The organism is Pseudomonas sp. 2 (assembly GCF_056627435.1).
The window spans coordinates 394785-452204 of record NZ_JBWXNG010000002.1 but is presented as its reverse complement, the minus strand read 5'-3'; the positions used below and the strand labels follow the sequence as shown (position 1 = coordinate 452204).

Genomic DNA, 57420 nt, shown 5'->3' with positions numbered 1-57420 from the left:
GCAGCCGTCGGAAATCGCCAAGGTGTTCGTGGTGATTTTCCTCGCCGGTTACCTGATTCGTCGTCAGACCGAAGTGCGCGAAAGCTGGATGGGCTTCTTCAAGCCGTTCATCGTATTGCTGCCCATGGCTGGCCTGTTGCTGATGGAGCCTGACTTCGGTGCCACCGTCGTGATGATGGGCGCCGCCGCGGCAATGCTGTTCCTCGGTGGCGTGGGCCTGTTCCGCTTCACCCTGATGGTGGCGCTGGCGGTTGCGGCCGTGTTCATTCTGGTACAGGCGCAGCCTTACCGGATGGCGCGTCTGATCACCTTTACCGACCCATGGTCCGATCAGTTCGGTTCCGGTTACCAGCTGACCCAGGCGCTGATTGCCTTCGGTCGCGGCGAGTGGTTCGGTGTCGGCCTGGGCAACAGCGTGCAGAAGCAGTTCTACCTGCCTGAAGCGCACACCGACTTCGTGTTCTCGGTGCTGGCCGAAGAACTGGGCGTGGTCGGTTCGCTGATCACCGTGGCCCTGTTCATGTTCGTCAGTATCCGCGCGATGTACATCGGCATGTGGGCCGAGCGCGCCAAGCAGTTCTTCGCGGCGTACACCGCCTATGGCCTGGCGTTTCTGTGGATCGGCCAGTTCCTGATCAACATCGGTGTGAACGTCGGCCTGTTGCCGACCAAGGGTCTGACTCTGCCGTTCCTCAGTTATGGCGGCAGCTCCTTGATCATCTGCTGCGCCAGCCTTGGGCTGTTGCTGCGCATCGAGTGGGAATCGCGCAACAACATGGGCAGTGAAGAAGCCGAATTCAGTGAAAGCGACTTTGCCGAGGAGCCTGCCCATGGCCGCCGGTAATGTGCTGATCATGGCCGGTGGCACCGGCGGACACGTGTTCCCGGCGCTGGCCTGCGCCCGCGAGTTCCAGGCGCGCGGCTATACCGTGCACTGGCTGGGTACGCCACGGGGTATCGAGAACGAACTGGTGCCGGCGGCCGGGCTGCAACTGCACCTGATCAATGTCACCGGCCTGCGCGGCAAGGGGCGGCTGTCCCTGCTCAAGGCGCCTTTCATGTTGCTCAAGGCGTTGCTGCAGGCGCGCAAGGTCGTGCGTCAGCTCAAGCCGGTCTGCGTGGTCGGTTTTGGCGGTTACGTGACAGGCCCCGGCGGCCTGGCGGCGAAGCTGTCCGGCGTGCCGCTGATCATCCACGAGCAGAACGCCGTGGCCGGAACCGCCAACCGCAGCCTGGCGTCGTTCGCTGCGCGCGTGTGCGAGGCGTTCCCGCAGACCTTCGCGGCCTCGGCCAAGCGTCGCACCACCGGCAACCCGGTGCGCGCCGAACTGTTCTTCGAAACGCCGCGTCAGGCGCTGGAGGGGCGCCGGCCGCGTCTGCTGGTGCTGGGCGGAAGCCTGGGCGCCGAGCCTTTGAACAAACTGCTGCCCGAGGCGCTGTCTCAGGTGCCCGCAGAGCTGCGTCCTGAAGTGTTTCATCAGGCCGGCAAGAATCACGATGAAGTCACCACCGAGCGTTATCGCGCGGCGGGTGTCGAGGCGCAGGTCGCGCCCTTCATCAAAGACATGGCCCAGGCCTATGGCTGGGCGGATCTGGTGGTGTGCCGCGCAGGCGCGCTGACCATCAGTGAACTGGCAGCCGCTGGCCTGCCGTCGTTGCTGGTGCCGCTGCCCCACGCGATCGACGATCACCAGTCGCGCAATGCCGAATATCTGGCTCGTGAAGGCGCTGCCTTCGTTATGCCACAGAGGACAACTGGCGCCGCCGATATGGCCGCTCGCCTGAAAGAGGTTTTGATGCAACCCGAACAACTCAAACGCATGGCTGCCACGGCCCGCCAACTGGCCAAGCCGGACGCCACCAACACCGTCGTCGATGTCTGCCTGGAGGTGGCCCATGGTTGAGAATCAACGCGCGATGCCACAGCCGGAAATGCGTCGTATCCGTCGCATCCACTTCGTCGGTATTGGCGGTGTGGGCATGTGCGGGATCGCCGAGGTGTTGCTGAACCTGGGTTACGCCGTCTCGGGTTCGGACCTCAAGGCTTCCCCGGTGACCGAGCGCCTGAAGACCTTCGGCGCTGAAATCTTCATTGGCCACCGCGCCGAGAACGCTGCCGCCGCTGACGTGCTGGTGGTGTCCAGCGCCGTGAACACGTCCAACCCGGAAGTGGCAACCGCGCTCGAGCGTCGCATTCCGGTGGTGCCTCGTGCCGAGATGCTGGCCGAGTTGATGCGCTATCGCCATGGCATCGCAGTCGCCGGCACCCACGGCAAGACCACCACCACCAGCTTGCTGGCCTCGGTGTTCGCCGCCGGTGGCCTGGACCCGACCTTCGTGATCGGTGGCCGCCTGAACGCTGCCGGTACCAACGCGCAGCTCGGCACCAGCCGTTACCTGATCGCTGAAGCGGACGAAAGCGACGCCAGCTTCCTGCACCTGCAGCCGCTGGTGGCCGTGGTCACCAACATCGACGCCGACCACATGGCGACCTACGAAGGCGACTTCAACAAACTGAAGAAAACCTTCGTCGAGTTCCTGCACAACCTGCCGTTCTATGGGCTGGCCGTGGTCTGCACCGACGATCCGGTAGTGCGCGACATCCTGCCGTCGGTCAAGCGTCCGGTGGTCACCTATGGCTTCAATGAAGAAGCCGACGTGCGCGCGATCAACGTGCGCCAGGAAGGCATGCGCACTCACTTCACCGTGCTGCGCCGCGACCGCGAGCCGCTGGATGTCTCGGTGAACATGCCGGGCAACCACAACGTACTGAACTCGCTGGCGACCATCGCGATCGCGACTGACGAAGGCATCACCGACGAAGCCATCGTCCAGGGCCTGTCGGGCTTCCAGGGCGTGGGTCGGCGCTTCCAGGTCTACGGCGAGCTGCCGGTCGAAGGCGGCAACGTCATGCTGGTCGACGACTACGGCCATCACCCGCGTGAAGTGGCCGCAGTGATCAATGCCGTGCGCGGCGGCTGGCCGGATCGTCGCCTAGTCATGGTTTACCAGCCGCACCGCTACAGCCGTACCCGCGATCTCTACGACGACTTCGTGCAGGTGCTGGGCGACGCCAACGTTCTGCTGCTGATGGAAGTCTATCCGGCCGGCGAAGAGCCGATTCCCGGTGCGGACAGCCGCCAGCTGGCCCACAGCATCCGCCAGCGCGGCCAACTGGACCCGATCTACATCGAGCGTGGCGTCGAGCTCGCCCCGCTGGTCAAGCCACTGCTGCGTGCTGGCGACATCCTGCTGTGTCAGGGTGCCGGCGACATCGGCGGCCTGGCGCCGCAACTGCTCAAGAGCCCGTTGTTCACGGGCGCCATCGTGGCCTCGACCGAAGGTAAGCTGAAATGACAGCCGCCGCGCAAGTCTCCCTGTTCTCGACCCTGAAGCCTGAAAGCTTCGGTCGGGTCGCTGTGCTCTTCGGTGGCAAGAGCGCAGAGCGGGAGGTTTCCCTGAAATCCGGCAAGGCCGTGCTCGATGCACTGCTCGGCGGGGGCGTGGATGCCTTCGGCATCGACGTGGGCGACGATTTCCTGCAGCGTCTCGCCAGCGAGAAGATCGACCGCGCCTTCATCGTGCTGCACGGCCGGGGTGGCGAAGACGGTACCATGCAAGGCCTGCTCGAATGCCTGAACATTCCGTACACCGGCAGCGGCGTACTGGCTTCGGCACTGGCGATGGACAAGCTGCGCACCAAGCAGGTCTGGCAGAGCCTGGGCCTGCCGACGCCGCTGCATGCGGTATTGGCCAGTGAGGCGGATTGTATTTCGGCAGCGACGGAACTGGGCTTTCCTTTGATCGTCAAACCCGCCCATGAAGGCTCCAGTATCGGTATGGCCAAGGTGACCGGCGTCGACGAATTGATCGCCGCATGGACCGCTGCCAGTACCTACGATTCGCAAGTGTTGGTCGAACAATGGATTCAAGGTCCGGAGTTCACCGTCGCCTCTCTGCGCGGGCAGGTATTGCCGCCCATCGGCCTGGGCACTCCCCACAGCTTCTACGACTACGACGCCAAGTACCTGGCCAGCGATACCCAGTACCGGATTCCCTGCGGCCTCGATGCCGACAAGGAACAGGAACTGAAAACGCTGACCGCTCGTGCCTGCGAAGCCGTGGGCATTGCCGGGTGGGCGCGTACCGATGTCATGCAGGACGCCGATGGCAAGTTCTGGCTGCTGGAAGTCAACACCGTTCCGGGGATGACCGACCACAGCCTGGTGCCCATGGCCGCGAAAGCGGCGGGGCTCGATTTCAACCAGTTGGTGTTGGCGATTCTGGCCGACAGTGTCCAGGTGCGAGGGTAAATCATGCACGGCGCGACGCTTCGTCATCAGCAATCATCACCGAGCCGCAAGCCGGTGCCTCGCGGTGCCAGCCGGATGGTGGCCAAGGAGCCGCTGTCGGCGCGCATGCCGCGGCCGAATTTTGGCTTCCTGCGCGCGCTGATGTGGCCGGTGCTGCTGGTGGTGCTGGGCTTCGGCACCTACGAAGCGGCCCAGCGCCTGCTGCCGTATGCCGACCGGCCGATCTCGCGGATCAACGTTCAGGGCGACCTGAGTTACATCAGCCAGCAGGCCGTGCAGCAGCGGATCGCGCCGTACGTGGCCACCAGTTTCTTCCAGATCGACTTGGCCGGGATGCGTACCGAGCTCGAGCAGATGCCGTGGATCGCCCACGCCGAGGTCCGCCGCGTGTGGCCGGATCAGGTGGTGATCCGCCTGGAAGAACAGTTGCCGGTTGCGCGCTGGGGCGATGAGGCCCTGCTCAACAACCAGGGTCAGGCGTTCACCCCGCGCGAGCTGGCCAACTACGAACACCTTCCGCAGTTGTTCGGGCCCGTGCGGGCTCAACAGCAGGTGATGCAGCAGTACCAGGTCCTGAGTCAGATGTTGCGCCCGCTGGGCTTCTCCATCGCTCGCCTGGAGCTGCGCGAGCGGGGCAGCTGGTTCCTGACCACTGGCGCCAACAACGCAGGCCCGGGCCTGGAGTTGCTGCTGGGTCGCGACCACCTGGTGGAGAAGATGCGCCGCTTTATCGCCATCTACGAAAAAACGCTTAAAGAACAGATCACGAACATTGCGCGAGTAGACCTGCGCTACAACAACGGCCTGGCCGTTGGGTGGCGTGAGCAGGCACCAGCGCCAACGACGGACAAACCCGTCGTCGCGAAGAATTGATAAGAGGCAGGACCCATGGCAAACGTGCAAAGCGGCAAAATGATCGTCGGATTGGATATCGGCACCTCCAAGGTGGTGGCGCTGGTGGGCGAAGTCGCGGCTGATGGCACGCTGGAAATCGTCGGTATCGGCACTCATCCGTCCCGCGGCCTGAAGAAGGGGGTGGTGGTGAATATCGAGTCGACCGTGCAGTCGATTCAGCGCGCCGTCGAAGAAGCGCAGCTGATGGCGGGCTGCCGCATTCACTCGGCATTCGTCGGTGTCGCCGGCAATCACATCCGCAGCCTGAACTCCCACGGCATCGTGGCGATTCGTGACCGCGAAGTGAGCTCGGCCGACCTTGAGCGCGTCCTTGACGCTGCACAAGCGGTGGCGATTCCGGCTGACCAGCGCGTCCTGCACACCCTGCCGCAGGATTACGTGATCGATAACCAGGAAGGCGTTCGCGAACCTCTGGGCATGTCGGGCGTGCGCCTGGAAGCCAAGGTCCATGTGGTGACTTGCGCGGTCAACGCTGCGCAGAACATCGAGAAATGCGTGCGCCGCTGTGGCCTGGAAGTCGACGACATCATTCTGGAGCAGCTGGCTTCGGCCTATTCGGTGCTGACCGACGACGAGAAAGAACTGGGCGTGTGCCTGGTGGACATCGGCGGCGGCACCACCGACATCGCGATCTTCACCGAAGGCGCGATCCGTCACACCGCGGTGATCCCGATCGCCGGCGATCAAGTGACCAACGACATCGCGATGGCCCTGCGTACTCCAACCCAGTACGCCGAGGAGATCAAGATCCGTTACGCCTGTGCACTGGCCAAGCTGGCTGGCGCGGGCGAAACCATCAAGGTTCCGAGCGTGGGCGACCGTCCACCGCGCGAACTGTCCCGTCAGGCACTCGCCGAAGTGGTCGAGCCACGCTATGACGAGCTGTTCACCCTGATCCAGGCCGAGCTGCGTCGCAGCGGCTACGAAGACCTGATCCCGGCCGGCATCGTGCTGACCGGCGGCACCTCGAAAATGGAAGGCGCGGTCGAACTGGCGGAAGAAATCTTCCACATGCCGGTTCGCCTGGGCGTTCCGCACAGCATCAAGGGTCTGGCGGACGTCGTTCGCAACCCGATCTACTCCACCGGTGTTGGCCTGCTGCTGTACGGACTGCAAAAGCAGTCCGACGGCATCACGCTGTCGGGCTTGTCCGGCCCCGGTAGCAGTTATAGCGATGAACCGAAGGCACCCGTGCTTGAGCGCCTCAAGCGGTGGGTCCAGGGGAATTTCTAAGTTTCAAAAAGTGGTAGGCGGCAGTAGGCGATAAAAAACTAGAGAAGTGAAGGAGAGGGAACATGTTCGAGCTCGTAGACAACATCCCACAAAGCCCGGTAATCAAGGTTATCGGCGTCGGTGGCGGCGGCGGCAACGCGGTCAATCACATGGTCAAGAGCAACATTGAGGGCGTCGAGTTCATCTGCGCCAACACTGATGCTCAAGCACTGAAAAACATTGGCGCACGGACCATTCTGCAACTGGGTACCGGTGTGACCAAGGGCCTGGGTGCAGGTGCCAACCCTGAAGTAGGTCGTCAGGCCGCACTGGAAGATCGTGAGCGCATTGCGGAAGTTCTGCAGGGCACCAACATGGTTTTCATCACCACCGGCATGGGTGGCGGTACCGGTACCGGTGCTGCGCCGATCATCGCCGAAGTGGCGAAGGAAATGGGCATCCTGACCGTTGCAGTGGTCACCCGTCCGTTCCCGTTCGAAGGCCGCAAGCGCATGCAGATCGCCGATGAAGGCATCCGCGCGCTGTCCGAAAGCGTCGACTCGTTGATCACCATCCCCAACGAGAAGCTGCTGACCATCCTGGGCAAGGACGCGAGCCTGCTGTCCGCCTTCGCCAAGGCTGACGATGTACTGGCCGGTGCCGTTCGCGGTATCTCCGACATCATCAAGCGTCCGGGCATGATCAACGTCGACTTCGCCGACGTACGCACCGTGATGTCTGAAATGGGCATGGCGATGATGGGTACCGGCGCTGCCAGCGGTCCAAACCGTGCGCGTGAAGCCACCGAAGCTGCGATCCGCAACCCGCTGCTCGAAGACGTCAACCTGCAGGGCGCTCGCGGCATCCTGGTCAACATCACTGCAGGTCCCGACCTGTCCCTGGGTGAGTACTCGGACGTGGGTAGCATCATCGAAGCGTTCGCCTCCGAGCACGCCATGGTCAAGGTCGGTACCGTTATCGATCCGGACATGCGCGACGAGCTGCACGTGACCGTGGTTGCCACCGGCCTGGGTGCGAAGATCGAGAAGCCTGTGAAGGTCATCGACAACACCATGCAAACCGCTCAAGCCGCCCCTGTGCAGCAACAGCAGGTTCGTCAGGAGCAGCCATCGGTGAACTACCGCGATCTGGACCGTCCTACCGTGATGCGCAACCAGGCACACGCAGGCGCGACAGCGGCGGCGAAGATGAATCCGCAAGACGATCTGGATTACCTGGACATTCCAGCTTTCCTGCGTCGTCAGGCTGATTGATGAGTTCTATCAGGGGTATAAGGGTGATTGGTGTTCAGCAAAGGCGAGGTCTGCTATCATCGCCAGCCTTTGTTGATACTAATTCGCGATATGCGCTGAAGCGGCCAATGCCATGATTAAACAACGCACCCTGAAGAATATTATTCGTGCCACAGGCATCGGTCTGCACTCTGGGGAAAAGGTCTACCTGACCCTCAAGCCTGCACCTGTGAACGCTGGCATTGTGTTTTTCCGTACCGACCTGGAGCCGGTCGTCCAGATCAACGCCCACGCGTTGAACGTTGGCGACACCACGCTCTCCACGACACTGTTCAACGGTGACGTGAAGGTCGATACGGTTGAACACTTGCTGTCGGCCATGGCCGGCCTTGGCATCGATAACGCCTACGTTGAACTCTCTGCCTCCGAAGTTCCGATCATGGACGGCAGCGCAGGTCCCTTCGTATTCCTGATTCAATCGGCGGGCCTGGAAGAGCAGGACGCACCGAAGAAATTCATACGCATTCTGAAAGAGGTTTGCGTAGAAGAAGACGGCAAATACGCCAAGTTCGTGCCGTTCGAAGGTTTCAAGGTGAGCTTCGAAATAGATTTCGACCACCCGTACCTGAAGAACCGCACGCAGACGGCGAGCGTCGACTTCTCCAGCACTTCTTTCGTGAAAGAAGTGAGCCGTGCGCGTACGTTCGGTTTCATGAAAGACATCGAGTACCTGCGCAAGCACAACCTTGCTCTGGGCGGCAGCGTTGAAAACGCGATCGTCGTGGACAAGGACGGCGTGTTGAATGAAGACGGTCTTCGTTATGAAGACGAATTCGTCAAACACAAGATTCTGGATGCCATCGGTGACCTGTATCTGTTGGGCAACAGCCTGATTGGCGAGTACCAGGGCTTCAAGTCGGGCCACGGTCTGAACAACCGTCTGCTGCGTGCGTTGATCGCCCAGGAAGACGCGTGGGAAGTTGTGACCTTCGAAGATGCCAGTACCGCACCGATCTCGTACATGCGCCCTGTAGCGGCGGTGTAAGCAGTCTCTTCTTCTTAGTTTTTTTGAGGCCACCTTTATCGGTGGCCTTTTTTATGGGTGGTGGTTTTTTGGATCAAGATCAAGATCAAGATCAAGAGCGTTCTTCCTAACGTCAGACCTGTTTCGACTTCGTCGAGTTACTTGGAAAAGACACCCAAGTAACCAAGGTGTCCTGCTCCTGGTTGGGCCTCTCCTTCGTCGAGGTTCCCTCACTCCGGCCTCGCTCCGTGGGCCCGGCGCGAAGGGCCATCCATGGCCCAACGCGCCTCTCGCGGCATCCATGCCGCTCGACCCACTCCACGAGACCTCCGTTCGGCCTGCACCCAAGTCGCGTTTTGCGTCGTCTGGGAGAGTTGCGCATGAAGATCAAAAGCCAAATCAAAAGCGCGCGGCTAACGCCATCGACCGGCTAACGCCGCCACCCGTAGCAGTCCGGCTTGCCGGCGTTCTGGCGCGCAGCGGCAGCAAATTCTGTGCACACGGTAATCCTGACACGGCCAAGTCGCCTGATTTTACTGCCGCTTCGTGCCAGAACGCCGGCAAGCCGGACTGCTACGGGTGGCGGCGTTAGCCGGGTGCTTTTGATCTGGCTTTTGATCTTCATGCGCGATAGCCCAGACAACGCCAAACGCGACTTGGGTGCAGGCTGAACGCAGGCGATGTGGAGTGGGACGAGCGGCAGGATGCCGCGAGAGGCGCGTGGGCCATGGATGGCCCTTTCGCGCCGGGCCCACGGAACATCGCCGGAGTGAAGGAAGTCTGACGAAGTCAGACCCAAACCAGGAGCAAGACACCTTGGTTACTTGGGTGTCTTTTCCAAGTAACTCGACGAAGTCGAAACAGGTCTGACGTTAGGAAGAACGCCCTTGATCCTGATCTTCAAGTCAGAACAAAGCAGTACCACTACAAATGGCAGGGGGACATAAACATTCGAGGCAACGAAAAAAAACTAACCCCGATCCTTCCCATGCGCCGCCAACCGCTCCAGCGCCGCCCGCAACCCGGGATCAGCAATCCCCTCGGCCGTCGCACTGATCGTCTCCGCCGCCCGAACCGACAAATCCCGCGTCTGCCCGCCAGCCCCTGCATGAATGGTCGCCGGCTGAACCTTGAACAACACCCGCGTGAGGTTGGCGAATTCCTGGAAGGCCATCAACTGCCGCTGTAAACGCTTCTGTTGATAACGTAAACGCGTCGCCCAGTGCCCGTCCGTCACCACCAGCAACAAAGTCCCTTCACGCCACGACGCCACATGGCAATGCTCGCGCGCAGCCGGTTGCAACTGCGTTTCGAGCAGGCGCTGCAAATGCGCCAGCCGTTGGGCGTGGTGGAAAATGGCCCTCAGGGGCCTGGCTTCGCGCAGGAGAACCGCCGGTGCGCGAGCCTGTAAAGGACGAAATGCCATGTGAAATGCCTGTTCCTGCAAGCCCGCGATCTTACCAGAAAGCGCAAACCGACCCTGAATCAAGGGCTTGGGTGACGCAACAGGATGAAAAAGAATTAATCAAACTTCTCCCCTCCACGGGTTGAAGTCCCGGGAAATGCCCCTATTGTACTTCTGCCCCGTAACATTGCTGTGCCAGCATCGTGGAATAACGCCACTTTCCTCACCACCATTTCCGGGTAGAATGCTCGTTCGCATGCGGCCATGAGGGCTGCACGGGCGACTCACGGGGCCGCCCTCCATCTCTATGTGTGGAAGATCCTGTCGATATGTTTGCACCTTTGTTGAAAAAACTCTTCGGAAGCAAAAACGAGCGCGAAGTGAAGCGCATGCTCAAGACGGTCAGCATCGTCAACGGCTTCGAAGAGCAAATGGTGGCCCTTTCGGACGAGCAATTGCGCGCCAAGACCGAAGAGTTCAAGGCCCGTATCGCCAAAGGTGAAACCCTGGACAAGCTCTTGCCTGAAGCCTTCGCGGTGTGCCGTGAAGCGGGCAAGCGCATCATGGGGATGCGTCACTTCGACGTTCAGCTGATCGGCGGCATGACGCTGCACGAAGGCATGATCGCCGAGATGCGTACCGGTGAAGGTAAAACCCTGGTGGCGACACTGGCCGTTTACCTCAACGCGCTGTCCGGCAAAGGCGTGCACGTTGTGACCGTGAACGATTACCTGGCCCGTCGTGACGCCAACTGGATGCGTCCGCTTTACGAATTCCTCGGCCTGACCGTGGGCGTCGTCACGCCATTCCAGCCGCCTGAAGAGAAGCGCGCGGCCTATGCGTCGGACATTACCTACGGCACCAACAACGAATTCGGCTTCGACTACCTGCGCGACAACATGGCGTTCAGCCTGGAAGACAAGTTCCAGCGCGAGCTGAACTTCGCCGTGATCGACGAAGTGGACTCCATCCTCATCGACGAAGCGCGTACGCCGCTGATTATCTCGGGGCAAGCCGAAGACAGCTCCAAGCTGTACACCGAAATCAACAAGCTGATCCCTAAACTCGAACAACACATCGAGGAAGTGGAAGGCCAGGTCACCAAACAGGGTCACTACACCGTCGACGAGAAATCGCGTCAGGTGGAGCTGAACGAAGCCGGCCACCAGTTCATCGAAGAGATGCTGACCCAGGTCGGTCTGCTGGCCGAAGGCGAGAGCCTGTACTCGGCACACAACCTGGGTCTGTTGACCCACGTTTATGCCGGCCTGCGTGCGCACAAATTGTTCCATCGCAACGTCGAATACATCGTTCAGGACGGCGGCATCATGCTGGTCGACGAACACACCGGCCGTACCATGCCGGGTCGTCGTCTGTCCGAAGGCCTGCACCAGGCGATCGAGGCCAAGGAGCACCTGAACATCCAGGCCGAGAGCCAGACCCTGGCATCGACCACCTTCCAGAACTACTTCCGCCTGTACAACAAGCTGTCCGGCATGACCGGTACCGCTGACACCGAAGCGTTCGAATTCCATCAGATCTACGCCCTGGCCGTGATGGTCATTCCGCCGAACAAGCCGTTGGCGCGCAAGGACTTCAACGACCTGGTCTACCTGACCGCCGACGAGAAATACCTGGCGATCATCACCGACATCAAGGCGTGTCTGGCCGAGCAGCGTCCGGTGCTGGTGGGTACGGCGACCATCGAAACTTCCGAGCACATGTCCAACCTGCTCAAGAAGGAAGGCATCGATCACAAGGTCCTGAACGCCAAGTTCCACGAAAAAGAAGCTGAAATCATCGCCCAGGCCGGTCGTCCGGGCGCCCTGACCATCGCCACCAACATGGCCGGTCGCGGTACCGACATCCTGCTGGGCGGCAACTGGGAAGTTGAAGTTGCGAGCCTGGAAGACCCAACCCAAGAGCAGATCGCCCAGATCAAGGCTGCCTGGCAGAAGCGCCATCAGCAGGTGATCGAGGCCGGTGGCCTGCACGTGATCGCCTCCGAGCGTCACGAATCGCGTCGTATCGACAACCAGCTGCGTGGTCGTGCCGGCCGTCAGGGCGACACCGGTTCGAGCCGTTTCTACCTATCGCTGGAAGACAGCCTGATGCGCATCTTCGCCTCTGATCGGGTGAAGAACTTCATGAAGGCGCTGGGCATGCAGTCCGGCGAGGCGATCGAGCACCGCATGGTGACCAACGCCATTGAAAAGGCACAGCGCAAGGTCGAAGGCCGCAACTTCGATATCCGCAAGCAATTGCTGGAGTTCGACGACGTTTCCAACGAACAGCGTAAAGTGATCTACCACATGCGTAACAGCCTGCTGGCTGCGGCGAACATTGGTGACACCATTGCCGAGTTCCGCGAAGAAGTCCTCGACGCCACCATCAGCGCGCACATTCCGCCACAGTCGCTGCCCGAGCAGTGGGACGTGGCCGGTCTGGAAGCCGCCCTGAACAGCGATTTCGGCGTCAAGCTGCCGATCCAGCAGTGGCTGGACGAAGACGATCACCTGCACGAAGAAAACCTGCGTCCGAAACTGCTGGAAGCCATCCTTGCGGCTTACAACGAGAAAGAAGACCAGGCCAGCGCCGACGCCCTGCGCACCTTCGAGAAGCAGATTCTGCTGCGCGTCCTGGACGACCTGTGGAAAGACCACCTGTCGACCATGGACCACCTGCGCCATGGTATCCACCTGCGCGGCTACGCTCAGAAGAACCCGAAACAGGAATACAAGCGCGAGTCGTTCACCCTGTTCCAGGAACTGCTGGATTCGATCAAGCGCGACACCATCCGTGTGCTGTCTCACGTACAGGTTCGCCGCGAAGATCCGGCCGAAGAAGAGGCGCGCCTGCGTCGCGAGGCCGAAGAACTGGCTCAGCGCATGCAGTTCCAGCACGCCGAAGCGCCAGGTCTGGATCAGCCAGTGGCCATGGCCGAGGAGGGCGATGATGTCGCTGTCGCCGCCGCGGCACTGTCGCCGGTTCGCAACGACCAGAAACTGGGCCGCAACGAGCTGTGCTGGTGTGGTTCGGGCAAGAAGTTCAAGCATTGCCACGGTCAGATCAACTGATCGACGGCCCGGCACTAGCGTCACCGTAACATCACGCCGCGACCGGCCCTGCCGTCGCGGCGTTTTACTCTCATTCAGCCGCTTCGGCATGGCCGGGCGGCGTGGTTCTTTTTCAAGGAGCGCATTTCATGGCTGTTGGTCTTGGTCCTTTGCCTACGCTGCACCCGGTTCCCGGTTTTGAACTGGGCATTGCCTCTGCCGGCATCAAGCGCCCGGGGCGCAAGGATGTGGTGGTCATGCGCTGCGCCGAAGGTTCGAGCGTGGCCGGCGTGTTCACCCTCAACGCGTTCTGCGCGGCACCGGTGATCCTGTCCAAGCAGCGCGTGGGCGGCACCGTGCGTTACCTGCTGACCAACACCGGCAACGCCAACGCGGGCACCGGCGAGCCGGGCCTGGCGGCTGCCGAGCGCACCACTGCCAAACTGGCCGAGCTGACCGGCGTGGACGCCAGCGCGATCCTGCCGTTCTCCACCGGGGTGATCGGTGAGCCGCTGCCTGTGGAAAAGATCGAAGGCGCACTGCAAGCCGCGCTGGACGACCTGTCTGTGGATAACTGGGCGGCCGCGGCCACCGGCATCATGACCACCGACACCCTGCCAAAAGGCGCTAGCCGTCAGTTCCAGATCGACGGCGTGACCGTCACCGTAACCGGCATCAGCAAGGGCGCGGGCATGATTCGCCCGAACATGGCCACCATGCTCGGCTACATCGCCACCGACGCCAAGGTTTCCCAGAGCGTGTTGCAGGACCTGATCCGCGACGGCGCCAACAAGTCGTTCAACCGCATCACCATCGATGGCGACACTTCGACCAACGACTGCTGCATGCTGATCGCCACCGGCCAGGCCAACCTGCCGGAAGTGACCGAAGCCCGCGGCCCGCTGTTCGATGCCCTGAAAAAAGCCGTGTTCGAAGTCTGCATGGACGTCGCTCAGGCCATCGTGCGTGACGGCGAAGGCGCGACCAAGTTCGTGACCGTTGAAGTCAACGGCGGCGGCAATCATCAGGAATGCCTGGACGTCGGCTACACCGTCGCCCACTCGCCTCTGATCAAGACCGCGCTGTTCGCCTCCGACCCGAACTGGGGCCGCATCCTGGCCGCCGTAGGCCGTGCCGGCGTGCCGGATCTGGACGTGAGCAAGATCGACGTATTCCTCAGCGGCGTGTGCATCGCAAGCAAAGGTGCCCGCGCCACCACCTACACCGAAGCCCAGGGCTCGGCGGTGATGGCCGAGGAAGAAATCACCATTCGTATCGAACTGGGTCGCGGTGACTGCAGCGAAACGATCTGGACCACCGACCTGTCCCACGAGTACGTGAAGATCAACGCGGAATACCGCACCTGATATCGGTATGAGGGCGTCGTACGGATTTTCTGTGCGGCGCCGCCCACCCTGTAGGAGCGAATTCATTCGCGAAGGTGTTTCAGGCGATGCATCTCTGGCGCCGGGAAGATTTTTCGCGAATGAATTCGCTCCTACAGGTACGTGTCGTGCCATAAGCATCAGGTTGTTTTAGAGGAAGGCTCAACGTGAAACGCATCCATGTAGCCGCTGCGGTAATCCGCGGCACCGACGGCAAGATTCTCATTGCCCGGCGCGCTGACAAACAGCACCAGGGCGGCTTGTGGGAGTTTCCCGGGGGCAAGGTCGAACCGGACGAAACCGTCCAGGCCGCCCTCGCTCGCGAGCTGAAGGAAGAGCTGGGCATCGTCGTTGGCGCGGCCCGGCCGCTGATCAAGATCAAACACGACTACCCCGACAAGCAAGTGTTGCTGGATGTCTGGGAAGTCAGCTCTTTTACCGGTGAGCCCCATGGCGCCGAGGGCCAGCCACTGGCCTGGGTGTCCAATCGCGAGCTGCCCGGTTACGAATTTCCGGCGGCGAATCGGCCGATTGTCGCCGCTGCCCGCTTGCCGGGCGACTACCTGATCACCCCCGATGCGCTGGATACGCCACAGCTGTTGCAAGGCATGCAGAAAGCGATCGCCGGTGGTATCAAGTTGATTCAACTGCGCGCGCCGAACGGCTACGACCCCAAATACCGCGATATTGCGGTGGATGCGGTCGGGCTGTGTGCGGGCAAGGCGCAGTTGATGCTCAAGGGCCCGCTGGAGTGGCTGGGCGATTTCCCCGCCGCTGGCTGGCACCTGACCAGCGAGCAGTTGCGCAAGTACGCGAGCAAGGGCCGCCCATTCCCCGAGGAGCGCTGGCTGGCAGCTTCATGCCATAGCGCTGAAGAGCTGTCACTGGCCGAGCAGATGGGCGTGGATTTCGTCACCCTCTCGCCGGTGCAGCCGACCCAGACTCATCCCGATGCCAAACCGCTGGGTTGGGAGCAGGCGCGCGAGTTGATCGAAGGCTTCAGCAAGCCGGTGTATCTGCTGGGTGGAGTGGGGCCTGCGCAGCGGCAACAGGCGTGGGAAAACGGCGCGCAGGGCGTGGCCGGTATCCGGGCGTTCTGGCCGCAGGTTTAACTGGCGCTTTTTCGCCGCTATTGCCGATGTGTCTGGTGGATGCGATTAATGTGGGAGCCGGCTTGCTGGCGAATGCGGTGTGTCATTCACCCTTGCATCGTCTGACCGGACGCATTCGCCAGCAAGCCGGCTCCCACAGAGTTATTCCGGTTTTTTCGCAGGCTGCCAGAGGATTTCCGGCACGCCCTCTCGGCGCGCGATGATCCGCGCCGCCACGAACAATAGATCCGACAACCGGTTGATGTAGGCCAGGCCAACCCCGGCCAGCGGCTCGACGGCATTCAGATGCTGACAACGGCGCTCGGCACTGCGCGCCAGGCTGCGACAGACGTGGGCCTGGGCGATCAGGCTCGAACCGCCGGGCAGGATGAAATTCTCCAGCGGCCCCACTTCCTCGTTCCATTTGTCGATGACCGTTTCCAGCCGTTCGACCTCGGCGGCGTTCAGCGCCTGATATTCCGGCATCGCCAGTTCGCCACCCAGGTCGAACAGCCGGTGCTGACACGGCGCCAGCACGTCGATGATTTCCTGAAAGGTCGGCATGGCATGAGCCAGGCCCTCAAGGTTCGCCAGCAGCAGTCCCAGCTGGCTGTTCAGCGTGTCGACCTCGCCGATGGCTTCGATCCGCGGATGGTCCTTCGGCACGCGTCGGCCATCGCCCAGGCCGGTTTCGCCCTTGTCGCCGGTGCGTGTGTAAATTTTCGACAAGCGAAATCCCATGGCTTACTCCCGGTCGTTCTGACCAATGATCTGTGGCGCCGGCACGTTCATCGGATTGCCCGCCAGCGGCAGGCGTAACGTGAAACAGGTGCCTTGGCCGAGGGCCGATTGCACTTCCATCTGACCCTTGTGGTTGTTGGTGATGATGAAATACGAAACCGACAGGCCCAGCCCCGTGCCCTGGCCGATTTCCTTGGTGGTGAAGAACGGCTCGAAAGTGCGCTTGCGCACGGCCTCGGACATGCCGATGCCGTTGTCTTCTACCTGAATCTCGGCCCATGGCGGATTCAAGCGTGTGCGCAGGGTGATGCGCCCCGGCTCGCTGTCGTTCTCGCGCTGGTGAATGGCTTGCGCTGCGTTTTTCAGCAGGTTGAGCAGCACCTGTTCCAGTTCGTTGGCGGTGCCGGGCACCGGGCCGAGCCTTGGGTCGAACTGGCGGATGATGTTCTGGCCCTTGAAGTCGAAGCCGATGGTCAGGTCGAAGTCGTTACTGGCGATTTCCACGGCCTGATCGATGAGCCCCGGCAGGTCGCACGGCGCCATCTGCCGGTTGCTGCGGCGGCTGAAGCTGAGCATGTGGCTGACGATTTTTGCCGCCCGCGCGCCAGCGTGCTGGATGCCATCAAGCAGTTGCGGCACCTCACGTGCGCTGAGGTACTGATTGACGGTGCTGAGTTCGATGCCTTCCTGTTCAGCTTGCTCAAGGTTTTTCGGCAGGTCCGGGGACAGGCGCCGGCGGATGTTCTGCACGTTGTGCATGATCGCGCCCAGCGGGTTGTTGATCTCGTGGGCCATGCCCGCCGCCAGGCCGCCCACCGACAGCATTTTCTCGGACTGCACCATCATGTCTTCCAGCGACAGGCGCTGGGTGATGTCGTCGATGCGGATCACCACGCCGCGCCCCGCACCGCCGGTCAGCGGGTAGAAGGTCAGGGCGAAATGCCGGGTGATGTCGTCCTTGACCCAGGTGACGCGCTCGATTTTTGTGACCGTGTGTTTCTCCACTGTCTGCTTGATCTGCGGCAAGAAAGCCTTCATTGGCGGGAAGGCGAGGAAGATCGGCTGGTTCAGCGCTTCGTCCAGCGGCGTGCCGGAGAGGGCGCCGGCCTCCTGGTTCCACTGGGTGACGTACAGCTGTTCATCGAGGGCGATCAGCGCCGAAGGCATCGAGTCGATGATGCTGTTCAGGTAATTCTGGAAGCCGGTGAGTTTTTTCTCGATCTTGCTGCGCACCTGGACTTCCAGCTCCAGCTTGCGGTTGGTGTGGCGGGTTTCCTCGGCCAGCCCCTGGGCCTGGTCGTAGGCCTCCTGGGACTCGTCGCGGGCGCGCTTGAGCTGCTGCTCGCGGGCCTCCATGCGCGAGAGCATGGTGTTGAACGCCTCGGCCAGCGAGCCGATTTCGTCGCGATTACCGGTGCCTGCGCGCAGGGCGTAGTTTTCTTCGCGGGTGACCCGGCGTGACAGCTGTTCGAGCTGATAGATGGGCTCGGTGATGAAGCGGCGGATCTGCCGCGCGACCCCGGCCCAGAGCAGCACGCTGAAAATCAGGATGCCCAGACTCGCGGTCAGCGTGCCGGTGTAGAAGGCCGTTGGCAGTTCGCTGCTGGCCACCAGCAGCAGATGCCCCGGCGCGTGGCCGACCTTGGGCACGGGGATGACTTGGGTGTTGCGAAACTCGGTGATGCGCCAGCTTTCCAGATTGCGGTAGTGCTCGGGCAGGTGCAGTTTGTCGCCCTGTTGCACCTGGGCCAGGCGGTCGCCGGTGCTGTCGTAGAGTGCCGCTGCGCGCAGCGGGCCGTAGTTTTTCAGCTCCTTGAGCAGCGCCTGGGCATTGGCCTGGGACGCCAGCGCTTCATCGGACAGCCCAGGATTGCTGATCAGCCGGCCGATGGTCTGCAGCGCCTGGGGTGCCATGGCTTCCTGGGAGATGTAATAGGCGGCGCTGATGAACGTCAGGTTCGCCACCAGCAGAACGGTGGTCAGCAGAACCAGCAGGGCCGCCAGCAGTTTCTGGCCGACCGGCAGGTTTTCGAGGCGCTGGCGCAAATGCATGGGCAGAGTCACAAGGAGGAGGAACAGGCAGGTTAGCGCTGTTCCGGGTTTGAGCAAACCCGCGATGCTCCAGCATGCCATTCAATCGCTGGGCAGGCCCTTGCCCATCAGGTGCTCGATCAGGCGTTTGCGCAGGCTGTTCAAGCGGGGCACGTCGCAATGATGGCGCTCGGCTCTATCGCAGGCATACCCAAGCAGGTAGCTGATTTCCGTGCGCCGGCCATTGGCGACGTCCTGATACATCGACGAATAATTGGCCGCTGTGGCATCAATCACCCGAAACACTTCTTCATGCAGGCCGATGGCAGCGTCGGGCTGGCCGGATGCGTTCAACACTTGAACCAGCTCATCGCAGAGTTCTCTTACTTCCTCGGCATGCGCCTGCAACTCGCCATTGCGACAGCCGTACAACACGGTGAGCGGGTTGATGGCGCAGTTCAGCGCCAGTTTGCGCCAGAGGCGATCAAGGATTTCCAGCGACCATTCATGGGGAATGCCTGCCAGTTCCAGTTCCACGAGCCAAGAGGGTGGCGGGCGTGGCAGGTCGTCGCCCAGCCAGTTGAACCCCTGTCCGGCGAACACCGCGCTGAAATCCTCATCGCGAAACGCACCCTCGGTGCTGGACACGAAAATACAGCGCGCATGGGGCACGGCGGCGGCAACAGCATCCTGACTGCCCAGACCGTTTTGCAGCAGCAGTATCTGCGTACCGGGCTTCAGGCGCTTGGCGACGCTCAAGATCGCCCGCTCGGCGTCATAGGCCTTGCATGCCACCAGCAGCCGCTCGATGGGCTCTTCAGCCTCTATGGTTTGCCCGGTGATAGCGAAGTGCTGACGCTGGCCTTGTTCGTTCAAAGTCAGGCCGCCCTTGCTGTTGTAGGCCGCCAGCCGCGCCTCATCCCGCAGAATCAGTCGTACAGGTAGCCCGGCACGCATCAGGCGCGTCGCCCACAGCGTGCCCAGGCTGCCCGCACCGAGTACGTGCCACATCTGCGATTTCAAGGATGATTGCGTCATGGGGTCAGAAGTGTCGGAAAAGTCTCGTTATAATGACCGGGTTTTCATCCCGTCAAGTCAGGCGCGCTCACGCTGTACATCGAGCCGCGCCGTATCAATTGGAGAATTTACATGCCCTCGTTCGACGTAGTGTCCGAACTGGATAAACACGAAGTCACGAATGCCGTCGACAACGCGATCAAGGAGCTGGACCGCCGCTATGACCTCAAAGGCAAAGGCAGCTTCGAGTTCAAGGAAAAAGAGCTGACCGTCAACCTGACCGCCGAAGCCGAGTTCCAGCTGGAGGCCATGATCGAGATCCTCAAGATGGCGCTGGTCAAGCGCAAGATCGACGTGCAGTGCCTGGAAGTGAAGGACGCCTATGCGTCCGGCAAGGTGATGAAGCAGGAAGCCACCTTGAAGGAAGGCATCGACAAGGAGCTGGCCAAGAAGATCGTCGCGCACATCAAGGACGCCAAGCTCAAGGTCCAGGCTGCCATTCAGGGCGAGCAGGTGCGGGTGACCGGCAAGAAGCGTGACGACCTGCAGGAAGCCATCGCGGCCCTGCGCGCCAAAGAGTTCGGCATGCCGCTGCAGTTCAACAACTTCCGCGACTGATGCCCCGGCGATTTGCCTCTGCGTGGGGAACCTGAAGGGGTTGTGCGCGTCCGAGTGCAGGTCCCGACAAACGCTGGCGTCAGGGTACGTCGGCGTTTGAGTCTTTCCGTTTTCGCGACCGCGAGGAGAAATCAATGGATTTGGATTTGAACGGCCAGGTCGATCACCTGGTCAAGGCTTCGCAAGCCTGGATTCCTTTGGTCATGCAGTACGGCAGCAAGGTGCTGCTGGCGCTCATCGTGCTGCTGGTAGGCTGGTGGCTGATCAACAAGCTGACCGGCCGGGTCAGCGCACTGCTGGCCTATCGTCAGGTCGACCTGGCGCTGCAGGGCTTTATCGGCAGCCTGTCCAACATCATTCTAAAGATCCTGCTGATCGTCAGCGTGGCGTCGATGATCGGTGTCGAAACCACGTCGTTCGTCGCGGCCATCGGTGCTGCGGGTCTGGCCATCGGCCTGGCGCTGCAGGGCAGCCTGGCGAATTTCGCCGGCGGGGTGCTGATTCTGCTGTTCCGTCCGTTTCGCATCGGTGACTGGATCGAGGCCCAGGGTGTCGCGGGCACCGTGGACAGCATCCAGATCTTCCACACCATCCTGCGCACCGGCGACAACAAGACCGTGATTCTGCCCAATGGCAATCTGTCCAACGGCATCATCACCAACACCAACCGTCAGCCGACCCGCAAGGTGGTGTTCGACGTCGGTGTGGATTACGACGCCGACCTGCAGAAGGCCCGCGAAGTTTTGCTGGAACTGGCCAAGGATCCGCGAGTGCTGGCCGATCCTGCACCTGTGGCGGTGGTGTCGACCCTGGGCGACAGCTCGATCACCGTTTCCCTGCGTCTGTGGACCAAGACCTCGGACTACTGGGACGTGATGTTCATGCTCAATGCCGAAGCGCGTGATCGCCTGCGCGCCGAGAACATCGACATCCCGTTCCCGCAGCGCGTGGTGCGTGTGGTGCAGGAGCAGGCAGCGACTCAGCGCTGATCCTGCTGCCTTGAAACACAAAAGCCCCGGCTCGTGAGAGTTCGGGGCTTTTTGTTATGGAGGAGCACTTGTCCGCGATTACGCTCAATGACACACCTCGGTTCCCTGTAGGAGCGAATTCATTCGCGAAAAATATGACAGGCGACAGAGATGTATCGCCTGTCAGACCTTCGCGAATGAATTCGCTCCTACAGGTCATGCATCATTCAACATGCGTCATGGCGTCACGCATCGTCATGGCTCAGGGTTGTTCGCTGGCGGGCGCTTCCACAGGCTTTTCCGGTTCTTCCGGCTTTTCCTTGCGCAATTCCTGCGCCCAGTGCAGGGCGATCATGAACAGCGTCGGTACGCCCATCAGCGCGGTGACCAGGAAGAAGTTGTGGTAACCCAGCTTCTCCACCATCACTCCCGAATATCCACCGATCAGCCGTGGCAGCAACAGCATGATCGAGCTGAGCAGCGCGTACTGGGTGGCGGAGAACTTGAGGTTGGTCAGGCTCGACAGATACGCCACGAACGCGGATGTCGCCAGGCCTGAGCTGAAGTTGTCCAGGGAGATCGTGACGATCAGCATCTTCAGGTTCGGGCCCATGTCGGCCAGCATCAGGAACAGCAGGTTGGTGGCCGCCGAGGACGCGCCGCCGATGAACAGGATCGGCAAAATGCCGAAACGCACGATGGCCAGGCCGCCGAACGCCGCGCCGACCAGGGTCATGACCAGCCCGAACAGCTTGCTGACACTGGCGATCTGGTCCTTGGTGAAGCCCTGGTCGATGTAGAACACGTTGGCCATCACGCCCATCACCGTGTCGGACATCCGATAGGTGGCGATCAGCCCCAGCAGCAACAGCGCCTGCCAGCGATACCGCAGGATGAAATCGTTGACCGGCGTCAGCACCGGTGCAAGGCCGCGGCGGCCAAAGGAAGAAAGGCACAGGCCTGTCAGCAGCGTGTACAGGATGGCGCGCAAAAACGCGCGGTCTTCCATCAGCAGGTCTTTCCAGGTCGAGTCCTTGAACAGCACGCTGGCGAAATCGGTGTTGTACAGCTGGGTGAACATCGCCGGGACCGACACCAGCAGGATAATCAGCACGAACACCGACGCCAGTTGGTGGGCGAAGCCATAGCGCGCCGCCGATAGCTGAGTGCGCAGGGGAACGGGTGGTTCGCGCATGATGAAGGAGGTGATCAGCGCGGGCACCATCAGCAGGCCGAACAGCACGTAGGTGCCAGTCCAGGCTGAATGTTTGTAGGCGAACCCGGTGGAACCGAAGCCCTCGGCGAAATACAGCGCACCGGCGGTGGCAAGCAGGGCCGCGACCCGGTAACCGGCCATGTAGCTGGCGGCGAGGGTGGCCTGCTGGCTGTCGGAGGCGATCTCCAGGCGATAGGCGTCGATGGCGATGTCCTGGGTTGCAGACGAGAAGGCCACGACCACGGCAATGGCGATCAGCCAGGACAAGTGCTGCTGCGGATCGCAGAAACCCATGCCGATCAGACCCAGGGTCACCAGGGTCTGCGAGAGTACGAGCCAGGAGCGGCGGCGCCCCAGCTTGCCAAGCAAGGGCAAGCGCCATTGGTCGAGAAGAGGCGACCATACCCATTTGAATGCATAGGCCAAGCCGATCAGGCTGGCATAGCCGATGGTTTCCCGGGCGACACCGGCCTCACGCAGCCAGACCGAAAGTGTGGAAAACACCAGCATATAAGGCATGCCCGCAGCGAAGCCGAGCAACAGCAATACGAAGGTAGAGGGGCTGGCATAAGCGGCGAGCGCGGCGCGCCAGGTTTTGCGGGGCATGGGCTGGAATCTGCCTCAGTTTACGTAAACAAAGCGCGCACTCTAACCGTTGTCCTCTGTCGGACGCCAGCCATGACGCGCCATATCCACACGATTGTTACGGATGGTCACCCCTTCGGCACGCAATCGCGCCCTTTGTTCCTCACCTGAAACGGTGCCAGCGGCCAGACTCAGGCGCCCGCCGGCACCCAGCACACGGTGCCAGGGCAGGCTGCTGCCGTCGGGCAACTGACTCAGGGTGCGGCCGACAAAACGTGCCGCTCGTCCTAAACCGGCCAGCTCTGCCAGCTGGCCGTAACTGACTACCTTACCTTCCGGCACTTGATGCAACGTCAGGTAGAGCGCCGTGCGCCGGGCTTCTGCGGGAGATAGTCCGGTAGGGTCATTTTGCCCCGCTGTTTGCTCGATCACGCGTTCATTCCTGATTGTTGGACAATATAGATTTTTCCTATAGGAACTACAGAAATTTCCAACGGTCTGTGATTCCTGTGCCGGCGGTCCATGGATTGCCTCGATGTTGTCCGCGAGGATAATGCCCCGTTTACGCCAACCCGAGCGTTGTAGTTGCTTATGTTTTCCAGAACTTTGCTTTGCCTTGCCATTACCAGTATTTCCACGCCGCTGCTCGCTGATACCGTCTGGTTGAAGAACGGTGACAAACTCACCGGCACCATCAAGGTCTTCGATGGCGGCAAGCTGCTGCTCAATACCAAGTATGCAGGCGATATTCCGCTGGACTGGAAGGAAGTCAAGACGCTGGAGAGTGATCAGCACCTTCTGGTCAAACAAGATGCCTACACCGGCGAGATCTCCAAGTCGCTGCACGCCGCCGACGACGGCAAGGTCACCCTGGCCAACGGCGATGCGCCCAAGACGGTGGATCTGGCCAGCATTCAGCAGATCATGAAGCCCAAGCCCGTGGTCACGGACCTGGTGTGGAAGGGCAACATCGATGCTGCGCTGGATTTCCAGCGCGCAGATACCGACACCGACGATTACAACCTCGCCTTCAAGACCTCGGCCACCCATGGTCGCTGGCGGCATAACGCCAAGGGCGAGTTCAACCGCGAGACTCAGGACGACACGACCACCACCAACAACTGGAGCGCCGAGTATTCCATCGACCGCTTCCTGACCGACAAGTGGTTCTGGGATGGCCGTCTGACCTACAAGCACGACGGCATCGAAGACCTGCGCCGCCAGCGCACCGTCGGTACGGGTCCGGGCTATCAGTTCTGGGACGACGAACTGGGCGCGTTCAAGGTCGGCACGCTGCTCAACCGCACCGACTTCGAATACTCCAACGGCGAGAAGGACAATTTCTACTCGGTGTCCGGGACCTGGGACTACAACCGCTACCTGATCGGCAAGAAGGTCGAGTTCTTCACCAACGGTGAAGTCGGCAAGCCGATCAGCGGCGTGGCCGACTACAGCCTGGATACCGAAGTGGGCCTGCGCTACAAGGTCACCGAATGGGCCTCGCTCAACGTCAAGGCCGAGAAGGACATCATCAGCGGCTCCAGCGACGGCGACCTGAACAAGACCCGGTACACGGCAGGGTTTGGGGTGGCCTGGTAAGCGCTTCTCCTGCACGTTATGGGCCGAACCTTGTGGGAGCCGGCTTGCTGGCGAATGCGGTTTGTCATTCACCGATGAAGTGTCTGACCTGACGCATTCGCCAGCAAGCCGGCTCCCACAGGTTTACGACCTGTTCAGCCAACAAAATTTACGCGAAACCCGCGCAAAATCGTCACCGCCTCTCAATCTGGCACCCGCCAACGATAACGATTATCTTGTTCCCGACGCCCGCGAATGCGGGTCTTTTCGTCTGTGCAGATCACGTTTTCTTCGAGGAGCCACACCCATGAGCGCCAAAGCCAACCGGCAAGCCCGAGCATTGTTGCTCAAGGAGTACCGCGGCGTGCTGTCGACCCATTCCAAGTCGATGCCCGGTTACCCGTTCGGCTCCGTGGTGCCGTATTGCCTGGACGACCAAGGCCGCCCGTTGATCCTGATCAGCCGCATCGCCCAGCACACCCACAACCTGCAAAAGGACGCCAAGTGCTCGATGCTGGTGGGCGAGCGTGAAGCCGAAGACGTTCAGGCGGTAGGCCGGGTGACGGTCATGGCCGAGGCGCAGAAGCTGACCGACGAAGCCGCCATCGAAGCCGCTGCCCAGCGCTACTACCGTTATTTCCCGGATTCGGCGAGCTACCACAGCGCCCACGATTTCGATTTCTGGGTGCTGGTGCCGGTGCGCTATCGCTACATCGGCGGGTTCGGCGCGATCCACTGGCTCGACGACGTGGCGCTGGCCAACCCGTTCGCTGGCAAGGCCGAGACCAGCATGGTCGAGCACATGAACGAGGACCACACCAAGGCCATCGCCCACTATGTGGAACTGGCCGGCTTGCCGCAGACCGAGCCTGCGCAACTGGTGGGCATCGACATGGAAGGCATGCACCTGCGCATCGGCCAGAGCCTGTACTGGCTGGCCTTCGCCGAACCTTGCAACACGCCGACACAAGTCCGCGAGGCCTTGGTCCAGCTGGCTCACGCTGAAAAATGGCCGACCGTTGAGTCCACCGAGGCTTGAATTAACGACTTTGCGACTTCACCTAGTGTCTACTGGAAGCCTTCTTCCGTTGAGGAAACTATTTGATGCGCGCTTTTCTACTGCTTTTATTGCTTTTTCCGGTGCTCGAGCTGTTCGTGCTGGTGAAAGTCGGGATGTCGATCGGCTTTCTGCCGACCTTCCTGCTGGTGGTCGCCGGCTCCATGCTCGGGATTTTCGTCATTCGTGTCGCGGGGCTGGCCACGGCCATGAGCGCCCGTGAAAGCCTGGCGCGGGGCGAGTTGCCCGCGCAGCAGATGATGGACGGCCTGATGATGACGGTCGGCGGCGGCCTGCTGGTGCTGCCCGGTTTCATCAGCGACGTGCTGGGGCTGATCTGCCTGATGCCGTTCACCCGTCGGCTGCTGGGCAACAAGGTGCGTCAGCGTGCCCAGGCCCAGGCCGAACGCCAGCGTGCGTTCGCCGATGACCTGCGTTCGGCGGGGCCGGCCGGTCCCGGGGCTTATCGTCCCGGCGCACGCCAGCCTGAAGTGATCGAAGGCGAGGTCATCGAGGGCGAGTACGAGCCTGTCGACAAGAAGTGATTTGAACTGCAACAGCACACGGTACCCTTGGGTGCCGTGTGCGTTTTCGGGTTTCGGACGCTGTAAAAAAATTCTTCGGCCAGCCTTGTAATCACTCAGCACGCCCTTATGTATGGGTCACCGCAAGGTTTCTGGCGCATTTCGCCAGACCGTTTCCTGCGTCTCGCTCGCGAGCCGCAACCGGCCAGCCCGGATGTTTTAACTCGCAGGCCAAGGCCCTGCGTTCAAAAACCATAATTAGGAGATCGACAATGAAGCTTCGTCCTCTGCATGACCGCGTCGTAATCCGTCGCAGCGAAGAAGAAACCAAGACTGCTGGCGGTATCGTGCTGCCAGGTTCGGCTGCTGAAAAACCAAACCGCGGCGAAGTGATCGCTGTCGGTGCTGGCCGCATCCTGGACAACGGTGAAGTACGTGCGCTGGCCGTGAAAGTGGGTGACAAAGTGGTCTTTGGCCCTTACTCCGGCAGCAACACCGTGAAAGTGGACGGTGAGGACCTGCTGGTGATGAGCGAGAACGAAATCCTCGCCGTCGTCGAAGGCTGAGTCGATACCCCGCATTTCCCGTTACTACACAGTATTTAAGGAATAACGATCATGGCTGCTAAAGAAGTTAAGTTCGGCGACGCCGGCCGTAAAAAGATGCTGGCTGGTGTAAACGTCCTGGCCGACGCCGTTAAAGCAACTCTGGGCCCGAAAGGCCGTAACGTCATCATCGAGAAAAGCTTCGGCGCTCCTCTGATCACCAAAGACGGTGTATCGGTCGCCAAAGAAATCGAACTCAAAGACCGTTTCGAAAACATGGGCGCGCAGCTGGTCAAAGACGTTGCCTCCCGTGCCAACGACGACGCCGGTGACGGTACCACCACCGCTACCGTTCTGGCTCAAGCCATCGTCAACGAAGGCTTGAAAGCCGTCGCTGCCGGCATGAACCCGATGGATCTCAAGCGCGGCATCGACAAGGCCACCCTGGCCATCGTTGCTCAGCTGAAATCGCTGTCCAAGCCTTGCACCGACACCAAAGCCATCGCTCAGGTCGGCACCATCTCGGCCAACTCCGACAACTCCATCGGCGACATCATTGCTGAAGCCATGGAAAAAGTGACCAAAGACGGCGTCATCACCGTTGAAGAAGGTTCGGGTCTGGAGAACGAACTGTCGGTCGTGGAAGGCATGCAATTCGACCGTGGCTACCTGTCCCCGTACTTCATCAACAAGCCGGACACCATGGTGGCCGAGCTGGACAGCCCGCTGCTGCTGCTGGTTGACAAGAAGATCTCCAACATCCGCGAAATGCTGCCAGTACTGGAAGCCGTTGCCAAAGCCGGCCGTCCACTGCTGATCATCGCTGAAGACGTCGAAGGCGAAGCCCTGGCGACTCTGGTGGTGAACAACATGCGCGGTATCGTCAAAGTCGCTGCCGTCAAGGCGCCAGGCTTCGGCGATCGTCGCAAGGCCATGCTGCAGGACATCGCTGTCCTGACCGGCGGTACCGTCATCTCCGAAGAGATCGGCCTGAGCCTGGAAAGCACCACCCTGGAGCACCTGGGTAACGCCAAGCGCGTCGTGCTGAACAAAGAAAACACCACCATCATCGACGGTGCTGGCGTTAAGACTGACATCGACGGTCGTATCGCTCAGATCCGTGCACAAATCGCTGAAACTTCGTCCGACTACGACAAAGAGAAGCTGCAAGAGCGTCTGGCCAAGCTGTCTGGCGGCGTTGCAGTGATCAAGGTCGGCGCCGGTTCCGAAGTTGAAATGAAAGAGAAGAAAGCCCGCGTTGAAGACGCCCTGCACGCAACCCGCGCAGCCGTCGAAGAAGGCGTGGTACCTGGCGGTGGCGTGGCACTGGTTCGCTCCCTGCAGGCTATCTCCGAGCTGAAAGGCGACAACGCTGATCAGAACGTCGGTATCGCTCTGCTGCGTCGTGCGGTTGAAGCACCTCTGCGCCAGATCGTTGCCAACTCCGGTGACGAGCCAAGCGTTGTAGTCGACAAGGTCAAGCAGGGTTCGGGTAACTTCGGTTACAACGCTGCCACCGGCGAATACGGCGATATGATCGAAATGGGTATCCTGGACCCGGCCAAAGTGACCCGTTCGGCACTGCAGGCTGCTTCCTCGATCGCCAGCCTGATGATCACCACCGAAGCCATGATCGCTGACGTGCCGGAAGACAAGCCAGCGGCTGGCGGCGGCATGCCAGACATGGGCGGCATGGGTGGCATGGGCGGCATGATGTAAGCCAGCCTTACCCCGATGTATGAAAAAACCCCGCTTCGGCGGGGTTTTTTTATGGGCTTGAGATTCTTGTCTGGTTTGGGGTTTTTTATTGGTTGGCTTGAGATTCTTACTCTGATGCCCTTCGGGCCTATTCGTGAGCAAGCTCACTCCTACATTTGTTTAAACGTGCCGTGGCCTGATAGACCCCATTGCCAGCCTTTGGGGGCAACGCTGAAATTGTGTCGGACGCACAAAGCGGACAACGGGGGCTTGAGAGTGCGGCACGTTGCAACAAATGTGGGAGTGAGCTTGCTCACGAATAGGCCCGGCAGGGCATCAAAGTAAGAATCCCAAGCCAAGCTCACCCAGAAACCGCCGCCCCCTCAACCACCTTGTCCTTCCTGCCCACCGGCCTATACAGCACCGCGTAATAAGCCCCCAGACAAATCAGCCAGCAGAACACCGCCGTCCATATATTGTGGGAAAAGAAGTGCGCACCTTGCAGCATGCGCCCCACGGAAAACACTGTGCCCAGCCCGAAGGCGAAGATCAGGCCGGCTTTGGCCAGACGCGGCTTGCGATCACGAAACACGAAAAACAGCGCGAACAGCGTAAAACCGGTGGCTGCATGTCCGCCTGGCCAGCAGCGGCCGGGTTTGTCGGTCGGTGGGCGTGGGCTGAGCAATTCGCTGTAGGTTTCCTGCCCGCCGAACTCGGTCAAGCTCCAGGGGCACTGGACGGATGTCACCACTTTGACCGGCGTGACGAAACTGGTGGACAGCGCCATCGACAGCACCATGCAGCCCAGTTCGCGTTTCCAGGGTTTGAGCTTTGCCACGAAAAACGAAGCGACTAAACCGGCAAATGACAGCAGGCCCCAGGCGATCACTGCCTGCTTGGCCCGGTCGTGAAGCACGTTTTCCAGAAAATAGCTGTGCTTGCCAATGAACTCGCCTGCCGCAGGGTCGTAGGCCAGTTTGGCGATGTCCATGTCCAGCGAAGTCAGTTCCAGCAATATCAGGACAATCGCGGTCAGCGCAGGAATGCCGAGGTAGACCCACAGGTTGACCGGACGAGAGACAGGGCGCTCGAAAACTTCAGACATGGTGAATCCCGTGTGATGACAAGAAGGCTCGCAGTCGGGGCGCGAGATTGTCCGGCAGTCTGCGCAGGGCGCTGTCGGCGGGCCGTGAATCGCGAGTGAAAAAAACGTTATGCATCACGGCGCTGGCCCTTGGGCGCGCTTGGCCTTAAGCTGCCGCCAACTCTGGCCCGTCGATGAGCTTGATCCGGGCGCTGCTGACAACCGCATATGGAGACATGCACCCATGAGAATTCTGCTGGTTGAAGACAACCGTGACATCCTGGCGAACCTGGCCGATTATCTGGGTTTGAAGGGGTACACCGTCGACTGCGCGCAGGATGGCCTGTCCGGGCTGCACCTGGCCGCCACCGAACATTACGACCTGATCGTGCTAGACATCATGTTGCCCGGCATCGACGGCTACACCCTGTGCAAACGTCTGCGCGAAGATGCCCGCCGCGACACGCCGGTGATCATGCTCACCGCCCGCGACCAGCTCGACGACCGCTTGCAGGGTTTCCGCTCCGGTGCCGACGATTACCTGCTCAAGCCGTTCGCGCTGTCCGAACTGGCCGCGCGTATCGAAGCGGTGCTGCGCCGCGCTCAGGGCGGCGGTCGTCGCACCTTGCAGGTGGCCGACCTGATCTACGACCTGGACACCCTGGAAGTCACCCGCGAAGGCCGCATGCTCAAGCTCAACCCGGTGGGGCTCAAGCTGCTGGCGGTATTGATGCAGAAAAGCCCGCACGTCCTGCGCCGGGAAATCCTCGAAGAAGCGCTGTGGGGCGACGATTGCCCGGACAGCGACAGCTTGCGCAGCCACGTTCACCAGTTGCGCCAGGTGATCGACAAGCCGTTCGCCAAGCCACTGCTGCAAACCGTGCACGGCGTCGGATACCGTCTGGCCGAAGGCCGCGATGGAGTTTAAGCAAAGCCTTGCCCAGCGGATCATCATCGCCTTTGCCTTGATGAGTGCGCTGGTGGCCGGTTCGTTCGCGATGGGTATCGTCGCGACCGTGCATCTGGTCGAGGAAAAACTGATTTCGGCAGGGCTGGGCGGCGACCTGAACCGGCTGCTGCTGATGGACAGCGTCGAGGACTGGAGCCACCGCCCCGAGCCCGACCAGTTGTTCTACTTCAGCGGTGGCCCGGGAGACTTCGAACTGCCGAAGGACCTGCGCCATCTGGAACCGGGTTTTCACGAAGTGTTTCGTGGCCCGCTGTCCTATCACGCCATGGTCGAGGTGGTCGACGGCCGCCATTACGTGCTGTTGCAGGATCAGAGCGATTTCGAAGAGCGTGAGCGCGTGCTGTTCGCCGTGGTGCTGGTGGGCTTCGTGCTGGCGCTGGCGCTGGCGGTGTTCCTGGGCTGGGTGCTCGCCCGCCGGGTGATGGCGCCGGTGGTGCGCCTGGCCCGTCAGGTGCGCCATCGCGATCAGCTGCTGGGCCTGGCGCCGCCACTGGCACCGGACTACGCCGCCGATGAAGTGGGTGAGCTGGCGGTGGCCTTCGACGTGACGCTGGGCCGCCTGCGCGATGCCTTGACCCGCGAGCGGATGTTCACCAGTGACGTCAGCCACGAGCTGCGCACGCCGTTGATGGTGCTGGCCAGCTCCTGCGAATTGCTGCTGGAAAACCCGGCGCTGGACAAGCGGGCGAGGGTGCAGGTGGAGCGCATCGAGCGTGCCTGCGAAGAGATGCGCGATCTGGTGCAGACCTTCCTGATGCTGGCCCGCACCCAGCGCGACGACGCTGGCATGAACCCGCAATTGACCCTTGAAGGCGCCGCCCGGCAGTTGCTGACCCTGTGGCGCGAGCCGATTGAGGCCAAGGGCCTGCTGCTCGAATATCACCCCGAGCAGGCATCATCAGGCAATTACAACGCGACCTTCCTCTACGCGGTGATGGGCAACCTGTTGCGCAACGCCCTGCACTACACCGACCAAGGCTTCATCCGCCTGACGCTGCAGCCCCACGGCTTCAAGGTCGAGGACTCCGGTGTGGGCATTCCTGAAGAAAAGCGCGAGGCGATGTTCCAGCCGTTCGTGCGCGGCAACGAAAAACGCGGGGAAGGGCTGGGGCTGGGCTTGTCGCTAGTGCAGCGAATCTGCGAGAACCAGGGCTGGACGGTGAGCCTGGATCACATGCAGCCCAACGGCTGCCGGTTCAGTGTGGAATTCAGGAAACAGGTCGAGGGATGAGTCCTGCGCGACTTGGGACGAATGTACAGAGCGTGTAAAGTTTGCTGCGATCGTGCAGGTTGTGGCCATATGCTAGCCCTATCTTCCGGTAAAACCTCGTAACATTTGCATTTTGTTACAGACGCTTTTTTCACATTGACGTGACCTGAACATCACGCCGCGCCCCTTAATTTGGGCTGTATCACTTCAGGAGATACAGCCATGAGCAAGCGGGTCGAGCTTGATTTCTCGCGTAAATACGACGACGAGCACGCCAGAAAATATTTGCGCAAGCACAAGGACGGATTGGCGCGGCAGTTGTCTGATCGTCGCGACAAGCAGTTGGCCAGGCGCGCATTGGCGCTGGCGGGCGAGCCGGGCCTGGTGCTGGATTTGCCCTGCGGCGCCGGTCGTTTCTGGCCTTTGCTGGCCGAAAAGGCCAATCGGGTGATCATCGGCGCGGACAATTCGGTGTCCATGGTGAAGACCGCATGCGAGTCGCAACCGGCGGATGTGGTGAAACGGGTACAGCCCTTGCAGACATCGGCCTTCGATATCGACATGCCCGATAACGCAGTGGATAGCATTTTCTGCATGCGCCTTTTACACCATGTCGGAAAGGCCCAAGACAGAGCGGTTTTGCTCAACGAGTTTCATCGCGTCACCCGCGACAGTGTGATTATTTCGTTGTGGGTCGACGGTAATTTCAAAGCCTGGAAGCGCAAGCGGGCCGAGCGTAACCGCCATCAGGAGGGTTACCAGAACCGCTTCGTGTTACCGGTGGCCACAGTAGAGGCCGAGTTCGAACAGGCAGGATTTCGCATTCAGGAGCGTCTGGATTTCCTGCCGTTGTACGCCATGTGGCGTGTGTATCTATTACGTAAGAGGTAACAGGATGGCCGTGGATTTCGCAGCAGAGTTGACCGTTCCGAGCAAGGACCGTTTTGCCTATTTCTGGAATACCAAGGGCGAGTGGGTGGAAGAGCCCAACGTGCGCCGCGGTGGGGAAAGTGGCGTGCAACGCGTCGTGTCGGAAAATGGCCGCCTGCTGTACGTCAAACGGCAGGTCGGTCACATCTACCGCAGTTGGCTGCACCCGTTCGGTCGCCCGACAGTTTTGCGTGAGCGCGATGCCCTCGAAGGCCTGCGCCAGTTGAACGTCAACGTACCCCGCATGGTGTTTTGCGGTGCCGAGCGCGACGAGAACAACGAGTGGCGCGCCTTGCTGGTGACGGCTTCACTCGATGGTTTCGACGAGTACGAGAACTGGCTCAAGGCCGGCGGTCGCGAGCAGTATGGCGAAGCCGTTCATGAACAGATGCTCAAGGAACTGGCCGACAACCTGGCCCGCATGCACAAGGGCCGTTGGCAGCACAGCTGCATCTATATCAAGCACGTTTTCGTCCGTGTGGTCGGCGAGGGTGCCAATGCCAAGGCCGAAGTGGCGTTGCTGGATCTGGAGAAATGCCGCCAGCGCCTGACCGCGTACGGCGCCGCCCAGCACGACATGAAGCAGTTGCGTCGCCACTCGTCGTTTCAGCCAGCGGACTGGAAGAAGCTCGTCTACTTTTACGAGACGGCGTTTGGCAGCCCCATCAAAGGTTTAGATCGATGAAGTTAGAACTGGCGCGAGGTTTGTTTGTAGTCGGGGCGTTGGGCATCGCATCCATAGCCATGGCAGCCTGGGAACAACCCAGACCGAAGATTCTGAGCGCAGTACACGGCGAGGGGCAATGCGCCTTGCCGCGGGTGGCGAAAGTACATTCGCCAGTACGCCCGGATCACGATCTGCTGTTGTTGATGTTCGGGCTGGCTCAGGGGACTGGGCCGCAGCATTGACATCATCACCTGACTGAAAAGCCCCGATATTTCGGGGCTTTTTTGGCTCTGGATTCTTACTCTGTTGCCCTGCGGGCCAGGCCTGGCATCAGATTCTTACTCTGTTGCCCCTTGGGCCTATTCGTGAGCAAGCTCACTCCCACATTTGTTGCAACGTGCCGCATCCTGGAAGATCCCGTTGTTCGCCTTGTGCGTCCGACGCGATTTCGCGGCGGGCCTCCAAAAGCAAACGATGGGGTCTATCAGGCCATGGCACGTTGCAAAAAATGTGGGAGTGAGCTTGCTCACGAATAGGCCCGAAGGGCACCAAAGTAAGCATTCCAAGCCAACCCCTAGCGATCCCGAGTCAACCCTTGCGCGCCAACACCGTATAAACACAAGGCAACACAATCAACGTAAACAACGTCCCCACCGACATCCCCGTCGCGATTACCAAACCGATGTCGAAGCGGCTCACCGCGCCTGCGCCGGTCGCCAGAATCAACGGCACCATGCCGAACACCATCGCCGCCGTGGTCATCAACACTGGGCGCAGGCGAATGGCGGCGGCTTCTTCTACGGCTTCCCGTGCGCTCAGGCCCTTGTCATGGCGCAGCTGGTTGGCGAACTCCACGATCAGGATGCCGTGTTTGCTGATCAGGCCGATCAGCGTCACCAGCCCCACCTGGGTGTAGATATTCAGCGTCGACACACCGAGAAACAGCGGGATCAACGCGCCGCAGATCGACAGCGGCACCGTTACCAGAATCACCAGCGGGTCGCGGAAGCTTTCGAACTGTGCGGCCAGCACCAGGAAGATGATCGCCAGCGCCAGGCCGAAGGTGACCCACAGCGCGCTGCCTTCCTGCACGAACTGCCGCGAAGCCCCCGCGTAGTCATAGGCGAAACCGGCCGGCGCTTCCTCGCGAGCGATCTCGCGCACGGTGTCGATCGCCTCACCCATGCTGACCAGCGGGAAGCCCGAGATGATCGCCGAGTTGAGCTGCTGGAACTGGTTGAGCTGGCGCGGTCGTGCGCGGTCGCTGACGGTGATCAGCGTCGACAGCGGCAGCATCTTGCCCTCGGTGTTTTTCACGTAATAGTTGGACAGCCACTGCGGGTTGTCGCGGTAAGCGCGCTCGACCTGTGCGATGACCTTGTAACTGCGGCCATCGATGGTGAAACGGTTGATTTCCGCCTCGCCGAGCAAGGTCGCCAGGCTGCCGCCCAGATCCTGCATCGACACGCCCATCTGCGCCGCCTTGGCCCGGTCGATGTCGACCACCACTTCCGGTTTGTCGAACGCCAGGTCGACGTCCAGGAAGGCGAACTTGCCGGACTCGGTCGCGCGTTTCTTGATCCGGTCCACCACCTCCAGCAGCGCCGCGTAATCGTTCGGCGTGTTGATCACAAACTGGAACGGCAGGCCCTCACCGGTGCCCGGCAGCGACGGCAGGTTGAAGCCGAAGATCTGCAGCCCGGTGATGCTTTCCAGCTTTGCCTGGACCTCGGGCAACAGCTGCATCTGGGTGCGACTGCGCTCGTCCCAGGGTTTGAGCAGGAAGCCGCCGACGCCGGTCTGCACGCCGTTGAAGCCGTTGATCTGGAACGAGGAGTAGTACTCCGGAAACGCCTTGAAGATGCTGATGAACTGGTCGGTGTACTTGTTCATGTAGTCGAGGTTGGTCGGCTGCGGCGAGGTGGCCATCATGAAGATGATGCCCTGGTCCTCGTCCGGCGCCAGTTGCGACTGGCTGAACTTGAGAAACACCGGAATCAGCAACAGCACCAGCACCGCGAACACGATGACCACCGGCCGAGTGTTCAAGGTGCCGTGCAGCAGGCGCTGATATCGGCGCTTCAGGCCATCGAAAATCTGGTCGAGCTTGTGCGCCAGGCCCGTGGGATTTTCATCGTGGCGCAGCAGCACCGCGCACATCATCGGCGACAGCGTCAGCGCGACGATCCCGGAAATCACCACCGCGCCGGCCAACGTCAGGGCGAACTCCTTGAACAGTGCACCGGTCAGGCCTTCCAGAAAGCCGATCGGCGCATACACGGCGGCCAGGGTGATGGTCATCGAGACCACCGGCATGGCGATCTCCCGCGCGCCCTCCAGCGCGGCATCGAGCGGCGTCTTGCCTTCTTCGATGTGGCGGTGAATGTTCTCCACCACGACGATGGCGTCGTCGACCACCAGGCCGATGGCCAGCACCATGGCCAGCAACGTCAGCAGGTTGATGGAGTAACCCATCATCTGCATGAAGAACAGCACGCCGATCATCGACAGCGGAATGGTGATCACCGGGATCAGCACCGAACGCAGGGCGCCGAGGAACAGGAACACCACCACGATCACGATCAACACCGCTTCGATGAGCGTTTTCACCACCTCGTGAATCGACGCCTGAATGAACAGCGTGGCGTCGTAGGCGATGGACACTTTCAGGCTCGGCGGCAGCTGGCTTTCCAGCTCCGGCATGATGCGCCGCACTTCCTTGATCACATCCAGCGGGTTGGAACTGGGCGTGCCCTTAATGCCGATGTACACCGACGGCGTGCCATCGAACGAGCTGACCGTGTCGTAGTTTTCCGCGCCCATTTCCACCCGCGCCACGTCACCCAGCAGCACGCGGCTGTCGCCCTCGGTCTTGAGCGGGATGGCGGCGAAGGTCTCGGGGGATTTGAGATCGGTGGTGGCGTTGACGCTGGTGACGATGTACTCGCCCTTCACCTCGCCTGCGGCAGAGAGGAAGTTGTACTTGCGCACGGCCTCGGTGACGTCGTTGGCGGTCAGGCCGAAGCCTGCGAGCTTCACCGGGTCCAGCCACAGGCGCATGGCGAATACCTGATTGCCGAGAATCTCGGCCTCGGCCATGCCCGGCAGCGTCGCCAGTTTGGGCTGGATGACCCGCGACAGGTAATCGGTGATCTGCGGGTTGTTCAGTTCCGAGCTGTAGAAACTGATGTACATCAGCGCCGAGGCGTCGGCGGCTTCCTTGCTCAGCACCGGGTCTTCGGCGTCCTGCGGCAGTTTGTTCTTCACCTCGTTGGCCTTGGCCAACAGCTCGGTGTAGAGGCGGTCGCTGTTGGAGCCGATGCGCGCGTAGATCGAAATCACCGAGAAGTTCTGGCGACTGACCGAGGTCATGTAGTCGATGCCCTCGGCGCTGGCCAGGCTCTGCTGCAAGGGTTGTGTGATATAGCCCTGGATGGTTTCGGCGTTGGCGCCGGGGTAGGCTGTGGTCACGGTGATCAGGGCGTTTTCCATCTGCGGGTACTGGCGGATGGTGAGTTTGCTGAACGCCTGGAAACCCAGCAGCACGATCAGCAGGCTGATCACGCTGGCGAGCACGGGGCGACGGATGAACGGGTCGGTGAATGCCATCGATGAAAGCTCCTTTGACAGTCAGCGTCGATCAGTCAGCTTTAGGCTGGCTGGTTCCGACGGGGGCTGCCGTATCGGCACTGATGGCGACGTGGGCGCCGTTGTCCAGCTTGAGCTGGCCGCCGGTGACCACTTGCTCGCCCGCTTTCAATCCCTTGCGGATGACCACGAACCCACCGCGGCGCTCGCCGGTCTGGACGAACCGGCGCTCCACGGCCAGTTGCAGCTCGCCCTTGTCGTTCTTTTCCGGCTGGCCGTCGGCGCCTTTTTTCGGGCCTACGACAAATACCGAATTGCCGTACAGCGTGTAGGTGATGGTGCTCTCGGGCACCACCAGTTCGCGGCTGTCCCGGCCCAGGATGACCTGCAGGTTGGCGAACATGCCGGGCAGCAGCTTGCCGTCCGGATTGGGCAGGGTGGCGCGGATCAGCACGTTGCGCGTGGTGTCCTCGACCTTGGGGTTGATGGCGCTGATGCTGGCTTCGAAGGTGTTGTCAGGGTAGGCGGCGACGCTGACCTGAACCTTCTGCCCGATCGCCAGTTTCGGCAGCATCTGCTCAGGCACGAAGAAGTCGGCGTAGAGGCTGGAGAGGTCCTGCAAGGTGGCGATCACGGTGCCGCTGGCCAGGTAATCGCCGACGTCCACCTGACGAATGCCGATGGTGCCGCTGAAGGGCGCCAGAATGCGTTTCTTGGCCAGCGACGCGTTCAGTTGCGCGACGGTGGCGGCGGCCTTTTTCTGGGTGGCTGCGAGTTTGTCGAATTCGCCTCGGGAAATGGCCGCGTCGCCCACCAGTTTGCTGCCCCGGGCGTAGTCGACCTGGGCCAGGCCCAGGTCCGCTTCGGCGGTGCCCAACAGGCCCTTTTCCACATCGCTGTCCAGCTGCAGCAGCGGCTGACCGAGCTTGACCTTCTGCCCCGACTCGAACTGCACGGCCTTGACCGTGCCGGCGATTTCCAGGCTCAGGTCCACGCCCTGAAACGCCTTGAGGCTGCCGATCGCCGGCAGGCGGTTTTCCCACGGACGTTCCTCGACGACCGCCACGGCGACATTGATCGCAGGCTTGGGGGCAGAGAATTGCTGGATCTGTTTGTAGATCGAAAAGGCCTTGTACCCTCCCAGGGCCAGCACCACGATCAGGACCACACCCAACATGATCAACATGCGGCGACGCAACATATTCCACTTCCTTGGAGAACTGATGAATCTAGGCAAGCACGGTAATCGGGTTGCCTGTGAGTTGCCAGTGTTTGGCTTTGGACTCTTACTTTGATGCCCTGTCGGGCGCTATTCGCGAGCAAGCTCGCTCCCACATTTGCTTAAACGTGCCATGGCCTGTTGGATCTCCTTTGTCTGCTTTTAGGCCCGCCTCGAGATTGCGTCGAGCACACAAGGCGGACAACGGGGTCTGTCAGACTGCGGCACGTTTCAACAAATGTGGGAGCGAGCTTGCTCGCGAATGGCCCGAAGGGCATCCATGTAGCGCCCTCAAGCCAACTCAAAAAACCAAAACCCCTAAACCAAATGCAAATGGTTATCCCAAAACCCCGGCGGCAACTCCAGCGGCTGCGGCGCCAAGGTGCCCTGTCGGCAATCATAGAACCGGCAACGCCCTTGCCCCGACGTCACCACGAAACCATCAGCCACCGCGCCGACACCCGCACAATCGGGCAGCGGGGCGTCCAGGCGTACGGCGCCGCTGTCCAGGTCCCATATGAAGAAACGATTGCCGCGCGGCGCTGTTAAGGCGACCAGCCGCAGTTCGTTGTGAATGGCAACGCTGGCGGTGTAATGGGCCATCGCCGCCAATTGTTGTTCTGCAACCGGAAAGGCCTGGAACGGCTGGCCCGGGCGCTTGATCGCCAGCAGCTCGGCGGACTCGCTCGATGGCCCCATGAATTGCTGCCCGGCGACGATGGTGCCGTCGCTGGCAATGGCCATGTGGCGCACGCTGTTCATCTGCTGGCCGAGGGTTTCCTTGCTCAGCAGCGTGCCGTCGCGCTGCATCAGCACCAGGCTCGGCTCCATGGCGTCGAGGTTCATTTCCACGCGGCTTTCGGCTTCGGTGCGAATGCCGCCGTTGGCCACCACCAAGGTTTCGCCGTCCGGCATCCACGACACCTGATGCGGGCCGATGCCGTGGGTGGGGATCTCGCCGCTGTGTACCAAGCGCTCACCCTCGAAGCGATAGACGCCCAGCAGGCCACGGCCCGGATCGCGGGTGTCGTTTTCCGTGGCGTAGAGCCATTCACCGCTCTTGTGAATCACCGCATGGCCGTAGAAATGCCGGTCGGGTTTTGATGTGATGGTTTGCAGCAGATGGCCGTCGCGCAGGTCGATCAGGTAGCTCTGGGTGCCCGGGCGGCGGGCGACGAACAGGGCGATCGGCAATTGCGGGTGATTGATGATGTCATGGCAACGCTGGGCCACTTCGGTGGCGAACACCTGGGTGCCGTCCACGCGGTATCCCACGGCGTAGTGGCGGCCTTGGCCGTCGTCGCGGGCGGACAACAGCAGCGGGCTTTCGCCCTTCTTCTTGAACAGCGTCCAGCCACCCAGAGTGCAGGCGCTGAGCACGAGGCTGCCCAGCGCAAGAGCCTGACGTCGCAACATATCAGTCACCATCGTTGGCGTTGAAACCCAGTGCAATGCCCAACGCCTTGGCCAGTTCGCCTTCGTGCAGGCGGTGCACCACGTTAAGGCTGTCGTAGAACGCGTTCAACTGCTGACGGCCCTGTTCGGTGGCCAGAAGCTCGACCAGCGGCGGCTTGAGTGCGGCCAGTTGCTTGTTGGCTTCGGCGTAGGCGGCGTCGATCTTGTCGGCCAGCGGCTTCTGCTCGGCGGGCAACAGGCCGCGCAGGCCCTTGTTGTCGACCCCGGCCCAGACGGTCTGGGCGCTGGCCAGGCTGGCCTGCAGGCTGCTGAGCGACGACTTGCTGCGCCACGCATCGGCCTGGAACGGCTGCGGCACGCCCTTGGTCTGGCGGCCCAGCGGGGTGCCGAGTTTCTTCTTCAGGGTGTCCAGCGCCGTCACCTGTACCCGCAGCAATTCGGCGATGGCTTCGTGGGAATCGGCATAGCGCTGGTTGGGGAACTTGCTCAGTTGCGCGAGCATGCCGTCGGTGCTGTTCCAGCTGTTGAGGATTTCCTCGGCCAGGCTCTTCTGGCGCTCGCCGATGGCGGTCAGCAGCGGGCAATAGAGCGCCTTCTGATCGGCGGCGGCCATGTCGATGCCGGCGTCGAACAGGATGTACTCATAGGCCGATAGGCCTTGCACCACAACGCTGGACTTGGCCAACGCATCGGCGGTGATCTGTGGCTGGGCGGTGACCAGTTGCTCGACCTGACGCCCGACCAGATTTTTCTTGTCCGGCCAGAATTGCACCTGCCACGCACGATTGCCTTCAGCCAATGGCCCGATCAGCAGCGGCTGCAACTCGGCCCAGGCTTTCTGGGCCTTGAGGAAGTCGGCGCGGGCGCTTTCCAGGTCGCTCTTGCCTTGGCAGAACGCCAGCGCGCTGGCTGCCAGTTGCCGGTCGGCGTCCACCCAGCGGCTGTAGGTCGGCAGGATCACCTGTTTGGCGATGGCGGCAGACGTCACGGCTTGAGGGTCCGATGGCGCGCAGGCGCCCAGCGCGAGAGCGGCAAGGCCGGTGAACAACAGCTTGGGACGGAACATGTCCGGCTCCTCTTGATAAAAATACGTTTATAAAAAAGTTTATAGAGAGTTCAGAAACGCCAGCAGCGCGGCCCGCTGCTGCGCGTCGAAAGCCAACACCTGGCGCTGCGCCGGCAGCGCTTCGCCGCCATGCCACAACACCGCTTCCATCAGGTTGCGCGCACGCCCGTCGTGCAGAAACTGGGTGTGGCTGCTGACCGCCTGGGTCAGCCCGATGCCCCACAGCGGCGCCGTTCGCCACTGCTGGCCGTTGGCCTGGAATTCGTTGAGGTTGTCGGCCAGCCCTTCGCCCATGTCATGCAGCAACAGGTCGGTGTAGGGGCGAATCACCTGGCTGGACAGCTCAGGCTCTGCGGCATTGGCCGAGGTGGTGAACTGCGGCGTGTGGCACTGCTGGCAGCCTGCCTTGAAGAACAGATTCTTGCCGGCCAGCACCTGGGCATCGTCTACGTCACGACGCGCCGGTACGCCCAGATTGCGCGCGTAGAAGGTGATCAGCCGCAGGATGTTGTCGCTGACTTCCCGCTCGCCATCCGGCCCTTCGCCTTTGGGGGCTTGCAGGCAGGCGGTCTGGGCGGGCGTGCAATCGTCGGTGGTTTTCAGGCTGGAGGTCAGGCCCATGTCGCCCGCCAGCGCGTGGGCATTCTGCTGCACAACGGTGGGCTGCGAGGCTTTCCAGCCGAAGCGGCCGAGCACGGTTTTTTGCTCAATGTCATCCCAGACCCAGTTGGGTTGGCCGGCGATACCGTTGCCGCTGCTGCTTTCGGCGTTGGCCAGGATTGCGCTTTCGGGGATCGCCTCCAGCAGGCCCAGGCCGATCATCGGCGGGGCGATGCGCGCCGAGGCGCGGGTTTGCGGATGCATCGGACCGTAGCCGAGCTGGGTGATTTGCAGGGTCGGGCGGCGCAGCTGGACCGGCGTGCCATCGCGAAAGTGCACGGTCATTGTGTCATAGACCACGCGCACCTTGCCTTCGGGCGCAACGCCGGGGACTGCCATGTCCTGCAGCTGCGTGCCGTACACCGGCTCCGGCGTCAGGCCCATCTGTTGCAACTGCCGGGCATAGGCAGGCGGGTGCTCGCCCGGCGCATCGGGAATCGACAGGCGTACCAGCATCGACACCGCGTTGTCGGCACCGGGTTCGGGCGGGTGGCCACGGCCATCGCGGATGTGGCAGTTCTGGCAGGCGTTGGTGTTGAACAGCGGCCCAAGCCCGTCGCGCGCGGTCGTCGTCGAAGGGGCGATGACCCACGGATTGCGGAAGAAACTGTTGCCGACGCTGAAGTCCAGCCGCCGCGAGGGCGAGAGGTTGCCCGAGGGCAGGGCGAAGGCGTTGCGGTCGCTGCGGTTGACCGTTGCTGCGCCGCCCGACTGTGCTTCGCCGGGTTCTGCGGCGGTGAAACGCGGGGCGTCATCGCACCCGCCGAGGGCCGCAGCCATCAGCAGAACAAGCGAAAGACGGAACCGCGCAGTCATACAGATCCTGCAAAGGGCATGAAATCGGGGCGAGCAAGCTTACCAGCCCCGTCTGTAGGGAATAAGAGGGATTTGCGTTTGTAAGCGCCTCTCGCAATAGGTTGTTACCAATTAGCGCTCCGCCCCGGAAACTGACCGAGCGCATGGGCGACGTTCACACGCCGACGATCTCCAGTGACGGGTCTTCGATCATCAGTTGCATCAGGCGCTGTTCGCCTTCAGCGACCTTGAATGAGCGGTAATCGCCCACCGAGTCCAGTTGCCGTTCCCGCTCGCGGATCGCCAGTTCCTTGGCCCGGTCATAGCCGTAGTGTTCGACCCTGAACGACTTGGTCACGCTGCTGCCATCGCGCAGTGTGGTACGCGCTACCCAGTACGCGGTGCCGGTGTAGCAGCGGTAATGCACCCCGGGATAACCGCTGGTGTTGGTGGATATGATGCGTTGGCGGATATCCCGGCTCAGGCGAGGCAGGTGAGTCAGCATCAGGTAATCGCGAGCCGCGTCTGCTGCCCTGCGTGCCGATTCGCGACCGCCCCAGCGAGAGAATGAGAACAGCCGGTTGTAGGTTTTGCCGTCACGATAGATCGTCACCTTCCAGGCGCGAGGCCCCTTGGTGCCGACCAACAGGTGGATGCCGTAATCGTTGGCTTTGAGTGTGCTGACGCGGCGCCTTTTCTTGTTTCCTTTGGGCACTGTCTGTCTCCTCCTGGAGGGGATGGGTCAGGGAAGTGCGCATCATCGGCGGCGAAAACGAGGGGTTCAATCCGACATCGAACGAACAGGAAATGCCCTACAAAACTTACAGATCGGTCCTGTAAAACGCTGATTTTACGAAAGGTTTCAATATTTGTCGGCCCATGAAAAATGCCGATTCATTGCTGAATCGGCATCGTTTCGGTGACCTGTTCGCGCGCCTTGTAGCGCGCGAAAACGCGGGATCAGAACTCGTGATCGGCGTTGTCCGGGTTCAGGTCGGTGATCCCCAGTTTGCCGGCGGCTTCTTCGATGGCGCCGGTCTGCTTGACCAGTGCGGCGATGGCGTCGCGCACCACTTGGTTACCAGCGGTGTTGCCCGCAGCGATCAGCTGGTCGAAGTGCTCGCCCTTGTTGGCGTGATCGACGATCACCTGCAGCTTGGCCTGGGTGGCGTCCAGGTCGGCACGCAGGGTGCTGTCGGTTGCAGCATCGGCCTTGGCCACCAGAGAGGACAGGCTCGGGCCTGTGACCTTGCTGCCATCGACGCGGGTGTACTCGCCTAGGTAGACGTTGCGGATGCCCAGGCCGTTGTAGAAGTGCGAGTTGTGGGTGTTGTCGCTGAAGCAGTCGTGCTCGTCTTCGCTGGAGTTGGCTTCCAGCGCCACCTTCATGCGCTCGCCTGCCAGTTCGCCCAGCGACAGGCTGCCCATGCCGAAAAGCATCTTGCGCAGGCCGCTGTCGGCCGGTTCCGCTTCCAGGGTGGCGCGGTAGTTGTCGGCAACGCCCGGTTTCCAGTTGTTGACCATTTCTTCCAGATCGCTCACCAGCAGGTCGGTGACGGCTTTCAGGTAGGCGCGACGACGGTCGTTGTGGCCACCGGTGCCACCCTTGCCGTCGATGTAGTCGCTGGCAGGACGCTCGCCGGCACCGGGACCGGTGCCATGCAGGTCCTGGCCCCAGAGCAGGAATTCGATGGCGTGGTAGCCGGTGGCGACGTTGGCTTCCGAGCCGCCCAGTTCATTGAGGCTGGCCAGTTTCTCGGGGGTGATTTCGCTGACATCGACCTTGTCTTCGCCGACCTGGATCGACTTGTTGGCGATGATGTTGGCGGTGGCGCCCGGGTTGCCCAGCGCGTGCTGGTAGTCCTTGGCGACGTAGTCGATCAGGCCTTCGTCCAGCGGCCAGGCGTTCACCTGACCTTCCCAGTCGTCGATGATGGTGTTGCCAAAGCGGAAGACTTCGCTCTGCATGTACGGAACGCGGGCGGCGACCCAGGCGTCGCGGGCGGCCTTGAGGGTCGTGTCGTTCGGCGTGGCGAGGAAGGCGTCGACGGCGGTGCTGAGCTTCTTGGCAGTGGATTCGGCGTCGCTGAACACGGCAAAGACCATGCCCGCGTAATTGGCGACCACGGCCTTGACTTCAGCCTCGCTGGCCTTGGCAGGCGCGGCGGCCGGTGCGGTTGCGGGCGCCTGGGCAGCGGCTGGAGCCGGGGTTGGCGCGGCGGCGGCGGGCTTGTCCTTGCCTTGGTCGCAACCGGCCAGGGCGATAGCGAGGGCCAGCAGACTGGCGGTTGCCAGGGGCGTACGAATCATGACGGAATCCTGCGTCGAGAGTGTGAGGGGACGGGGCGAGGCCGAAAAAAGCTGCGACATAATGCGAAAGATTTGCATTCGGTGTAAAGGCGAAATGCCGCGACGCGGGAGGGGAGATATTTCAAGCTGTTACAGGGGATTTCAGGGATTGAATGTTTTTGATTCTGGGCGAAGCCCGTGGGAGCCGGCTTGCTGGCGAAAGCGTCAGGTCAGACACCAAAAGGTTGAATGACACACCGCATTCGCCAGCAAGCCGGCTCCCACAGGTAAGGGGCTCACGGGTTCGCGCTTTTCAGGGTCAGCAAGTCGGCTTCTACAAGGTTTAGAGCACACCCACCTGCGAGCGCTTGGCATGCTTGAGATAGGAAAGCAGCTCCCGGGCCGGCAGCGGTTTGCTGTAGAAGTAGCCCTGACCTTCGTGGCAGCCCTCGGAAATGATGTACGCCTCCTGCTCGGTGGTTTCCACGCCCTCGGCGATGACCTGCATGCCCAGGCTTTTGCCGAGCTGGATGATGGCGCGCACGATGGTGGCGTCGTCATCGTCGTCGATCAGGTCCTGCACGAAGCTCTTGTCGATCTTGATCTTGTCCAGCGGCAGGCTTTTGAGATAGCTGAGCGACGAATAGCCGGTGCCGAAGTCATCGATCGCGATCAGCGCGCCCGAGCGGCGCAGGCTGAGCAGGTGCTGGGCGGCGGTGCTGATGTCTTCCATCAGGCCGGTTTCGGTGACTTCCAGCTCCAGGCTGCGCTGTGGCAGGCGGTAGATCTGCAGCAGGTTGTTGACCACTCGCGGCAGCTCGGAGTGGTGCAATTGCACGGTGGACAGGTTCACCGCCATACGCAGTTCGGTGAAGCCCTGATCGTGCCATTCACGCAATTGTTTGCAGGCCTGGTCCAGCACCCATTCGCCGATGGCGATGATGGTGCCGTTCTGTTCGGCGAGCGGGATGAACTGGTCTGGCGGCACGAAACCGTGTTCCGGGTGAATCCAGCGGATCAACGCCTCGACACCGACCACACGCTGGTCGCGGTAGCTGATCTGCGGCTGATAGACCAGATGAAACTGCTCGCGCACCAGCGCCTCGCGCAGGTCTTTGTCCAGCTCGCGGCGGCGACGCATCTCGCTGTCGACGCTGGCGATGTAGAACTGATAGCGGTTGCGTGACCGGGTCTTGGCCAGGGTCATGGTCTGTTCGGCTTTTTGCAGCAGCTTCTCGGTGCTGTCGCCGTCTTCCGGGAACAGGGTGATGCCGATGGTGGCGCGCAGGCGGATCTCTTCCTGGTCCAGGGCAAACGGCGCTTCCAGATCATCGAGAATACTTTGCGCCAGCTCGGCCGCTTCGTAGGGTTGCTCGATGTCGGCCTGTACCAGGGCGAACTGGTCACCGCCCAGCCGCGCCAGGGCGCCCAGACGTCCGCTGTGTCCGCGCAGACGATCGGCCAGCGCCAGCAGCAACTGGTCACCTGCCTGATAGCTGAACTGCTCGTTGATGCCCTTGAAGTCGTCCAGCCCGACGCAGAGCACGGCCACGCGATGCTGCACCTTGCCGGCATCGATAAGAATCTTGTCCAGTTGCTGCTGCAGTTGCTGGCGATTGGGCAGGCCGGTGAGGAAGTCGTATTGCGCCATGCGCTGCAGGCTGGATTCGGCTTCGTGACGCAGGTGGGTGTTGCGTTCGATGGAGGACAGCAGCTGGTTGGCGGTGGTGACCCAGATGCCCAGCTCGTTCTTTTCATGCCCCTTGAGCAAGGGCAACTGGTGTTCGCTGGGGCGGTCGGGGTTGATGCTGGTCAGGTGTTCGATGATGCGTGACAGCGGCTTGGTCAGCAGCCAGTGATAGACCAGGTACAGCACCATGCCCATCGCCATGGCCCGCAACACGCCCGAGATGAAGATGATCAGGGAATTGGTCAGGAAGCCTTCGCCATAGGTGGCGGTGTCCAGAGTGATGCGCAGGTCGCCGTAATATTCGCTGTAGGGGCTGCGGCCCACCAGTTGGGTGGTGAAGCTGCGTTCCTGGCCGAGAATCGGGTCGGTCAGCCAGCGGGTCGGGCTTGGTGCCAGATCACGGGTTTTTTCCGCCAGCAGGGTTTCGTTGGGATGGCCGATGGATGCCATGCGCACGGCCTTGTCCTGAAACAGGCCTTCGATGACTTGCATACCCATCTCACGGTCCAGGCTATAGACAGCCTGGGTCGAGGGGTCGCGGAACATGTCGAGAATCCGCCCGGCGTCGGTGGCGACGGCCTGGCGAGTCTTGTACGCGTCGTACACGATCTGCGCGCAACTGAGCACAACGCCCACGACCAGCGCCGAAAGCAGCACCACACGCAGCAGCTTCACCGACAAGCTGTTCTTGAGTTCCAGCTTCAAATGGGCATTCCTTCATCCATGCGATAGCGGGTGACTGTTGCAAGCATTGGCAATGCTCGCCGTCCGCGTCAAGGTCCTGATACACCTTGACCTGTTTCATACCGATAACAACTGCCGGCGGGCAAGTGGGGCTATCGGTACTGTGTCGGTAATAAGCCAGTGGAACTTGAGCGACGATTCATCGGATCGGGCGGAATTTGATATTAGTCCGCTATCGTTGTCCGACGATACATAAAGGACGACAGAAGGCGAAAAAAAACCCGGACAGGCCGGGTTTTTTATGAGCAACCGATTGATCCGGGGATCAGGCGGTGAAGGTCTTGCCTTCGAACTGCTCGGCGACGAACTTCCAGTTCACCAGGTTCCAGAACGCCTCGACGTATTTTGGACGCAGGTTGCGGTAGTCGATGTAGTAGGCGTGTTCCCACACGTCGCAGGTCAGCAGCGGGGTGTCGCCGTTGGTCAGCGGGTTGCCGGCGCCGATGGTGCTGGCCAGAGCCAGGGAACCGTCAGCCTTTTTCACCAGCCAGCCCCAGCCGGAACCGAAGGTGCCGATGGACGTCTTGCTGAACTCTTCCTTGAACTTGTCGAAAGAGCCGAAAGCGGCGTTGATGGCGTCAGCCAGGGCGCCGGTCGGTTGGCCGCCAGCGTTTGGCGCCAGGCAGTTCCAGTAGAAAGTGTGGTTCCAGACCTGGGCTGCGTTGTTGAAGATACCGCCCGAGGAAGTCTTGACGATTTCTTCCAGAGTCTTGCCTTCGAACTCGGTGCCTGGCACCAGGTTGTTCAGGTTCACGACATAGGTGTTGTGGTGCTTGTCGTGGTGGTATTCCAGGGTTTCCTTGGAGATGTGCGGTGCCAGAGCGTCGTGTGCGTAAGGCAGCGGCGGCAATTCGAAAGCCATGGTGATTCTCCTACTCAGGTCAGGTTGCGGTTAGCGCAAGGCCGATCACGGGCGGCCGTACAGAATATGCGTCGTGAGTTTTTCTCTTTTGCGACACAGGGGCAGGATCATAGCACCGGCCCCAGACCATAACCACGCAACAACTGTGTGGGATAGAGGTTCCAGAGCATTGGGCGGGCGGGAGATGAATTTTTTGGGGCGGGATCGGAAAGCTTTTGTGGGAGCCGGCTTGCTGGCGAATGCGTCAGGTTTGACCCTTCAACGGTAAATGACACACCGCATTCGCCAGCAAGCCGGCTCCCACATGGGAATGCATACCTGTCAGACCGAACGAACCAGCTGCACCGCCACACTGAACATCATCACCGCCACCATCAGGTCCAGCAGCCGCCAAGTGGCGGGGCGGGCGAGCCAGGGGGCCAGCCAGGCGGCGCCGATGGCCAGGGTCGAGAACCACAGCACTGACGCACTGGCAGCGCCCGCCACATAGGCGCCGGGCATGGCCTGTTGTGCGCCGAGGGAGCCGATCAGCAGCACGGTGTCCAGGTAAACGTGCGGGTTGAGCAGGGTGACTGCCAGTGCAGTCAGCAACACCGCACGGCGCGAGCGCTGGCCGTTGCCTTCACCTTGCTCCAGGCTTTGCGGGGTCAGCGCGCGGCGCAGCGCCTTGGCGCCGTACCACAGCAGAAAGACCACACCGCCCCAGCGCGCGATGGCCAGCAGCGTCGGGTTGTGCGCCAGCACATTGGCCAGGCCGAACACCCCGGCGGTCACCAGAACCGCATCGCACAGAATGCACAACACCGCCACCGACAGGTGATGCTCGCGGCGCAGGCTTTGGGCCAGCACATAGGCGTTCTGCGTGCCGATGGCCATGATCAGGCCGAAAGCGACCAGAAGTCCGTTGAGATAGCTTTGCCACATGGCGCTGTGCTCCAGAAATTGATGTGGCGATTGTCCGCTCGATAGCGGTATAAGAAAAACCAATAAAGCTCATCGCTCATTAGGAAAAATGATGTTCGACTATAAATTGCTTTCAGCCCTGGCGGCGGTGGTCGAGCAGGCCGGGTTCGAGCGGGCGGCGCAAGTGCTGGGGCTGTCGCAGTCGGCTGTTTCGCAGCGGATCAAACTGCTCGAAGCGCGGGTCGGCCAGCCGGTGCTGGTGCGCGCGACTCCGCCAAGCCCGACGGAAATCGGCCGCCGTCTGCTCAACCACGTGCAGCAAGTGCGGCTGCTGGAGCGTGACCTGCAAAGCGTGGTTCCAGCGCTGGATGACGGGGGCGCGCCGGAGCGCTTGCGCATCGCACTGAACGCCGACTCCCTGGCGACCTGGTGGGCGCCGGCCATTGGTGATTTCTGCGCCGAGCGCAATCTGTTGACCGATCTGGTGGTCGAAGACCAGGACGTCGGCCTCAAGCGCATGCGTGCAGGCGACGTGGCAGCTTGTCTGTGTGCCAGCGAGCGGCCGGTGGCGGGCGCGCGCAGCCTGCCATTGGGCGCCATGCGCTATCGTGCACTGGCCAGCCCCGAATTCATCGCCCGGCATTTTCCCCATGGCGTGACCCCTGAGCTTTTGGCGAAAACCCCGGCGCTGGTGTTCGGGCCGGATGATTTTCTGCAGCATCGCTATATGGAATCGCTGGGCGTCAAAGACGGTTTTCAGCATCATCTGTGCCCGTCGTCCGAAGGCTTCATGCGCATGACCGAGGCCGGAATGGCCTGGGGCCTGGTGCCGGAAATGCAGGTACGCGCACAGATGGCAGCCGGGAAACTGGTGGATTTGTTCAGCGATCGCTGCATCGATGTGCCTTTGTACTGGCATCATTGGCGCAATGGCGGGCAGTTGTTGAATCAACTGACCGACCACCTGGCGAAAAAAGCCCGGCACTGGTTGGTGCCGCTGGAGGGATAATGAGCGTCATTCGATGTGCTTCTGGGCGAAGCCTGTGGGAGCCGGCTTGCTGGCGAATGCGTCAGGTCAGGTAATGATGGGTTGAATGACACTCCGTATTCGCCAGCAAGCTGGCTCCCACGCCTGCGGCAGAGGCGGATACGAGTGAAGTTTGGATTAATGAAAGTCTGGAGCGGTAAATGAAGATTCTGGTCACCGGCGCAAGCGGCTTCATCGGCGGGCGCTTTGCGCGCTTTGCCCTGGAGCAGGGCCTTGACGTTCGGGTCAACGGCCGTCGCGCGGAAGGTGTCGAACATCTGGTGCGGCGCGGCGCCGAGTTCATTCAGGGCGATCTGAACGATCCGGATCTGGTGCAGGCGCTGTGCGATGACGTCGAAGCGGTGGTGCATTGCGCCGGGGCCGTGGGCACCTGGGGGCGGCGGCAGGATTTTCATCAGGGCAACGTGCAGGTCACCGAAAACGTGGTCGAAGCCTGCCTGAAACAGCGGGTGCGGCGCCTCGTGCATCTGTCGTCGCCTTCGATCTATTTCGATGGCCGCTCGCACCTGAATATCCGCGAAGAACAGGTGCCCAAGCGCTTCCACAATCATTACGCGGCGACCAAGTATCTGGCCGAACAGAAGGTGTTCGGTGCCGAGGAATTCGGTCTGGAAGTCATCGCATTGCGCCCGCGCTTCGTCACCGGGGCCGGCGACACCAGCATCTTCCCGCGGCTGATGCAGATGCAGCGCAAGAAACGCCTGTCGATCATCGGCAACGGCCTGAACAAGGTCGACTTCACCAGCATCCAGAACCTCAACGACGCGCTGCTCAGCAGTTTGCAGGCCAGCGGCTCGGCCCTGGGCAAGGCGTACAACATCAGTAATGGCACGCCGATTCCGGTCTGGGATGTGGTCAATTACGTCATGCGCCAGATGCAATTGCCGCCCGTCACGCGCTATCGCTCTTATGGTCTTGGCTACAGCGCCGCCGCGCTCAACGAGGCAGCGTGCCTGCTCTGGCCGGGGCGACCTGAACCTACGCTGTCGAGGATCGGAATGCAGGTCATGAGCCGAGATTTCACCCTTGATATCAGCCGCGCCCAGTATTATCTCGATTACCAGCCCAAGGTCAGTGTCTGGGACGCGCTGGACGAGTTCTGCAGTTGGTGGAAAGCCCAGCACGGCGGGGCGTTGTGAAACATCGGCCACTGAACATGGTCATGATTGTCGGCAGGTGTGCTGCCGTCAGCAGATTTACCGGTTTTTAAAGGGAAACCCATGCGCAAAGATCCTTACGACGACGTCGATGACGTCCCAAGCCTCAGCGCCAAAGATGATGACGACGATTTCGTCCCCACCACCGCCGCAGCCCGCGAGCGCACCACGGTGTATTCGCGCACCACGCCAGTGGTCAAGGTCAAGGCGCCCGGTACTGGCGCGCTCTGGGCGTTGATCGGCGCGCTGTTCATCGCGTTTTGCGGCCTGGGCTGGTGGAGTTTTCAGCAGGTCTCGCTGATGGAGCAGCAACTGGTCGCGACCCAGGAAAGCTTCGCGCGGATCAGCGAGGAAGCGGCGGGGCGCCTGCAGGCGATTTCCGGCAAGGTGGTGGCCAGTGAGTCGGTGGCCACCAGCGGCGGCGAGGCGATGAAGGCGCAGATCAAGGCGTTGCAGGACCAACTGGCCGAGCAGAACAAGCAGGCCCAGGGTGTGGCCGGTCTGCAGGGTGGGCTGGACAAGCGCCTGGAGCAGATCGCCAGCCAGTCGACGCAGCAACAGGCGAGCAATCAGCAACTGCAGGAGCAGCTCAAGGCCGTGGCCACCGAGCTTGCGGCGGTCAAGGCGTCGATCCCTGACGGCAAGGCGGCGCAGGCCGAGCAGGATCGTCTGGACACCCAGCTCAAGAGTCTGAGCGCTGACGTGGCTGCGCTCAAGAAGAGCAACAACAGCCAGGCGATCGAGCGCCTGGAGCAGGACATGATTGTGCTCAAGAGCGAGCAGGACAACCGCCCGGCGCAAGCGGCTCAGTCAGGGGCGAGTACGGCGGAGTTCGATGCGTTTCGTGGGCAGATGACCCGGAATCTGAATACGTTGCAGAGTCAGATTCAGAATTTGTCTCAGCAGATTAATGCGCGGGGGCAGTAAGCTTTTTGTATCCCGTGCTGATCCAGTTGCGATGGGGAAGCTGATATCGCGGGTTCTGCCTAACGGCAGAAGCGTTTCGGCTTCGCCGAGTTACTTGGAAAAGACCCCCAAGTAACCAAGGGGTCCTGCTCCTGGTTTGGGTCCTCCTTCGTCGGACTACCTTCACTCCGGTCCCGCTCCGTGGGCCCGGCGTGAAAGGGCCATCCATGGCCCACACGCCTCTCGCCGCATCCATGCGGCTCGACCCACTCCGCGAGACCTCCATTCAGCCTGCACCCAAGTCGCGTTTGCGTCGTCTGGGCTGTCGCGCATGAAGATCAAAAGCCAGATCAAAAGCGATTGGCTAACGCCATCGTCCGGCTAACGCCGCTCCCGTAGCAGCCGAGCTTGCTCGCGGGTCGCCCTCAAGATCGCCCCGCCGGCAAGCCGTGCTGCTACGGGGCGGTGTACACCTGCTTTTGATTTTGATCCTCATGCGCGATAGCCCAGACGACGCAAACGCGACTTGGGTGCAGGCTGAATGGAGGTCTCGCGGAGTGGGCCAAGCGGCAGGATGCCGCGCGAGGCGCGGGGCCATGGATGGCCCATTCGCGCCGGGCCCACGGAGCGGGACCGGAATGAAGGTACCCCGACGAAGGAGGGGCCCAACCAGGAGCAAGACCCCTTGGTTACTTGGGGGTCTTTTCCAAGTAACTCGACGAAGTCGAAACAGGTCTGACGTTAGGAAGAACTCACAAGAGCAGCCTCACCGCCTAAAACGGGTGTGCACCCAAAAGCGCACCACCCGCCGACAAAGTCGTATCAGCTCAAAGCGCAGGATAATCCAGATACCCCACCGCCCCCTTCCCATAAAACGTCTCCGGATGCGCCTCGTTCAACGGTGCATCCTTCGCCAGCCGCGCAGGCAGATCGGGGTTGGCAATGAACGGCACGCCGAACGCCACCGCATCGGCCTTGCCGCTGGCCAGCCAGGCATTGGCCGAGGCTTTGGTGAATTTCTCATTGGCGATGAACACCCCGCCAAACGCCTCTTTCAGACGCGGACTCAGGCTGTCATCCAGCTCACGCTCACGAGCGCAGATGAAGGCCACGCCGCGTTTGCCCAGTTCGCGCGCCACGTAGGTGAAGGTCTCGGCCAGGTTATCGTCGCCCATGTCGTGGGAATCGGCACGCGGTGCCAGGTGCACGCCCACGCGGCCTGCGCCCCAGACTTCGATGGCCGCATCGGTGACTTCCAGCAACAACCGCGCGCGGTTTTCCAGCGAGCCGCCGTAGGCGTCGGTGCGTTGGTTGGTGCTCGATTGCAGGAATTGATCGAGCAGGTAACCGTTGGCGCCATGAATCTCCACGCCGTCGAAGCCGGCGGCCTTGGCGTTTTCGGCACCGGTGCGGTAGGCCTCGACGATCTCTTCGATCTCGCCCAATTCCAGCGCGCGCGGCGTCGGGTATTCGGCTTGCGGGCGCACCAGGCTCACGTGGCCTTTGGGTTTGATCGCACTCGGCGCAACCGGCGCCTCGCCGTTCAGGTACATCGGGTGAGACACCCGGCCCACGTGCCACAGTTGCAGGACGATCTTGCCGCCTGCGCCGTGAACGGCCTTGGTGACATTGCTCCAGCCACGCACCTGATCGTTGGACCAGATGCCGGGGGTGTCCGGGTAGCCCACGCCCATCGGCGTGACGGAAGTTGCTTCGCTGATGATCAGGCCAGCCGAGGCGCGCTGCACGTAGTACTCGGCCATCATCGCGTTCGGCACACGGCCTTCGTCGGCGCGGCAGCGGGTCAGCGGGGCCATGATGATGCGGTTGGCCAGCTCCAGGTCGCCGATCTTGATCGGGTCAAAAATCGTGGTCATCGGGGATATCCTCAATGAAATCTACAGGGTGAATCCGCAGTCTTTTCAAGCAAACGCCGGTGCGCTGATTCTCGATGATCAGTTGGTAACGGCAGCCAGCCCGGCATCGCCGCGCTGACACAAATTGGTCCTGGAAATCGGGCTAGAGTTGTTCGCCCAGTGCCTGCAAAAACGCCTGAATGGCGTCTTCGTTGCGTTTGAAAAAATGCCACTGGCCATGCTTTTTGCTGATGATCAGCCCGGCCCGTTGCAGCGTGGCGAGGTGCGAGGACACGGTCGATTGCGACAGCCCGGCCCGTTGGTCGATCTGCCCGGCACACACGCCCAGATCCAGCGGGTGATACTGGTCGGGGAAGCAGGTGGCGGGTTCTTTCAGCCAAGCGAGGATCTGCCGGCGAACCGGGTGGGCCAGGGCTTTTATGATTTCGTCGAGGTCGATTTGCATGTCGTTCTCAATCGGCGTGTAGCGGTATATCGCGATGGGACGAACCTTATATCGATAAATCGCGATACACAAATATGAATGGATGCTAAGCATGGGACGAATCGGTATATCGGGTTATATCGATATGGCCAGATTTCCCGGGTCTGCTACATTGCCCACATGAATTATCTCGCACACCTCCATCTCGGCGGTCAGACGCCTGCACAACTGCTCGGCAGCCTCTACGGCGATTTCGTCAAAGGCCTGCTGCCGGGGCGCTTTCCTGCGGACATCGAGGAGGCGATCCGCTTGCACCGGCGCATCGATGTCTTCACTGATGCGCATCCTGTCATCAAGCAGGCCATGGGCCGTTTTCCCGCCGAGCGCAGGCGCTATGCGGGCATCGTGCTGGATGTGTTTTTCGATCACTGTCTGGCGCGGGACTGGCAGCAGTATTCGGATGTCTCGCTGGATGCCTTCACCGGCAAGGTCTACCGCGTGCTGGCCAATGAGCCACAGTTGCCTGAGCGCCTGGCGCTGATCGCGCCGCGTATGGCGGCGCAGGACTGGCTGGGTTCGTACGTGGAATTCGAAGTGGTGGGCAATGCGCTGGCCGGGATTGCACGGCGCCTGTCACGCCCCGAGGGACTGGCCGGCGCCATGCAGGAACTGCAGGCGCTTTATCGGCCGTTGAGCGAAGATTTCCGCGAGTTCTATCCCGAGCTTCAGGCGTTCGCTCAGGCGGCTTTGGCAGAGGCAGCGGGGCGGGCTTCGACGGGCTGAGCCGCTTCGCTTTCACCGAACAGGGCCACTTTCACCGCTTGCTGCGCTTCGAACGCCAGTGCCGCGCGTTCCTTGCCCTGAGTGGCGATCGGCTGCAGCAGATGGATGTGCACGTCGCTGACGTCGTTGGCGAACAAGCGGCGCAGGTGCGAGAGCAGATCATCGTCACCAATGAACGGCGCGATCTGATCGGGCTTGCCCTCACGCAGGTACTGGATCGCTACCGGCTGCACCGGCACGCCGGTATCGATGGCGCTGGACAGCAGGCGGCCGTGGAAGGTGCGCAGGCTGCGGCCATCGGTGGTGGTGCCCTCAGGGAAGATCACCAGCGAGTGATTACCGGTCAGGTGCTGGCCCATTTGTTTCTGGATCAGCTTGCTGTCGCCCGAACCGCGGCGGATGAACAGGGTGCCGGCTTTCAGTGCCAGCCAGCCAGCGACCGGCCAGGTGCGCACTTCCGCCTTGGAGAGAAACGACAGCGGCGCCAGCTTGCCGAGGATCGCGATGTCAGTCCACGACACATGGTTGCTGACCCACAGCATCGGCTGAGTCGGCAGCTTGCCATGCACGGTGACGCGAAACGGCAGAGCGGCGGTCAGGCGCGCCATGAACCAGCTGGTCCAGCGCTGGCGACGGGCCATGGACGCGCCGATGCGCAGACGTTCCATCAACGCAAAGGTCCCCGCAATGGTCAGGCCCAGGCCGATGACCCACAACACACGGATGACGCGCGCATGACTGCGCAGCGCGCTCATCACACGGCTGCCTTGAAGTGGCGGGCGTAGCGCGGGCAGAGTTCGTCGCGCTTGAGCAGGATGAACACGTCGGCCACCTGGAAGTCTTCGTCCCAGCACGGTTCGCCGCAGATCTTCGCGCCCAGGCGCATGTAGGCCTTGAGCAGCGGCGGCATTTCGCAGATGACGTTGCTCGGGATGTCCAGGGTCGGCAGCGGGTTCTTCGGCTCGGCGCGCAGGTGCTCGGTGCTCAGGTAGCGCTCGCGCAGGCGCTGCATGATCGCATGGGCCTGGATGCCGCCGTCCTGCATCGGAATGCTGGCGCAGCCCATCAGGTAGCTGTAGCCGCCTTCGTTGAGTACTTCGGCCAGTTCGCTCCACAGCACCGCGATGGTGCCGCCGTTGCGGTAGGCCGGGTCGACGCAGGTGCGGCCCAGTTCCAGGATCGGGCCTTGCAGATGGCCCAGGCCGTGCAGGCTGAATTCTTCTTCGCTGTAGAAACGGCCCAGGGTGTTGGCGGCCTTGTGGTCCAGCAGGCGAGTGGTGGCCACCAGGCGGCCGCTGTTCAGATCGCGCACGCCGATGTGCATGCAGTGAACATCGTAATCGTCGATGTCCAGGCCCAGTTCGGCGCCTTTGAGCTTGGCGTTGAATTCGCCGCTGAATACGCTGAAACGCAAAGCCTGTGCTTCCTGCAAGGCTTGCGAGCCGACCAGGCGCTCGGCCTGCAGACGGCGTTCGGAGCGGGTGTCTCGAATACTGGCGATCTGAGTCATGTGGCGTCTCCGTGGGCCAGCCTTCGTCCAGGCCGGTCGACTGATTATTCGATGCATTGCTGTACGAATTCAGGCTAGGCAGGGCCGATGTCACGACCATTAAGCTTTGGTGATGGTTGCGTGACAGGGATCCGGGAGGTCTCAATGCCACCGCGACTCTTCCCTGTAGGAGCGAATTCATTCGCGAATGGGCGGTGCAACCAATACATTTCCAGCGTCTTTCACATCTTTCGCGAATGAATTCGCTCCTACAGGTGAACGGATTCCTCTGATGGTCATGTATTGGAGCTAGAGTGCTTCGATTACTCCTTGAGATCCGTTCATGAGCCATCGGTTGTCGTCACGTCTTCTGTTGACGCTTGCACTGTTTCTGATCGCCGCTTCGGCCGCTGCGCAAACCTGGCCGGACGATCAATGGCCAGTCCATTCGCTGACCCCGGGCCCCGCGCTCAGAGACCTTGAAACCTACGCCTTCCCGTCCCGCGACGAGCAGCAGCGTCAGGGCGTGCGCACCGATGCGCTGCTGATCGTTCACAACGGCGAAGTGGTCTACGAACGTTATGCCGGGGTCACCACGGCGCAGACGCCGCACCTGACTTGGTCGATCAGCAAAAGCATTCTGGCGACAGTGCTGGGCGTGGCGTTCGGCGAAGGGCGTTTCCGGCTGGACGATCCGGTGGCGAAGTTCTACGCACCGTTCAGTGTCCACCCGAACATCAGGATCGAGGACTTGCTGCACTGGGCCTCGGGCCTGGACTGGCAGGAAGACTACGAATACGCACCGCTCAATTCATCGGTCGTGGCGATGCTCTACACCCGCGGCCGCGACGACATGGCGCGCTTCACCGCCGAACATGGCGTGGCCAGTGCGCCGGGTACCTCCTACCGCTATTCCAGCGGCGACAGCACCACGCTGGCCGCCGCCTTGCGCGGCATGGTCGGCGACAAGGCCTACGCCGATTACCCGTGGACGGCCTTGTTCGACCCGCTGGGCATCAAGAGCGCGGTCTGGGAAACCGACGCCACAGGCACCTTCGTCGGTTCTTCCTACGCCTACATGACCGCCCGGGACCTGGCGCGCATCGGCCTGCTGATGGCGCGCCACGGCGTCTGGCAGGATCGCCAGTTGCTGCCCGCAGCCTGGGTGGATTTCAACCTCACGCCGTTTACCTCACAGACGCCCACCAACGAGGCCCCCGGCGGCCATTGGTGGCTGAACAAAACCCAGGGCGGCCCCGGCCCGTGGCCCGACGCACCGCCGGACACCTTCGCCGGGCTCGGCCACTGGGGCCAGGCGCTGTACGTGATCCCCAGCGCAAACCTTGTGATCGTGCGCTACGCCGATGATCGCGACGGCACCTACGATCACAACCGGTTGCTCAAGCTGGCG

49 protein-coding genes (2 of these 49 running past the window's edge) are annotated in these 57420 nt (G+C 61.5%); 28 read left to right on the top strand and 21 right to left on the bottom strand.

What is annotated here, in order from left to right; genetic code table 11:
• The 8 genes from ftsW to lpxC all read left to right on the top strand — a co-directional run.
• Positions 1 to 844, top strand: the 3' portion of a protein-coding gene (ftsW, locus tag AC1MEK_RS04975; RefSeq protein WP_480395144.1) for a putative lipid II flippase FtsW. The gene continues 374 nt to the left of window position 1, outside the view; the window shows 844 of its 1218 coding nt (coding positions 375-1218); the start codon falls outside the window, past its left edge; it ends in the stop codon at positions 842 to 844.
• On the top strand, positions 831 to 1904 hold the full coding sequence (gene murG, locus AC1MEK_RS04970) for an undecaprenyldiphospho-muramoylpentapeptide beta-N-acetylglucosaminyltransferase (RefSeq protein ID WP_480395143.1): 1074 nt from the start codon (positions 831 to 833) through the stop codon (positions 1902 to 1904). Before ftsW ends, murG begins: the two co-directional genes overlap by 14 nt.
• On the top strand, positions 1897 to 3357 hold the full coding sequence (gene murC, locus AC1MEK_RS04965; RefSeq protein ID WP_480395142.1) for a UDP-N-acetylmuramate--L-alanine ligase: 1461 nt from the start codon (positions 1897 to 1899) through the stop codon (positions 3355 to 3357). The genes murG and murC overlap by 8 nt, the downstream gene beginning before the upstream one ends.
• On the top strand, positions 3354 to 4313 hold the full coding sequence (locus AC1MEK_RS04960) for a D-alanine--D-alanine ligase (RefSeq protein WP_480395141.1): 960 nt from the start codon (positions 3354 to 3356) through the stop codon (positions 4311 to 4313). Before murC ends, AC1MEK_RS04960 begins: the two co-directional genes overlap by 4 nt.
• Before the next feature lie 3 nt (positions 4314 to 4316).
• Positions 4317 to 5186: a cell division protein FtsQ/DivIB gene (locus AC1MEK_RS04955; protein WP_480395140.1), complete on the top strand. Its 870-nt coding sequence runs from the start codon at positions 4317 to 4319 to the stop codon at positions 5184 to 5186.
• A gap of 15 nt (positions 5187 to 5201) precedes the next feature.
• The gene (gene ftsA / locus AC1MEK_RS04950; RefSeq protein ID WP_274136172.1) at positions 5202 to 6461 is read left to right on the top strand and encodes a cell division protein FtsA; all 1260 of its coding nucleotides are present in this window, start codon (positions 5202 to 5204) and stop codon (positions 6459 to 6461) included.
• 62 nt (positions 6462 to 6523) lie between these two features.
• The gene (gene ftsZ / locus AC1MEK_RS04945) at positions 6524 to 7714 is read left to right on the top strand and encodes a cell division protein FtsZ (RefSeq protein ID WP_480395139.1); all 1191 of its coding nucleotides are present in this window, start codon (positions 6524 to 6526) and stop codon (positions 7712 to 7714) included.
• A 112-nt stretch (positions 7715 to 7826) separates the two neighbouring features.
• Positions 7827 to 8738, top strand: a complete 912-nt coding sequence (gene lpxC, locus AC1MEK_RS04940; RefSeq protein WP_108236924.1) for a UDP-3-O-acyl-N-acetylglucosamine deacetylase — start codon at positions 7827 to 7829, stop codon at positions 8736 to 8738.
• A 949-nt stretch (positions 8739 to 9687) separates the two neighbouring features.
• Here lpxC and AC1MEK_RS04935 read toward each other — a convergent pair.
• Positions 9688 to 10143, bottom strand: coding sequence for a DUF721 domain-containing protein (locus tag AC1MEK_RS04935; protein WP_480395138.1), 456 nt, complete (start codon positions 10141 to 10143; stop codon positions 9688 to 9690).
• Between the two features lie 308 nt (positions 10144 to 10451).
• Between AC1MEK_RS04935 and secA the strand changes: the two genes are divergently transcribed.
• The 3 genes from secA (at position 10452) to AC1MEK_RS04920 (ending at position 15675) form a co-directional block, all read left to right on the top strand.
• Positions 10452 to 13199 (top strand): preprotein translocase subunit SecA, encoded by a 2748-nt coding sequence (gene secA / locus AC1MEK_RS04930; protein ID WP_480395137.1) that lies wholly within the window; start codon positions 10452 to 10454, stop codon positions 13197 to 13199.
• Positions 13200 to 13327: 128 nt separating this feature from the next.
• Positions 13328 to 14545, top strand: coding sequence for a bifunctional glutamate N-acetyltransferase/amino-acid acetyltransferase ArgJ (gene argJ / locus AC1MEK_RS04925; RefSeq protein WP_480395136.1), 1218 nt, complete (start codon positions 13328 to 13330; stop codon positions 14543 to 14545).
• A 185-nt stretch (positions 14546 to 14730) separates the two neighbouring features.
• Positions 14731 to 15675 carry a Nudix family hydrolase gene (locus AC1MEK_RS04920; RefSeq protein ID WP_480395135.1) on the top strand — a complete coding sequence of 315 codons (945 nt, stop codon included), beginning with the start codon at positions 14731 to 14733 and terminating at the stop codon, positions 15673 to 15675.
• A gap of 141 nt (positions 15676 to 15816) precedes the next feature.
• Here the strand turns inward: AC1MEK_RS04920 and AC1MEK_RS04915 are convergent, their stop codons facing one another.
• From AC1MEK_RS04915 to AC1MEK_RS04905, 3 genes are all read right to left on the bottom strand, one after another.
• On the bottom strand, positions 15817 to 16395 hold the full coding sequence (locus tag AC1MEK_RS04915) for a cob(I)yrinic acid a,c-diamide adenosyltransferase (protein ID WP_480395134.1): 579 nt from the start codon (positions 16393 to 16395) through the stop codon (positions 15817 to 15819).
• Positions 16396 to 16398: 3 nt separating this feature from the next.
• Positions 16399 to 18447 carry a sensor histidine kinase gene (locus AC1MEK_RS04910; RefSeq protein ID WP_480395133.1) on the bottom strand — a complete coding sequence of 683 codons (2049 nt, stop codon included), beginning with the start codon at positions 18445 to 18447 and terminating at the stop codon, positions 16399 to 16401.
• 81 nt (positions 18448 to 18528) lie between these two features.
• Positions 18529 to 19464 carry a putative 2-dehydropantoate 2-reductase gene (locus AC1MEK_RS04905; protein ID WP_480395132.1) on the bottom strand — a complete coding sequence of 312 codons (936 nt, stop codon included), beginning with the start codon at positions 19462 to 19464 and terminating at the stop codon, positions 18529 to 18531.
• A gap of 111 nt (positions 19465 to 19575) precedes the next feature.
• Between AC1MEK_RS04905 and AC1MEK_RS04900 the strand changes: the two genes are divergently transcribed.
• Positions 19576 to 20061, top strand: coding sequence for a YajQ family cyclic di-GMP-binding protein (locus AC1MEK_RS04900; protein ID WP_480395131.1), 486 nt, complete (start codon positions 19576 to 19578; stop codon positions 20059 to 20061).
• A gap of 140 nt (positions 20062 to 20201) precedes the next feature.
• Entirely contained in the window at positions 20202 to 21050 is an 849-nt protein-coding gene (locus AC1MEK_RS04895; protein ID WP_480395274.1) for a mechanosensitive ion channel family protein, read from the top strand.
• A gap of 241 nt (positions 21051 to 21291) precedes the next feature.
• Here AC1MEK_RS04895 and AC1MEK_RS04890 read toward each other — a convergent pair whose 3' ends face one another.
• On the bottom strand, positions 21292 to 22851 hold the full coding sequence (locus AC1MEK_RS04890; protein ID WP_480395130.1) for an AmpG family muropeptide MFS transporter: 1560 nt from the start codon (positions 22849 to 22851) through the stop codon (positions 21292 to 21294).
• 42 nt (positions 22852 to 22893) lie between these two features.
• Positions 22894 to 23262, bottom strand: a complete 369-nt coding sequence (locus tag AC1MEK_RS04885; RefSeq protein WP_480395129.1) for an MGMT family protein — start codon at positions 23260 to 23262, stop codon at positions 22894 to 22896.
• Positions 23263 to 23421: 159 nt separating this feature from the next.
• Here AC1MEK_RS04885 and AC1MEK_RS04880 point away from each other — a divergent pair, with 159 nt between their 5' ends.
• The 5 genes from AC1MEK_RS04880 to groL all read left to right on the top strand — a co-directional run bounded on the left by AC1MEK_RS04880 (position 23422) and on the right by groL (position 28253).
• A complete protein-coding gene (locus AC1MEK_RS04880; RefSeq protein ID WP_480395128.1) occupies positions 23422 to 24429 on the top strand; it encodes a DUF481 domain-containing protein in 1008 nt (335 codons plus the stop codon).
• 286 nt (positions 24430 to 24715) lie between these two features.
• Entirely contained in the window at positions 24716 to 25447 is a 732-nt protein-coding gene (locus AC1MEK_RS04875) for a HugZ family pyridoxamine 5'-phosphate oxidase (RefSeq protein ID WP_480395127.1), read from the top strand.
• A 65-nt stretch (positions 25448 to 25512) separates the two neighbouring features.
• A complete protein-coding gene (locus AC1MEK_RS04870; protein ID WP_480395126.1) occupies positions 25513 to 26010 on the top strand; it encodes an FxsA family protein in 498 nt (165 codons plus the stop codon).
• A 251-nt stretch (positions 26011 to 26261) separates the two neighbouring features.
• Positions 26262 to 26555 carry a co-chaperone GroES gene (locus AC1MEK_RS04865; protein ID WP_274135953.1) on the top strand — a complete coding sequence of 98 codons (294 nt, stop codon included), beginning with the start codon at positions 26262 to 26264 and terminating at the stop codon, positions 26553 to 26555.
• Between the two features lie 51 nt (positions 26556 to 26606).
• Positions 26607 to 28253 (top strand): chaperonin GroEL, encoded by a 1647-nt coding sequence (groL, locus tag AC1MEK_RS04860; protein WP_480395125.1) that lies wholly within the window; start codon positions 26607 to 26609, stop codon positions 28251 to 28253.
• Positions 28254 to 28593: 340 nt separating this feature from the next.
• Here groL and AC1MEK_RS04855 read toward each other — a convergent pair whose 3' ends face one another.
• On the bottom strand, positions 28594 to 29337 hold the full coding sequence (locus tag AC1MEK_RS04855; protein WP_480395124.1) for a phosphatase PAP2 family protein: 744 nt from the start codon (positions 29335 to 29337) through the stop codon (positions 28594 to 28596).
• Positions 29338 to 29560: 223 nt separating this feature from the next.
• Between AC1MEK_RS04855 and colR the strand changes: the two genes are divergently transcribed.
• The 5 genes from colR (at position 29561) to AC1MEK_RS04830 (ending at position 33335) form a co-directional block, all read left to right on the top strand.
• On the top strand, positions 29561 to 30244 hold the full coding sequence (gene colR / locus AC1MEK_RS04850) for a two-component system response regulator ColR (RefSeq protein ID WP_081565296.1): 684 nt from the start codon (positions 29561 to 29563) through the stop codon (positions 30242 to 30244).
• Complete coding sequence (locus tag AC1MEK_RS04845) at positions 30234 to 31517, top strand: sensor histidine kinase (protein ID WP_480395123.1); 1284 nt, start codon at positions 30234 to 30236, stop codon at positions 31515 to 31517. The genes colR and AC1MEK_RS04845 overlap by 11 nt, the downstream gene beginning before the upstream one ends.
• A gap of 201 nt (positions 31518 to 31718) precedes the next feature.
• Positions 31719 to 32387, top strand: coding sequence for a class I SAM-dependent methyltransferase (locus AC1MEK_RS04840; RefSeq protein ID WP_480395122.1), 669 nt, complete (start codon positions 31719 to 31721; stop codon positions 32385 to 32387).
• A gap of 4 nt (positions 32388 to 32391) precedes the next feature.
• On the top strand, positions 32392 to 33111 hold the full coding sequence (locus AC1MEK_RS04835; RefSeq protein ID WP_480395121.1) for a lipopolysaccharide kinase InaA family protein: 720 nt from the start codon (positions 32392 to 32394) through the stop codon (positions 33109 to 33111).
• Positions 33108 to 33335 carry a hypothetical protein gene (locus AC1MEK_RS04830; RefSeq protein ID WP_480395120.1) on the top strand — a complete coding sequence of 76 codons (228 nt, stop codon included), beginning with the start codon at positions 33108 to 33110 and terminating at the stop codon, positions 33333 to 33335. The genes AC1MEK_RS04835 and AC1MEK_RS04830 overlap by 4 nt, the downstream gene beginning before the upstream one ends.
• A 346-nt stretch (positions 33336 to 33681) precedes the next feature.
• On the opposite strand, the gene AC1MEK_RS04825 is transcribed toward AC1MEK_RS04830, so the two are convergent.
• From AC1MEK_RS04825 to AC1MEK_RS04780, 10 genes are all read right to left on the bottom strand, one after another.
• Positions 33682 to 36702 carry a multidrug efflux RND transporter permease subunit gene (locus AC1MEK_RS04825; protein WP_480395119.1) on the bottom strand — a complete coding sequence of 1007 codons (3021 nt, stop codon included), beginning with the start codon at positions 36700 to 36702 and terminating at the stop codon, positions 33682 to 33684.
• A gap of 31 nt (positions 36703 to 36733) precedes the next feature.
• The gene (locus tag AC1MEK_RS04820) at positions 36734 to 37882 is read right to left on the bottom strand and encodes an efflux RND transporter periplasmic adaptor subunit (RefSeq protein ID WP_480395118.1); all 1149 of its coding nucleotides are present in this window, start codon (positions 37880 to 37882) and stop codon (positions 36734 to 36736) included.
• 336 nt (positions 37883 to 38218) lie between these two features.
• Positions 38219 to 39316, bottom strand: coding sequence for a DUF1513 domain-containing protein (locus AC1MEK_RS04815; RefSeq protein WP_480395117.1), 1098 nt, complete (start codon positions 39314 to 39316; stop codon positions 38219 to 38221).
• A gap of 1 nt (position 39317) precedes the next feature.
• Positions 39318 to 40382 carry an imelysin family protein gene (locus tag AC1MEK_RS04810; RefSeq protein WP_480395116.1) on the bottom strand — a complete coding sequence of 355 codons (1065 nt, stop codon included), beginning with the start codon at positions 40380 to 40382 and terminating at the stop codon, positions 39318 to 39320.
• A gap of 39 nt (positions 40383 to 40421) precedes the next feature.
• Positions 40422 to 41858 carry a di-heme oxidoreductase family protein gene (locus AC1MEK_RS04805; protein ID WP_480395115.1) on the bottom strand — a complete coding sequence of 479 codons (1437 nt, stop codon included), beginning with the start codon at positions 41856 to 41858 and terminating at the stop codon, positions 40422 to 40424.
• Positions 41859 to 42012: 154 nt separating this feature from the next.
• Positions 42013 to 42552 (bottom strand): hypothetical protein, encoded by a 540-nt coding sequence (locus AC1MEK_RS04800; RefSeq protein ID WP_480395114.1) that lies wholly within the window; start codon positions 42550 to 42552, stop codon positions 42013 to 42015.
• A gap of 245 nt (positions 42553 to 42797) precedes the next feature.
• On the bottom strand, positions 42798 to 44147 hold the full coding sequence (locus tag AC1MEK_RS04795; protein ID WP_480395113.1) for an imelysin family protein: 1350 nt from the start codon (positions 44145 to 44147) through the stop codon (positions 42798 to 42800).
• Positions 44148 to 44469: 322 nt separating this feature from the next.
• Positions 44470 to 46521: a putative bifunctional diguanylate cyclase/phosphodiesterase gene (locus tag AC1MEK_RS04790; RefSeq protein WP_480395112.1), complete on the bottom strand. Its 2052-nt coding sequence runs from the start codon at positions 46519 to 46521 to the stop codon at positions 44470 to 44472.
• 304 nt (positions 46522 to 46825) lie between these two features.
• On the bottom strand, positions 46826 to 47422 hold the full coding sequence (locus AC1MEK_RS04785) for a superoxide dismutase (RefSeq protein ID WP_480395111.1): 597 nt from the start codon (positions 47420 to 47422) through the stop codon (positions 46826 to 46828).
• A 321-nt stretch (positions 47423 to 47743) separates the two neighbouring features.
• Complete coding sequence (locus AC1MEK_RS04780; protein WP_480395110.1) at positions 47744 to 48346, bottom strand: LysE/ArgO family amino acid transporter; 603 nt, start codon at positions 48344 to 48346, stop codon at positions 47744 to 47746.
• Positions 48347 to 48437: 91 nt separating this feature from the next.
• Between AC1MEK_RS04780 and AC1MEK_RS04775 the strand changes: the two genes are divergently transcribed.
• The 3 genes from AC1MEK_RS04775 (at position 48438) to AC1MEK_RS04765 (ending at position 51457) form a co-directional block, all read left to right on the top strand.
• The gene (locus AC1MEK_RS04775; RefSeq protein WP_480395109.1) at positions 48438 to 49334 is read left to right on the top strand and encodes a LysR family transcriptional regulator ArgP; all 897 of its coding nucleotides are present in this window, start codon (positions 48438 to 48440) and stop codon (positions 49332 to 49334) included.
• Positions 49335 to 49513: 179 nt separating this feature from the next.
• Entirely contained in the window at positions 49514 to 50512 is a 999-nt protein-coding gene (locus AC1MEK_RS04770; RefSeq protein ID WP_480395108.1) for an NAD-dependent epimerase/dehydratase family protein, read from the top strand.
• Between the two features lie 81 nt (positions 50513 to 50593).
• A complete protein-coding gene (locus AC1MEK_RS04765; RefSeq protein WP_480395107.1) occupies positions 50594 to 51457 on the top strand; it encodes an ATPase in 864 nt (287 codons plus the stop codon).
• 806 nt (positions 51458 to 52263) lie between these two features.
• Here the strand turns inward: AC1MEK_RS04765 and AC1MEK_RS04760 are convergent.
• Together AC1MEK_RS04760 and AC1MEK_RS04755 are read right to left on the bottom strand one after the other, a co-directional pair.
• A complete protein-coding gene (locus AC1MEK_RS04760; RefSeq protein WP_480395106.1) occupies positions 52264 to 53313 on the bottom strand; it encodes an alkene reductase in 1050 nt (349 codons plus the stop codon).
• Between the two features lie 142 nt (positions 53314 to 53455).
• The gene (locus AC1MEK_RS04755) at positions 53456 to 53758 is read right to left on the bottom strand and encodes an ArsR/SmtB family transcription factor (protein ID WP_480395105.1); all 303 of its coding nucleotides are present in this window, start codon (positions 53756 to 53758) and stop codon (positions 53456 to 53458) included.
• Between the two features lie 159 nt (positions 53759 to 53917).
• On the opposite strand from AC1MEK_RS04755, the gene AC1MEK_RS04750 reads away from it, so the two are divergent.
• Positions 53918 to 54520, top strand: a complete 603-nt coding sequence (locus tag AC1MEK_RS04750) for an acyl carrier protein phosphodiesterase (RefSeq protein ID WP_480395104.1) — start codon at positions 53918 to 53920, stop codon at positions 54518 to 54520.
• Here AC1MEK_RS04750 and AC1MEK_RS04745 read toward each other — a convergent pair.
• Entirely contained in the window at positions 54475 to 55275 is an 801-nt protein-coding gene (locus tag AC1MEK_RS04745) for a lysophospholipid acyltransferase family protein (RefSeq protein ID WP_480395103.1), read from the bottom strand. The genes AC1MEK_RS04750 and AC1MEK_RS04745 overlap by 46 nt on opposite strands.
• Positions 55275 to 56030 carry an L-ornithine N(alpha)-acyltransferase gene (gene olsB, locus AC1MEK_RS04740; protein WP_480395102.1) on the bottom strand — a complete coding sequence of 252 codons (756 nt, stop codon included), beginning with the start codon at positions 56028 to 56030 and terminating at the stop codon, positions 55275 to 55277. The genes AC1MEK_RS04745 and olsB overlap by 1 nt, the downstream gene beginning before the upstream one ends.
• A 322-nt stretch (positions 56031 to 56352) precedes the next feature.
• On the opposite strand from olsB, the gene AC1MEK_RS04735 reads away from it, so the two are divergent.
• Positions 56353 to 57420, top strand: partial view of a serine hydrolase domain-containing protein gene (locus tag AC1MEK_RS04735; protein WP_480395101.1) — the 5' portion only. 33 nt of this gene lie beyond the right edge of the window; the window shows 1068 of its 1101 coding nt (coding positions 1-1068); the start codon lies at positions 56353 to 56355; its stop codon lies beyond the right edge, outside the window.

Bases quoted from the DNA above. Each gene is read 5' to 3' on its own strand.
- murG (WP_480395143.1), top strand. From the start codon at position 831: ATGGCCGCCGGTAATGTGCTGATCATGGCCGGTGGCACCGGCGGACAC.
- murC (WP_480395142.1), top strand. From the start codon at position 1,897: ATGGTTGAGAATCAACGCGCGATGCCACAGCCGGAAATGCGTCGTATC.
- AC1MEK_RS04960 (WP_480395141.1), top strand. From the start codon at position 3,354: ATGACAGCCGCCGCGCAAGTCTCCCTGTTCTCGACCCTGAAGCCTGAA.
- AC1MEK_RS04955 (WP_480395140.1), top strand. From the start codon at position 4,317: ATGCACGGCGCGACGCTTCGTCATCAGCAATCATCACCGAGCCGCAAG.
- ftsA (WP_274136172.1), top strand. From the start codon at position 5,202: ATGGCAAACGTGCAAAGCGGCAAAATGATCGTCGGATTGGATATCGGC.
- ftsZ (WP_480395139.1), top strand. From the start codon at position 6,524: ATGTTCGAGCTCGTAGACAACATCCCACAAAGCCCGGTAATCAAGGTT.
- lpxC (WP_108236924.1), top strand. From the start codon at position 7,827: ATGATTAAACAACGCACCCTGAAGAATATTATTCGTGCCACAGGCATC.
- AC1MEK_RS04935 (WP_480395138.1), bottom strand. From the start codon at position 10,143: ATGGCATTTCGTCCTTTACAGGCTCGCGCACCGGCGGTTCTCCTGCGC.
- secA (WP_480395137.1), top strand. From the start codon at position 10,452: ATGTTTGCACCTTTGTTGAAAAAACTCTTCGGAAGCAAAAACGAGCGC.
- argJ (WP_480395136.1), top strand. From the start codon at position 13,328: ATGGCTGTTGGTCTTGGTCCTTTGCCTACGCTGCACCCGGTTCCCGGT.
- AC1MEK_RS04915 (WP_480395134.1), bottom strand. From the start codon at position 16,395: ATGGGATTTCGCTTGTCGAAAATTTACACACGCACCGGCGACAAGGGC.
- AC1MEK_RS04910 (WP_480395133.1), bottom strand. From the start codon at position 18,447: ATGCATTTGCGCCAGCGCCTCGAAAACCTGCCGGTCGGCCAGAAACTG.
- AC1MEK_RS04905 (WP_480395132.1), bottom strand. From the start codon at position 19,464: ATGACGCAATCATCCTTGAAATCGCAGATGTGGCACGTACTCGGTGCG.
- AC1MEK_RS04900 (WP_480395131.1), top strand. From the start codon at position 19,576: ATGCCCTCGTTCGACGTAGTGTCCGAACTGGATAAACACGAAGTCACG.
- AC1MEK_RS04890 (WP_480395130.1), bottom strand. From the start codon at position 22,851: ATGCCCCGCAAAACCTGGCGCGCCGCGCTCGCCGCTTATGCCAGCCCC.
- AC1MEK_RS04880 (WP_480395128.1), top strand. From the start codon at position 23,422: ATGTTTTCCAGAACTTTGCTTTGCCTTGCCATTACCAGTATTTCCACG.
- AC1MEK_RS04875 (WP_480395127.1), top strand. From the start codon at position 24,716: ATGAGCGCCAAAGCCAACCGGCAAGCCCGAGCATTGTTGCTCAAGGAG.
- AC1MEK_RS04870 (WP_480395126.1), top strand. From the start codon at position 25,513: ATGCGCGCTTTTCTACTGCTTTTATTGCTTTTTCCGGTGCTCGAGCTG.
- AC1MEK_RS04865 (WP_274135953.1), top strand. From the start codon at position 26,262: ATGAAGCTTCGTCCTCTGCATGACCGCGTCGTAATCCGTCGCAGCGAA.
- groL (WP_480395125.1), top strand. From the start codon at position 26,607: ATGGCTGCTAAAGAAGTTAAGTTCGGCGACGCCGGCCGTAAAAAGATG.
- AC1MEK_RS04855 (WP_480395124.1), bottom strand. From the start codon at position 29,337: ATGTCTGAAGTTTTCGAGCGCCCTGTCTCTCGTCCGGTCAACCTGTGG.
- colR (WP_081565296.1), top strand. From the start codon at position 29,561: ATGAGAATTCTGCTGGTTGAAGACAACCGTGACATCCTGGCGAACCTG.
- AC1MEK_RS04845 (WP_480395123.1), top strand. From the start codon at position 30,234: ATGGAGTTTAAGCAAAGCCTTGCCCAGCGGATCATCATCGCCTTTGCC.
- AC1MEK_RS04840 (WP_480395122.1), top strand. From the start codon at position 31,719: ATGAGCAAGCGGGTCGAGCTTGATTTCTCGCGTAAATACGACGACGAG.
- AC1MEK_RS04835 (WP_480395121.1), top strand. From the start codon at position 32,392: ATGGCCGTGGATTTCGCAGCAGAGTTGACCGTTCCGAGCAAGGACCGT.
- AC1MEK_RS04830 (WP_480395120.1), top strand. From the start codon at position 33,108: ATGAAGTTAGAACTGGCGCGAGGTTTGTTTGTAGTCGGGGCGTTGGGC.
- AC1MEK_RS04825 (WP_480395119.1), bottom strand. From the start codon at position 36,702: ATGGCATTCACCGACCCGTTCATCCGTCGCCCCGTGCTCGCCAGCGTG.
- AC1MEK_RS04820 (WP_480395118.1), bottom strand. From the start codon at position 37,882: ATGTTGCGTCGCCGCATGTTGATCATGTTGGGTGTGGTCCTGATCGTG.
- AC1MEK_RS04815 (WP_480395117.1), bottom strand. From the start codon at position 39,316: ATGTTGCGACGTCAGGCTCTTGCGCTGGGCAGCCTCGTGCTCAGCGCC.
- AC1MEK_RS04810 (WP_480395116.1), bottom strand. From the start codon at position 40,382: ATGTTCCGTCCCAAGCTGTTGTTCACCGGCCTTGCCGCTCTCGCGCTG.
- AC1MEK_RS04805 (WP_480395115.1), bottom strand. From the start codon at position 41,858: ATGACTGCGCGGTTCCGTCTTTCGCTTGTTCTGCTGATGGCTGCGGCC.
- AC1MEK_RS04795 (WP_480395113.1), bottom strand. From the start codon at position 44,147: ATGATTCGTACGCCCCTGGCAACCGCCAGTCTGCTGGCCCTCGCTATC.
- AC1MEK_RS04785 (WP_480395111.1), bottom strand. From the start codon at position 47,422: ATGGCTTTCGAATTGCCGCCGCTGCCTTACGCACACGACGCTCTGGCA.
- AC1MEK_RS04780 (WP_480395110.1), bottom strand. From the start codon at position 48,346: ATGTGGCAAAGCTATCTCAACGGACTTCTGGTCGCTTTCGGCCTGATC.
- AC1MEK_RS04775 (WP_480395109.1), top strand. From the start codon at position 48,438: ATGTTCGACTATAAATTGCTTTCAGCCCTGGCGGCGGTGGTCGAGCAG.
- AC1MEK_RS04770 (WP_480395108.1), top strand. From the start codon at position 49,514: ATGAAGATTCTGGTCACCGGCGCAAGCGGCTTCATCGGCGGGCGCTTT.
- AC1MEK_RS04765 (WP_480395107.1), top strand. From the start codon at position 50,594: ATGCGCAAAGATCCTTACGACGACGTCGATGACGTCCCAAGCCTCAGC.
- AC1MEK_RS04760 (WP_480395106.1), bottom strand. From the start codon at position 53,313: ATGACCACGATTTTTGACCCGATCAAGATCGGCGACCTGGAGCTGGCC.
- AC1MEK_RS04755 (WP_480395105.1), bottom strand. From the start codon at position 53,758: ATGCAAATCGACCTCGACGAAATCATAAAAGCCCTGGCCCACCCGGTT.
- AC1MEK_RS04750 (WP_480395104.1), top strand. From the start codon at position 53,918: ATGAATTATCTCGCACACCTCCATCTCGGCGGTCAGACGCCTGCACAA.
- AC1MEK_RS04745 (WP_480395103.1), bottom strand. From the start codon at position 55,275: ATGAGCGCGCTGCGCAGTCATGCGCGCGTCATCCGTGTGTTGTGGGTC.
- olsB (WP_480395102.1), bottom strand. From the start codon at position 56,030: ATGACTCAGATCGCCAGTATTCGAGACACCCGCTCCGAACGCCGTCTG.